The 57671-nt window shown below is 64.3% G+C and carries 49 protein-coding genes (2 of these 49 running past the window's edge); 21 read left to right on the forward strand and 28 right to left on the reverse strand.

Annotation, left to right across the window (positions count from 1 at the left end):
* A protein-coding gene (locus HYR72_21520) for a GAF domain-containing sensor histidine kinase (protein MBI1817564.1) crosses the window boundary here: on the forward strand, positions 1–1177 show its 3' portion. The gene continues 653 nt to the left of window position 1, outside the view; only the last 1177 of its 1830 coding nucleotides appear in the window; its start codon lies beyond the left edge, outside the window; it ends in the stop codon at positions 1175–1177.
* A 121-nt stretch (positions 1178–1298) separates the two neighbouring features.
* A complete protein-coding gene (locus HYR72_21525) occupies positions 1299–2444 on the forward strand; it encodes an acyl-CoA dehydrogenase family protein (protein MBI1817565.1) in 1146 nt (381 codons plus the stop codon).
* Between the two features lie 70 nt (positions 2445–2514).
* Here HYR72_21525 and HYR72_21530 read toward each other — a convergent pair whose 3' ends face one another.
* Positions 2515–6192, reverse strand: coding sequence for a DUF11 domain-containing protein (locus tag HYR72_21530; GenBank protein ID MBI1817566.1), 3678 nt, complete (start codon positions 6190–6192; stop codon positions 2515–2517).
* A 619-nt stretch (positions 6193–6811) separates the two neighbouring features.
* Positions 6812–8848, reverse strand: coding sequence for a (Fe-S)-binding protein (locus tag HYR72_21535; GenBank protein MBI1817567.1), 2037 nt, complete (start codon positions 8846–8848; stop codon positions 6812–6814).
* 134 nt (positions 8849–8982) lie between these two features.
* Here HYR72_21535 and HYR72_21540 point away from each other — a divergent pair, with 134 nt between their 5' ends.
* Complete coding sequence (locus HYR72_21540; GenBank protein MBI1817568.1) at positions 8983–9417, forward strand: DUF192 domain-containing protein; 435 nt, start codon at positions 8983–8985, stop codon at positions 9415–9417.
* Positions 9418–9461: 44 nt separating this feature from the next.
* On the opposite strand, the gene HYR72_21545 is transcribed toward HYR72_21540, so the two are convergent.
* Complete coding sequence (locus HYR72_21545) at positions 9462–10262, reverse strand: 4Fe-4S dicluster domain-containing protein (GenBank protein MBI1817569.1); 801 nt, start codon at positions 10260–10262, stop codon at positions 9462–9464.
* Between the two features lie 82 nt (positions 10263–10344).
* Positions 10345–11109: a DNA repair protein RecO gene (gene recO / locus HYR72_21550; GenBank protein MBI1817570.1), complete on the reverse strand. Its 765-nt coding sequence runs from the start codon at positions 11107–11109 to the stop codon at positions 10345–10347.
* Positions 11110–11224: 115 nt separating this feature from the next.
* Between recO and grpE the strand changes: the two genes are divergently transcribed.
* The 6 genes from grpE (at position 11225) to larB (ending at position 18459) form a co-directional block, all read left to right on the forward strand.
* Positions 11225–11815, forward strand: a complete 591-nt coding sequence (gene grpE, locus HYR72_21555; GenBank protein ID MBI1817571.1) for a nucleotide exchange factor GrpE — start codon at positions 11225–11227, stop codon at positions 11813–11815.
* Positions 11816–11869: 54 nt separating this feature from the next.
* Entirely contained in the window at positions 11870–13801 is a 1932-nt protein-coding gene (gene dnaK, locus HYR72_21560; protein MBI1817572.1) for a molecular chaperone DnaK, read from the forward strand.
* A gap of 88 nt (positions 13802–13889) precedes the next feature.
* Positions 13890–15005, forward strand: a complete 1116-nt coding sequence (gene dnaJ, locus HYR72_21565) for a molecular chaperone DnaJ (GenBank protein MBI1817573.1) — start codon at positions 13890–13892, stop codon at positions 15003–15005.
* A 14-nt stretch (positions 15006–15019) separates the two neighbouring features.
* Entirely contained in the window at positions 15020–16675 is a 1656-nt protein-coding gene (locus HYR72_21570) for a tetratricopeptide repeat protein (protein MBI1817574.1), read from the forward strand.
* Positions 16675–17667 carry a thiamine-phosphate kinase gene (gene thiL, locus HYR72_21575; protein ID MBI1817575.1) on the forward strand — a complete coding sequence of 331 codons (993 nt, stop codon included), beginning with the start codon at positions 16675–16677 and terminating at the stop codon, positions 17665–17667. The genes HYR72_21570 and thiL overlap by 1 nt, the downstream gene beginning before the upstream one ends.
* 24 nt (positions 17668–17691) lie before the next feature.
* Positions 17692–18459: a nickel pincer cofactor biosynthesis protein LarB gene (gene larB / locus HYR72_21580; GenBank protein ID MBI1817576.1), complete on the forward strand. Its 768-nt coding sequence runs from the start codon at positions 17692–17694 to the stop codon at positions 18457–18459.
* A gap of 83 nt (positions 18460–18542) precedes the next feature.
* On the opposite strand, the gene HYR72_21585 is transcribed toward larB, so the two are convergent.
* Entirely contained in the window at positions 18543–19046 is a 504-nt protein-coding gene (locus HYR72_21585) for a gamma-glutamylcyclotransferase (GenBank protein MBI1817577.1), read from the reverse strand.
* Between the two features lie 96 nt (positions 19047–19142).
* On the opposite strand from HYR72_21585, the gene HYR72_21590 reads away from it, so the two are divergent.
* The 8 genes from HYR72_21590 (at position 19143) to HYR72_21625 (ending at position 29431) form a co-directional block, all read left to right on the forward strand.
* Positions 19143–19574, forward strand: a complete 432-nt coding sequence (locus HYR72_21590; GenBank protein ID MBI1817578.1) for a hypothetical protein — start codon at positions 19143–19145, stop codon at positions 19572–19574.
* 31 nt (positions 19575–19605) lie between these two features.
* Complete coding sequence (locus tag HYR72_21595; GenBank protein MBI1817579.1) at positions 19606–20457, forward strand: SDR family NAD(P)-dependent oxidoreductase; 852 nt, start codon at positions 19606–19608, stop codon at positions 20455–20457.
* 575 nt (positions 20458–21032) lie between these two features.
* On the forward strand, positions 21033–21956 hold the full coding sequence (locus tag HYR72_21600) for a hypothetical protein (protein ID MBI1817580.1): 924 nt from the start codon (positions 21033–21035) through the stop codon (positions 21954–21956).
* A 136-nt stretch (positions 21957–22092) separates the two neighbouring features.
* Positions 22093–23163 carry a CoF synthetase gene (locus HYR72_21605; protein ID MBI1817581.1) on the forward strand — a complete coding sequence of 357 codons (1071 nt, stop codon included), beginning with the start codon at positions 22093–22095 and terminating at the stop codon, positions 23161–23163.
* A gap of 4 nt (positions 23164–23167) precedes the next feature.
* A complete protein-coding gene (locus HYR72_21610) occupies positions 23168–24406 on the forward strand; it encodes a hypothetical protein (GenBank protein MBI1817582.1) in 1239 nt (412 codons plus the stop codon).
* Between the two features lie 20 nt (positions 24407–24426).
* Positions 24427–25650, forward strand: coding sequence for an aspartate aminotransferase family protein (locus tag HYR72_21615; GenBank protein ID MBI1817583.1), 1224 nt, complete (start codon positions 24427–24429; stop codon positions 25648–25650).
* Positions 25651–26003: 353 nt separating this feature from the next.
* On the forward strand, positions 26004–27137 hold the full coding sequence (locus HYR72_21620) for an alcohol dehydrogenase catalytic domain-containing protein (GenBank protein MBI1817584.1): 1134 nt from the start codon (positions 26004–26006) through the stop codon (positions 27135–27137).
* Between the two features lie 2 nt (positions 27138–27139).
* Entirely contained in the window at positions 27140–29431 is a 2292-nt protein-coding gene (locus tag HYR72_21625; protein MBI1817585.1) for a hypothetical protein, read from the forward strand.
* 9 nt (positions 29432–29440) lie between these two features.
* Here HYR72_21625 and lnt read toward each other — a convergent pair whose 3' ends face one another.
* The 4 genes from lnt to HYR72_21645 all read right to left on the reverse strand — a co-directional run bounded on the left by lnt (position 29441) and on the right by HYR72_21645 (position 34610).
* Positions 29441–31024: an apolipoprotein N-acyltransferase gene (gene lnt, locus HYR72_21630; protein MBI1817586.1), complete on the reverse strand. Its 1584-nt coding sequence runs from the start codon at positions 31022–31024 to the stop codon at positions 29441–29443.
* Between the two features lie 81 nt (positions 31025–31105).
* Positions 31106–31306, reverse strand: coding sequence for a cold shock domain-containing protein (locus HYR72_21635; GenBank protein MBI1817587.1), 201 nt, complete (start codon positions 31304–31306; stop codon positions 31106–31108).
* Between the two features lie 77 nt (positions 31307–31383).
* Positions 31384–32700 (reverse strand): DEAD/DEAH box helicase, encoded by a 1317-nt coding sequence (locus HYR72_21640; GenBank protein ID MBI1817588.1) that lies wholly within the window; start codon positions 32698–32700, stop codon positions 31384–31386.
* A 122-nt stretch (positions 32701–32822) separates the two neighbouring features.
* A complete protein-coding gene (locus HYR72_21645; protein ID MBI1817589.1) occupies positions 32823–34610 on the reverse strand; it encodes a thioredoxin family protein in 1788 nt (595 codons plus the stop codon).
* Positions 34611–34670: 60 nt separating this feature from the next.
* On the opposite strand from HYR72_21645, the gene HYR72_21650 reads away from it, so the two are divergent.
* On the forward strand, positions 34671–35252 hold the full coding sequence (locus HYR72_21650) for an acyloxyacyl hydrolase (GenBank protein MBI1817590.1): 582 nt from the start codon (positions 34671–34673) through the stop codon (positions 35250–35252).
* A gap of 9 nt (positions 35253–35261) precedes the next feature.
* Here the strand turns inward: HYR72_21650 and ribB are convergent, their stop codons facing one another.
* Positions 35262–36518, reverse strand: coding sequence for a 3,4-dihydroxy-2-butanone-4-phosphate synthase (gene ribB, locus HYR72_21655; protein MBI1817591.1), 1257 nt, complete (start codon positions 36516–36518; stop codon positions 35262–35264).
* Positions 36519–36676: 158 nt separating this feature from the next.
* On the opposite strand from ribB, the gene HYR72_21660 reads away from it, so the two are divergent.
* Positions 36677–37858, forward strand: coding sequence for a cytochrome P450 (locus HYR72_21660; GenBank protein MBI1817592.1), 1182 nt, complete (start codon positions 36677–36679; stop codon positions 37856–37858).
* A 9-nt stretch (positions 37859–37867) separates the two neighbouring features.
* On the opposite strand, the gene HYR72_21665 is transcribed toward HYR72_21660, so the two are convergent.
* The 12 genes from HYR72_21665 to HYR72_21720 form a co-directional block, all read right to left on the reverse strand.
* A complete protein-coding gene (locus tag HYR72_21665; protein ID MBI1817593.1) occupies positions 37868–39877 on the reverse strand; it encodes a VCBS repeat-containing protein in 2010 nt (669 codons plus the stop codon).
* A 332-nt stretch (positions 39878–40209) separates the two neighbouring features.
* Positions 40210–40986, reverse strand: a complete 777-nt coding sequence (locus tag HYR72_21670) for an inositol oxygenase (GenBank protein ID MBI1817594.1) — start codon at positions 40984–40986, stop codon at positions 40210–40212.
* 33 nt (positions 40987–41019) lie between these two features.
* Positions 41020–41892 (reverse strand): methyltransferase domain-containing protein, encoded by an 873-nt coding sequence (locus tag HYR72_21675; GenBank protein ID MBI1817595.1) that lies wholly within the window; start codon positions 41890–41892, stop codon positions 41020–41022.
* Positions 41885–42499 carry a VOC family protein gene (locus tag HYR72_21680; GenBank protein ID MBI1817596.1) on the reverse strand — a complete coding sequence of 205 codons (615 nt, stop codon included), beginning with the start codon at positions 42497–42499 and terminating at the stop codon, positions 41885–41887. Before HYR72_21680 ends, HYR72_21675 begins: the two co-directional genes overlap by 8 nt.
* A complete protein-coding gene (locus HYR72_21685) occupies positions 42489–43019 on the reverse strand; it encodes an RNA polymerase sigma factor (GenBank protein MBI1817597.1) in 531 nt (176 codons plus the stop codon). Before HYR72_21685 ends, HYR72_21680 begins: the two co-directional genes overlap by 11 nt.
* A gap of 126 nt (positions 43020–43145) precedes the next feature.
* A complete protein-coding gene (locus tag HYR72_21690) occupies positions 43146–43739 on the reverse strand; it encodes a cupin domain-containing protein (protein MBI1817598.1) in 594 nt (197 codons plus the stop codon).
* The gene (locus HYR72_21695; GenBank protein ID MBI1817599.1) at positions 43736–44368 is read right to left on the reverse strand and encodes a sigma-70 family RNA polymerase sigma factor; all 633 of its coding nucleotides are present in this window, start codon (positions 44366–44368) and stop codon (positions 43736–43738) included. The genes HYR72_21690 and HYR72_21695 overlap by 4 nt, the downstream gene beginning before the upstream one ends.
* A gap of 122 nt (positions 44369–44490) precedes the next feature.
* Positions 44491–45333, reverse strand: a complete 843-nt coding sequence (locus HYR72_21700; GenBank protein ID MBI1817600.1) for an anti-sigma factor — start codon at positions 45331–45333, stop codon at positions 44491–44493.
* Complete coding sequence (locus HYR72_21705) at positions 45330–45878, reverse strand: sigma-70 family RNA polymerase sigma factor (GenBank protein MBI1817601.1); 549 nt, start codon at positions 45876–45878, stop codon at positions 45330–45332. Before HYR72_21705 ends, HYR72_21700 begins: the two co-directional genes overlap by 4 nt.
* 82 nt (positions 45879–45960) lie before the next feature.
* On the reverse strand, positions 45961–46950 hold the full coding sequence (locus HYR72_21710) for a hypothetical protein (GenBank protein ID MBI1817602.1): 990 nt from the start codon (positions 46948–46950) through the stop codon (positions 45961–45963).
* Between the two features lie 80 nt (positions 46951–47030).
* Positions 47031–48677, reverse strand: coding sequence for a DUF4331 family protein (locus HYR72_21715; protein MBI1817603.1), 1647 nt, complete (start codon positions 48675–48677; stop codon positions 47031–47033).
* Positions 48678–48756: 79 nt separating this feature from the next.
* Positions 48757–49209, reverse strand: a complete 453-nt coding sequence (locus HYR72_21720) for a hypothetical protein (GenBank protein MBI1817604.1) — start codon at positions 49207–49209, stop codon at positions 48757–48759.
* A 275-nt stretch (positions 49210–49484) separates the two neighbouring features.
* Here HYR72_21720 and HYR72_21725 point away from each other — a divergent pair, with 275 nt between their 5' ends.
* Both HYR72_21725 and HYR72_21730 read left to right on the forward strand, forming a co-directional pair.
* On the forward strand, positions 49485–50687 hold the full coding sequence (locus tag HYR72_21725; GenBank protein ID MBI1817605.1) for a hypothetical protein: 1203 nt from the start codon (positions 49485–49487) through the stop codon (positions 50685–50687).
* On the forward strand, positions 50684–51805 hold the full coding sequence (locus HYR72_21730; protein ID MBI1817606.1) for a HupE/UreJ family protein: 1122 nt from the start codon (positions 50684–50686) through the stop codon (positions 51803–51805). The genes HYR72_21725 and HYR72_21730 overlap by 4 nt, the downstream gene beginning before the upstream one ends.
* Before the next feature lie 153 nt (positions 51806–51958).
* Here HYR72_21730 and HYR72_21735 read toward each other — a convergent pair whose 3' ends face one another.
* From HYR72_21735 to HYR72_21760, 6 genes are all read right to left on the reverse strand, one after another.
* Positions 51959–53188, reverse strand: coding sequence for a cytochrome c (locus HYR72_21735; protein MBI1817607.1), 1230 nt, complete (start codon positions 53186–53188; stop codon positions 51959–51961).
* An 11-nt stretch (positions 53189–53199) separates the two neighbouring features.
* Complete coding sequence (locus HYR72_21740; GenBank protein MBI1817608.1) at positions 53200–54504, reverse strand: cytochrome b N-terminal domain-containing protein; 1305 nt, start codon at positions 54502–54504, stop codon at positions 53200–53202.
* A 36-nt stretch (positions 54505–54540) separates the two neighbouring features.
* The gene (locus tag HYR72_21745) at positions 54541–55005 is read right to left on the reverse strand and encodes a Rieske 2Fe-2S domain-containing protein (GenBank protein ID MBI1817609.1); all 465 of its coding nucleotides are present in this window, start codon (positions 55003–55005) and stop codon (positions 54541–54543) included.
* Entirely contained in the window at positions 54983–56926 is a 1944-nt protein-coding gene (locus tag HYR72_21750) for an FAD-dependent oxidoreductase (protein ID MBI1817610.1), read from the reverse strand. The genes HYR72_21745 and HYR72_21750 overlap by 23 nt, the downstream gene beginning before the upstream one ends.
* A gap of 19 nt (positions 56927–56945) precedes the next feature.
* A complete protein-coding gene (locus HYR72_21755) occupies positions 56946–57323 on the reverse strand; it encodes a cytochrome c (protein ID MBI1817611.1) in 378 nt (125 codons plus the stop codon).
* A gap of 61 nt (positions 57324–57384) precedes the next feature.
* Positions 57385–57671, reverse strand: the 3' portion of a protein-coding gene (locus HYR72_21760; GenBank protein ID MBI1817612.1) for a hypothetical protein. 190 nt of this gene lie beyond the right edge of the window; only the last 287 of its 477 coding nucleotides appear in the window; its start codon lies beyond the right edge, outside the window; it ends in the stop codon at positions 57385–57387.

The following is a 57671-nucleotide window of genomic DNA, read 5'->3' on the forward strand; positions in this document are numbered from 1 at the left end:
ACAAGCATCGCGGGACCTGAAAACCCGGCCGGCTTCGGCCGCGCTCGCACTCGACGATCTCCGTCACATCATTGCGCAACGCCTGCGGTGTGACTCGACACTCGCCTTCGCGTGGGATGAATCCGAGCAAGCTTTCCTCAGTGTTACCAAACGCGAACGCGCATCCGCCAGCCTCGACGCAGTCCAGCCCCTGCGGGTTGACTCTACCAATTGCCCGATCATACAGGCGGTGCTCGGCGGCGATGTGGTCTCCGGCATGGCCGAGGACGGCCGACTGCCGCGCGCGCTGATCGAAGCGCACCGTGTCGCCACGTACGCCTTGGCGCCGATTACCAACGCCGACGGCCAGCGTGTAGGACTGTTCGCCGTGTTGCGGCGCGAACGCGAACCCTTCAGTGTCGCCGATCGCCAGATCCTCGAAGGCATCGCGCAGCACGGCGGGCTGGCGCTCGAGAACGCCTCGCTGGCGGAACAGCTGCACAGCGCGGCTCGACTCAAGACCGATTTCATCAATTCGATGTCCCACGAGATCCGCACTCCGCTCAACGTGCTCTTCGGCTACCTCGATATCCTTGAAGACCGCCACGGCGGCGACGGCGATGACGGCGAGCTGCTCGATCGCATGCGCCGCAACGCGGAGCAGTTGCTCACGCTCATCGACACGCTGCTCGATCTCGGGCGCCTCGAACAGGGGCGGATGAAGTTGTGTATCGAGACCTTCAGCGTCGAACAAGTCTTCACCGAAGTGCAGCGTCGATCGAGCGCGCCGCGCGGCCTGACGTTTCGCTGTTCGGCGGATCCCGGCTTACCGGCGCTCACCAGCGACCGATTCAAGCTCGCCGACATCCTCACGCACTTGGTGGCCAACGCGTTCAAGTTCACCGAGCGCGGACACGTGAGTGTTCACGCGAAGCGGGCCGGCGATGACAGCGTTGCACTGGAGGTCATCGACACGGGAGCGGGCATTGGCCCCGAGTCCCTCAGTGTCATCTTCGACTTGTTCCGCCGAGTTGGTCCGGTCGATCGCGGCGGCACAGGGGTGGGGCTCTACCTGGTCAAGCGGCTGACCCAACTGCTCGGCGGCTACGTGAGCGTCGAGAGCCGACTCGGTTGCGGTTCGACCTTCCGCGTTGAGATTCCCGACGCATTCGCGCCCGCAATTCGGGCCGCGTCGTAGACGACGCCGCACGCGCACGCCCACGTCAGCTTGACGCGTGGTCGGCTGGGTTGCTATCGCCCATGAGCCCGGGATTTCGCCGCGCATAATTTTCCCACGCTGGAGCTGACCAGGAGCTGAAATGGATTTGAGTTTCACCGCCGAAGAAGAGACGTTCCGCGCCAGGGTGCGGCAGTGGATCAAGGACAACGCCCCAAAGTCCGACGAGCGACGCGATCTCGAGGCGATGCGCACGTGGCAGAAGCGGTTGCACCACGGGGGCTACCTCGGCGCCGGCTGGCCGAAGGAGCACGGTGGGGCCGGCCTGTCGCCGATGGAGCAAGCGGTCCTCAACGAAGAGCTCGCGCGCGCCAACGCCCCGGGTCCGATCAACGCCATGGCGATCTGGTGGGTCGGTCCCGCCATCATCAAGTACGGGACCGAGGACCAGAAGAAGCGCTTCCTCGCGCCGATTCTTGCGGCGGAAGAGATCTGGGCCACCGGTTACTCCGAGCCGGGCTCCGGAAGCGACATGGCAGCGGCAAAGTGCAAGGCGGAGCGCGACGGCGACGACTACATCGTCAACGGCCAGAAGGTGTGGACGACGCTCGCGCATATCTCAGATTGGTACTTCATCCTGGTCCGCACATCGTCAGAGGGGCCGAAGTGGGCAGGGCTTACGATGTTGCTGATCGATCTCAAGTCGCCCGGCATCGAGGTGCGGCCGATTCGGCAGATCACCGGCGACAGCGAATTCAACGAGGTGTTCTTGCACGACGTGCGCGTGCCGGTGGCCAATCGGCTGGGTGCGGAGGGCCAGGGCTGGGAGGTCGTGAGTTCGGCACTGATTAACGAGCGCACGGGGATCGCCGGCTCGATTCGCGCGGATCAAACCCTCGAACGCATCGTCCACCTCGCACACAAGCGCGGGGTGTCGGCGGATCCGGTGTGGCGGCAGCGCGTGTCGGATCTTGCGATCAAGACGCAGATCACCAAGTCGTTCGGCTTGCGGGCGATGAGCGATCAGCTCCACGGACGGATCAACATTCACATGTCGGCGGCGATGAAGTTGTTCTCGACCGAGCTGTCGCAACGCTTCTCCGAAGCCGGCGTCGACATGCTGGGCGCGTACGGTGAACTCTGGGAGGGCAGCACCCGCACTCCCGACTCCGGGCGCTGGCACTATCAATTCCTCTACGACAGGTCGATGACCATCGCTGGCGGCACCAGCGAGGTTCAACGCAACATCGTCGCGCACCGCGTGCTGGGCTTGCCCCGCGGCACGTGAGGCGGCGACGCTGATATTGGGAGACGTGCGCCGGTAGGGTGGCCCGGCGCCGTAGGGATGTTGCGATTCCTTAGCGAACGCTCACTGGCTGGGTCGAGCTAGCGCTGTGCCCTTGTCCATCCACCAGGGTCGCTTTGTTCACGACCGTCGAGCCGCCCGCCGAAGCGGCGACGTCAACGATGACTTTGATCCGCTCAATGGCCGGTCCTTGGATCTCTCCTAGGCTCCAGGTGAGCATGCCGTTGAGCGCGCTCGTCGGCGCGGGGATTGCCGAGCGGTAGGTCAAGCCGGCCGGCAGATCGTTGCGCAGCACGATGTCCGATGCCACCGCATTGCCGAGTACGGTTGCGGTAAGCGTGTACGACAAGCGGGAGTCGGGTATCACATGACCGGGCCCATCGATACCGACACTCAAGTCACCGGCACCAGGTTTGGTACCGCCGCTTGAACTCGCAGCGGCGCCGACCTGAGTCTCGGTGGTTGCGCGCGCCACGTTACCGGTCGAATCACTCATGGTGGTGCTCGCCGACAAAACGGATCCCGCCACAGCCTGAGCCGACACCTGTGTCTTTACCTTCACCGGGCCGGCCGGCACCGGCAGGTTGATCCACGTGAGGACTCCCGCTTGTTGACTGGTGGCAGGAGGAATGATGCTCAGTACGTTCGAATCGGCCGGTAGAGAGAGGGTCATTTCGTTGTTGCCGATAGCGTCACGGTATTGGATCGAATACGTCACCAAGCGACCTGGGGCGGCCTTTGCCTGGCCGCGCAACTTGACGAACAAGCGGTCGCCACGATCAACGACGGACTGATTGTCGCAATACACCAGACTGCCAAGGCCATCGTTCACCGTGGCCGTGGCGTTGAGCTGCGCACCATCGGGAACCACTGGGGTGACGCGCGTCTTCACCTTCACCAGACCGGATGTGTTGTTCAGATTCGTCCAGGTGAAGAGACCGCCGATCACGCTAGTCGCGGGCGGCTGGACCTTCAACACCTCGAGGTCGCTAATCGGGATCGATAGTGTGATCGTGTTGAGCGCCGAACCCCTCTGGTAGCGCGCGACAAACGTGATCTCGCGCTCGGGCCTGGTGAGTTGTTGTGCGTTGAGGGCGCACGAGAGTTTGTGCGGGTCAACGACGCCGCCACGTACGCGCAGTGGATCATCGACTACGGAGGGGGTCGGAAACTCGTCGCTCCGCAGGCTAGCGGTGTTGATCAGCAGCGTGGTTGGCGCCACACTCGCGTCGATCTGTGCCGAGATGGTTGCGGTGTTTGCCGGACCCTTGACGAGGGTGGCGACCGCGAACGTCACCGTGTTGCTTAAGATCGAGATGGTGACTGCGCTTGAGTCGGCGGCCGCGGCAACCAGCACTAAGCCGTCGGGGAGTTTGTCGCTGACAACTACGTTGTGGAGAACCGTGTCGCACGGGTTCGACCAGAGCAGTGTGTAGGTAATCAGTCCGCCCGGATTGGCGATGCCTGCGTGCACTTTGCGGATCAGTGGCCGGCACTGCGCATCAACCGGTGTCGGGGTCGGCGTGGGCGTGCTGGTTCCCCCAGCGGTTCGGGTCGGAGTGAAGGTTGCCCCAGGCACGAACGAGGCTTCCGCATCGGTGTTGTTACCCAGATCAGAATCGAACTCATTGCCGCCAACCGACGCCGTCGTGGTAAGGGTGCCCGGCCCTGTTGTGGTGACGACCACTGTAATCGTAGTGGTTGCGCCGGTTGCTAGCCCGGCCAGGTCGCACGTGACGGTGCCGTTGGATTGAGCGCAGCTTCCCTGGTCAGGTGTGGCGGATACGAACGTTACCCCCGGGGGCAGCGCCTGCGTCATGATCACACCTGTGGCGGCGTCTGGACCGTTGTTGGTGACAACGATGGTGTAGACGAGGTCTTGTCCGGCCGGCACAGGATCCGGGCTGTCAGAAATATCCACCATCAAGTCGATGACCGGGGTCGGGGTATTGGTCGGTGTCTCCGTAGGCGTACTGGTCGGCGTCGCTGTCGGCGTGCTGGTGGCGGTCTGTGTGGGTGTGGATGTCGCGGTACTGGTCTGCGTCGCCGTGGGCGTTCGCGTCGGCGTACTGGTCGGCGTGGCAGTTGCTGTCGATGTCGGCGTACTGGTGGCAGTCTGCGTGGGCGTAGCCGTTGAGGTACTGGTCGGCGTCGCCGTGGGTGTCCGCGTCGGCGTGCTGGTCGGCGTCGCCGTCGGTGTCGACGTCGGTGTGTCGGTGGCAGTCTGCGTAGGCGTAGCCGTCGCGGTATCGGTTGGGGTCACCGTAGGGGTCTGAGTAGGCGTACTAGTTGGCGTCGATGTCGGTGTGGCCGTCGCGGTTTGTGTGGGTGTCGCTGTCGGCGTGGCCGTCGCCGTGTGAGTTGGCGTCGCGGTAGGTGTCGCCGTTGGCGTCTGGGTTGGCGTACTGGTCGGCGTCGATGTCGGTGTGCTGGTGGCGGTCTGCGTTGGCGTGGCCGTCGGGGTACTGGTCGGCGTCGCCGTAGGCGTTCGCGTGGGTGTACTGGTCGGTGTGGCCGTCGGTGTTGATGTCGGTGTGGTGGTGGTGGTCTGCGTAGGCGTGGCCGTCGGGGTATTGGTGGGTGTCTGCGTGGGCGTACTGGTTGGAGTCGCCGTGGGTGTCCGCGTCGGCGTACTGGTCGGCGTCGATGTGGGTGTGGCCGTCGCGGTTTGTGTGGGTGTCGCTGTCGGTGTGGCCGTCGAGGTGTGAGTTGGCGTCGCGGTAGGTGTCGCCGTTGGGGTCTGCGTTGGTGTTGCTGTCGGGGTACTGGTCGGTGTCGCCGTAGGTGTCCGGGTCGGCGTCGATGTTGGTGTGGCGGTGGGGGTGAGGGTAGGCGTCCGCGTCGGGGTGAAGGTTGCGGTCCGATCGACGGCGGTGATCGTCTCAATCACGGTGCCGTAGTCGGAGTTGTAGTGATAACTCGAGCCGGAGAAATCGACGATGCTGAGCGTAACGGTTGCGCTGCCGGACGAGAGTATCTCGACCGTGTACGTCGTGACGACGGTGCCGCCAAGCTTCCCGGTGCCGCCGCAGCTCCGGTAGCTGGCGCTCGTCGGATCGTTGTTCCATCCGCACGCGTCGCCGTAGACTTTGTCGCCCGTTGCTCCGGACGGAGCGGTGTACGTCACCGAAGCCGATAGAATCCGGAAAATGATGTTCGGGAAGTTAACGAAAGCCTGCAATTGCTCGTACCCATTCGTCGCGGTGCTGGCCGTGGCGATGTACTGTACCGTGTCTCCGACGGTTACGGTGGCGGGACCAGTGATGCTCACCGATGAGTTGCGATTCTGAGAGACGAACTTCTCCACGTACAACTCGCGCGGAGTGATCGTGCTAACCGTCCCGAGCCCGTCTGCCGTCGCGGTGATGTGGAACCGCCTGGTCGTGTTGTACGCCGCGCTGGTGCGGGTGATGACGACGTTGAAGTAGAAGTCCGTGCAGGCCCCGGCGGCAAGCGATGAGTGCGTGATGCTGGTCGCGCCGGAGAGATTGACGTTTGCATTGGCGGTGTCCCAGACGAAACCGCTGACTACGTTTGTTGCCGTGGCGTCGCCCGTGTTGCAGACGCGCCCCCCAACCGGATAGAAGTTCGGGCCGGCTGTAACATCGTTACTGTCGAGTCCGATTACGTTCCAAGTCAATGGCGCTGGGAGTGTCGGTGGACTGGCCGCTGGCGGCGGCATGGTACTGATCGTCAGCACCGCGCTGGCGGCGGCAATACGCGGGCTCAAGGAAACTGTTGCTACGGCAAGCACGGCGCCCAAGCACAGTGCGCGCACGATATGAGGGATTCTTCGCGAGACTGCGAAATCACGAGAACCCTCGGCGTGGCCCTGGAAGCATCCATCATCAAACAGTACTCGGGCCGCGGGACGCGGGCCCTCTGTCGAGCGGTATCTTCTTTGCGGAAAGCTATGCATGGTGCTAACGATTCAGGAGGCCTCGATCGAGAATGGTCAGCAAGCCACATGCCGTCGTTTGCGCAGACACTCCGCACGCAACATGGCCAGGCACTAGGCAATAGGCTGCCGCGGATCGACATTTGTTGTCGCCGGAACTTTCGTGGCTTGCGCGCGCGAAGCCCGTCGGAAGCACCGTTTTCGAATGGAACCCAGCGGGCGGTCACTCTGAATTCGCGCGTCATCTGATGATCCAATGTGATCCAAAATCTGCACGATGCGCGAGACAAGTTTTGTCTCGCCCGGTCGGCTCCGTGGAACAAGTCGTTTGCGGATGGGATGCGAGGCCTGTGCTTCTTGCCTTGCGAAACGTGGATTCGGATCACCTCACCCACTATGCGCTACTCATGATCCTGGCTGTCCTCGAACTTAGTCCGTCGCCGCTCGACGCTCACGACTTCATCGAATTCGCGACCAACTCCATCACATCGAGGGCGCGGACTTTTTCTTCCACGCCTTTCCCTTTGATGCCGTCGTCGACCATAGTCATGCAGTAGGGGCAGGCGACAGCGACCACATCGGGATTGGTCTCTAACGCTTGCTCGACGCGGCGAGTGTTGACGCGCTTGTCGGGGTCTTCCTCGAACCACATCTTGCCGCCACCCGCGCCGCAACACATGCCGGTGCGACGGTTGCGCGCCATCTCGCGCAGCTCAAGGCCGGGAATCGTCCCGAGGATGTCGCGCGGGGCTTCGAAGATGTCGTTGTAGCGGCCGAGGTAGCAGGAGTCGTGATAGGTGACCGCTTGCCTACCGTTGACGGTGAACTCGATCTTGCCGTCGGCGATCAGTTGCTTGACGAACTCAGTGGCGTGCACGACTTGGAAATTGCCGCCGAACTGCGGGTACTCGTTCTTCAACGTGTTGAAGCAATGTGGACAGTTAGTGAGGATCTTCTTCACCTGGTGGCCGTTGAGCGTCTCGACCGCCATCTGCGCCATGCTCTGGAATAGATACTCGTTGCCGATGCGGCGCGCGGTCTCACCGTTGCACGGTTCCTCGCCGCCGAGGATCGCGAAGTCGACACCCGCTTGCTTGAGGATCTTGCTGAGCGCGATGGTGGTCTTCTTGTTGCGATCGTCGAACGAGCCGGCGCAGCCGACATAGTAGAGGTATTCGGCATCGGGCTTGTCGGCGAGCAGCGGAATATCGAGGCCGTTGGCCCAATCGCCGCGCGTGCCGGCATCGATCCCCCACGGGTTGCTTTGCGTCTCCAGACCTTTGAACGTGCGGGCGAGTTCGGGTGGAAAGCGCGACTCTTCCTGCACCAGGTGCCGGCGCATATCGACGATCTTGTCGACGTACTCGATCAACACTGGACACGCCTCTTCGCAGGCGCGGCACGTCGTGCAGTCCCACAGTACTTGATCGTGAATGAGATTCTCGCCGACCACATTCACGCCGATGGTGAGCCCGCCATCGCCGTTGGCTTGCGCTTTGAGGACCTCGTCTTGATGCTCGTAGAGATAATCGCGCAGGTTGAGCATCAGTTGCCGCGGCGCCAGCTCCTTGCCGCTGTACGTGGCCGGGCACTGCGACGAACAGCGACCGCACTCCGTGCACGAGTACATGTCGAGGATCTGCTTCCAGGTGAATTGGTTGATGTACGAGGTGCCGAAGGTGGTGGCATTCTCGAGATCCTGTTTCGACAGCGCTCCGGTCGGTTCCAACTTCTTGAAGAACACGTTGAAAAACGAGGTGAGGACATGAAAGTGTTTGGCGAGCGGCAGCAAGTTGAGGAAGCTGAGAATGATCAGGTTGTGTCCCCACCAGCCGAGGTCGCTGGCGAATTTGGCGCCCGAGTTGCCGAGCGGCGCCAGCAGCACGGCGACGAGGCGACTGATCGGTTGCCAGAAGCGCTCCTTCTCCGTCATCGGCTGTCCGGCCAGGTAGACCAGCCGACCACCATCGTATAGGTAGCCGGTGATCATGATCAGGCCGATGAGGGAAAGGATCAGAAACGCTTCCCAGTGCGAGTGGCCGCGCAGTCGATTTTCCGACGGCGCGTATCCGTAGAGGCGGGCGGGATGAGAGATGGCCCAGCGATAGAGCGCCACGCCGATCCAGAACAGCACCACCAGCTGCATGAGATCTTTCAAAAGCATGTACGGGCCGCCCAGCAGTGCGGGCGACATCAGCGGCAGATAGAAATCGGCAACGAAGCCGCGGGCGAACATCTGGATGACTTGCACGCCGAGGATGGTGAAGCCCCAGAAGATGAAGAAGTGCATCCAGCCGGCGGGTTGCTCGCCGGTGACGAACTTCTTCTGACCGAAAACATACACCAGCACGGCTTGGATGCGTTCCGGAATACGGTCGAGCATCGCGGCCGGGGCGGCCTTGGTGAGCACCATCACGCGGCCATAAATGGTGCGGGCGAAGTAGCCCAGGAACGCCGCCAGCACGAGCGTAAACATCAGCGTATTCATCGCACCCTCCGGGAGCACCACCGTACCGGAAACTGGACGACTCCTAGGAGAATCGTTCCGCGTTTGCAAGGCGGTTCGGTGTGCTAATCGCGCGAGTATAGTGACTTATGCGTAGCCCCCATGGCTGCAATCGGATCGCTGGCGCCACGCTGCTCGTGGCGGCGCTTGCGCTCGGCGCCTGCACGCGCGGCCCGACCGTGGTCATTCTCGCGGCCGACAACGCGACAGTGCGCGTTGAAGTCGTCAGCACACCCAGCGCGCGCGCCCAGGGTCTGATGTACCGCCGCGAACTCACCGCCGACGCCGGCATGCTGTTCATCTTTCCGGCCGACGGCGTGCAGCACTTCTGGATGAAGAACACGCTCATGCCGCTCGACATGCTGTTCATCGATCGCGAGCGCCGGATCGTCGGCATCGTCGAGAACGCGCGGCCAATGTCGACCGAACCCGTCGGTCCGGATACGCCCGCGCGCTACGTGCTCGAAGTCAACGGCGGCTTCGCCGCACAGCACCACGTTAGTACCGGCGCGATGGTGGAGTTTATCGACATCCCAGAAGGCGCAAGTTGAACGCGGAGTGCAGATTGCGGATGGTAGCTGCTAGCCAATCCGCATCAGCCGAAAATCCACGCGCGCTTGCGCGCGGCGCCCGGAGGTTTCAGCTCCAAGCTGTCTGACTGTAGTGAGCGGTTGAACTCCTCCAGCGCGCGTTTCTGTTCTTCCTCGAACACCGCCAGCTCCTGTTGCCGCTTCGCTTGAAACGTCTCGAACGCATTCCGCCACTGGCTGTGAAAGTCGTGCAGCCGATGGTGAATGTGATTGTGCATCGTGCTGGTGATCACGTACGAACCGTTGCAGAAGGGGCAGTTGAACACCACGCCGGCGCGGAAGTGGCGGAACTCGACCGCGAACGCGCCGTGGCAATGGTGGCACTGGATCGGTACCTCCCATTCGCCAATCTCGGGCACGAACACGGAGGTCTCCGGGCTCGCGACCGGGGCCGCGGGAGCGGGCTTGGTGGCAGCGGCCGGTACGGGCGCAGAAGCCGGGGCGGGCGTGGGCTCACCGCCGTTGGTCGCACCTTCCTTCTTAAACCGCGACGGGAAGTCGGCACCGAACGTCTGCTCCGGGTGCAGCGCTTTGGCACGCTCAAGCAGGACCGCCTCGATCTCCGGAATCTTCGGATCGGGAATGCAGCAATCAACCGGACACACCGCCGCGCACGCTTCGTGATCGTGGAAGCCAACGCACTCGGTACACTTCTCGGGAACGATGTAGAAAATATCCGCGGCAATGCCGGGATGCTTCACGCCGTCAAGCTCCCACTCGACGCCACCCTGGTAGATCGCCGTGTTCGGACACTCGGGCTCGCACGCCCCACAGTTGATGCACTCGCTGGTGATAACGGTCGCCATGCTGCCTCCGGATCGGATCTCGAATCGCGCGGCAAGCTACCATCGGCCACTGGCAGCGGCAACCACTCTTGTGTTGTGATCGTCATTCGCGCTGGGCCGTCAGATTGACGATCAATCCGACTGACTTCAGCGGGCGAGCCAAGTGCAGCGCCAGCAAGCGGCCGAGCAATTGCGCCGCCTCGTTGGCCGCGGTGGGTGCGAGGAGCTGCGCGCGCGCTTGGGCGAGCGGCGTCTGCTTGAGGGCTTCCAGACGCGCGATCGTCTCGCCGCTGAGCGCTAGCCACGACGGATCGCGCGATGGACAGGCGTCGCAAATCAGGTTGCCATGCATTGGATCGAAGTACACACGGGATTGGTCGCCGAGTGGTCGTCGGCACTGGAAACATGTTTCGAAATGCGGCTCGTAGCCGGCCAAGTGCAGCAGATGCAGTTCGAAGGTCCGCAAGAACGCCGCCGTGGCCGCGCCACGCTCCAACTCGGCAAGCCCGGTATCGAGCAGGTCGTAGAGTTCGGGCACCGCGTGGGCCTCGGCGGTCAGTTGATCGGTCAGCTCGACGAGATAGCTGCCATAGGCCAGCTTCATCGGGTCGCTGAAGGCCGTCGGCGCCCCGAGCAGGTCGCAACTTTCCAAGAACATGAGAGCCCCGCGCGGCGGCGAACGAAAATAGACGCGCACGCGCGTCAACGGATCGAGGCAGTTGGCAAAGCGCCGGCGCGAGTTTTTCGCGCCCATCGCAATGCCGCTGAGCTTGCCAAACTCACGCGTGAGGAAGGTGACGATCTTGTCGCTCTCACGATACGCGCGCGCGCGCAGAATGATCGCCAGATCGGCCTGCGTTGGCCGCATGCACTGCACCTAAGCACCGGCCGGTTACCTTGACAAGGCGGGGGACCGTCATTAGCTTCCGCGCGCCGCATCGCCAGCCCAACCGGCTGCTCGCGACACGATCCCTAGGAGGCGCATGAGTTCGGACGATACCTCGAAGTCCCCCGCACCTACGGACCTCGACCCCGCCAATCCGGTTCAAACGGAAGCCACGGAAGTTGATCGCCTCGTAACGGCGTTGGCGGCGAAGGAGACCGAAGCCAAGGACAACTACGATCGCTTCCTGCGCGCGGTTGCCGACCTCGACAATTTCAAGAAGCGGACGCAACGGGAGCGCGCCGAAACACTCCGCTTTGCCCAAGAACCGCTGATTCGCGACCTCCTGCCGGTGGTCGACAACCTCGAACGCGCGGTCACTCACGCGCAAAGTGGCGGTAACGGTCAACCGCTGGTCGAAGGGGTTGGTCTCGTGTTGCGCAGCCTCCTCGACATACTCGAGAAGCACGGGGTCGCCCGCATCGACGCTCGCGGCGAGCGCTTCGATCCCAATCGCCACGAAGCCCTGGCGCGGGTCGAGCGTGCCGACGAGGAACCCAATCGCGTCGTGGATCAGTATCAACCAGGGTACTTGCTGCACGACCGGCTGCTGCGGCCGGCGCAGGTGACCGTATCGGCACGCCCCGACAAGCCCACAAACGCAGTTGCGGACGAGGAGAACGATGGTTAACTCCCGCACATCCAGCCGATTCACATCGGCCGGCCACGAAAGAGAGGCCTCACCATGTCGAAAGTAATCGGAATCGACCTCGGTACGACAAATTCATGCGTCGCCGTGATGGAAGGTGGCGACCCGGTCGTCATCGCCAACTCCGAAGGTGGCCGCACCACGCCGTCCGTGGTCGCCTTCACCGACGCCGGCGAGCGCCTGGTCGGCCAGATTGCTCGCCGCCAAGCGATTACGAACCCCGACAACACCATCTCCGCCGTCAAGCGGCTCATCGGTCGGCGGTTCGACGACCGCGATGTCCAGAAGGCAACCAAGATCTCGCCCTACAAGATCGTCAATGCCGACAGCGGCGGCGACGCGTGGGTCGACATCCGCGGCAAGAAGTACAGCCCCGCGGAAGTCTCCGCCTTCGTGCTCCAGAAGATGAAGCAAACCGCCGAGGACTATCTCGGCGAGAAGGTCACCGAGGCGGTCATCACCGTGCCGGCCTACTTCAACGACAGCCAACGGCAAGCCACCAAGGATGCCGGCCGCATCGCCGGCTTGAACGTCTTGCGTATCATCAACGAGCCGACTGCTGCCTCGCTCGCCTACGGGCTTGATAAGAAGAAGGACGAGAAGATCGCCGTCTTCGATCTCGGCGGCGGCACCTTCGACATTTCGATCCTCGAGCTGGGCGAAGGCGTGTTCGAGGTCAAGTCGACCAACGGCGACACGTTCCTCGGCGGTGAGGACTTCGATCAGCGCATCATCGATTACCTCGCCGACGAATTCAAAAAAGATCAGGGCATCGACCTGCGCAAAGATCGCATGGCGCTGCAACGCCTCAAGGAAGCCGCCGAGAAGGCCAAGTGCGAACTGTCGACCTCGATGGAAACCGACATCAACCTGCCGTTCGTCACCGCCGATCAGAGCGGGCCGAAGCACCTCAACATCAAGCTCACCCGCTCCAAGCTCGAAGCGTTGTGCGTCGATCTACTCGATAAGCTCGATGGACCATGCGTCACCGCGATGCGCGATGCTGGGCTCAGCGCCAGCCAGATCGACGAAGTCGTTCTCGTCGGCGGTATGACCCGCATGCCGGCGGTGCAGGCGCACGTCAAGAAACTTTTTGGCAAGGAGCCGCACCGCGGTGTCAATCCCGACGAAGTGGTCGCCATCGGCGCTGCAATTCAAGCCGGTGTGCTCAAGGGTGAGGTGAAGGACGTTCTGCTGCTCGACGTGACGCCGCTGTCGCTCGGCATCGAAACCCTCGGTGGTGTGTTCACCAAGCTGATCGAGAAGAACACCACCATCCCGACCAAGAAGAGCCAAGTGTTCTCCACTGCGGCCGACAATCAGAGCGCGGTGACCATCCGGGTGTTCCAAGGCGAGCGCGAGATGGCCGCCAATAACAAGCTGCTCGGCCAGTTCGACCTCGTCGGCATTCCCCCGGCACCGCGCGGGGTGCCACAGGTCGAGGTGAGTTTCGACATCGACGCCAACGGCATCGTTCACGTCAACGCCAAGGATCTCGGCACCAACAAGGAACAATCGATCCGCATCACCGCCTCGAGCGGACTCAACGAGAGCGAGATCAAACAAATGGTGCGCGATGCCGAGGAGCACGCCGCCGAGGATCACAAGCGGCGTGAGACCGCGGAGGCGCGCAATCAGCTCGACAGCCTCGTGTATGCGACCGAGAAGTCGCTCAAGGATCACGGCGGCGAAGTCGATGCGGCGACGAAGACCGCCATCGAGCAGGCGCTCGAACATGCCAAGAAGACGCTCGAAGGCCAGGAGGCCGACGCGATGAAGGCGGCAGCCGAGCAACTGAGCACGGCGTCGCACAAGCTCGCCGAGGCCATGTACGCCAAGGCAGCGCATAACCACGACGCCGGCGGCGACGGGGCGAGCGCTGGCGGCGCCACCGAGGCAGGCGGCCCGCAGCAACCGAGCGGCAAGAAGGACGACGTCGTCGACGCCGATTTCGAAGAGGTGAAGTAGCCGACCGACACATACAGAGTACAAAGCCCTCCCTCGACTGCGAGGGGGGGCTTTTGTATTCTGAGCGAACGAGTTGAACTGAGGACCAGTGGCCAACAAGCGCGACTACTACGAGGTGCTCGGCGTCAGCCGTAGCGCGACCGACGACGAGATGAAGAAGGCGTACCGCAAACTCGCGCTCAAACATCACCCCGACCGCAATCCGGGCGACAAGGCCGCCGAAGACCGCTTCAAGGAAGCGTCGGAAGCCTATCAGGTGCTCAGCGACGGCGAGCGCCGCGCGCAATACGATCGCTTCGGCCATGCCGCCTTCGAGCAAGGCATGGGGGCCGGCGGCTTCGACTTCAGCGCCGCCGGTTTCGAGGACATCTTCGGCGATTTGTTCGGCGACTTCTTCGGCAACAGCCGCGGGCGCGGCCGTTCGCGCTCACGCCGCGGCGAAGATCTGCGCTACAACTTGGAAATCGCGTTCGAGGAAGCCGTCTTCGGAGCCGAGAAAACCATCACCGTGCCGCGTCTGGTCGCCTGCGAAACCTGTCACGGGCAAGGCACCAAGGACGGCAGCGCCCGCACTAGCTGCCCCGCGTGTCGCGGCAGCGGGCAGGTGCGCTTTCAACAAGGCTTCTTCACCATCGCCAAGACCTGCGGGCAGTGCAACGGGCAAGGCTCGATCATCAAAGATCCCTGCCGCCGCTGCGGCGGCTCCGGCGTCGCGCGCACGACCCAAACGCTCAGCGTCAAAATTCCCCCCGGCGTCGACAACGGCTCGCGACTCAAGCTGCGCGGCGAAGGCGAGGCCGGTGGCAATGGCGGACCGGCGGGCGATCTCTACGTCGTGCTCACCGTCGGCGAGCACGCGCTGTTCACCCGCCACGAGAATGAAATCGTCTGCGAAGTGCCGATCAGTTTTGTGCAAGCCGCCCTCGGCGCCGAGATCGAGGCGCCCACCCTCGAAGGCAAGGTCAAGATGAAGCTGGCGCCGGGCACGCAATCGGGCAGCATCTTTCGTCTCAAAGGCAAGGGCGTGCCCGACGTGCGCGGCTACGGCCGCGGCGACGAACTCGTGCGCGTCAACATCGAGACCCCGCGCAAACTCAACGCCCGCCAGCGCGAGCTGCTCGAAGAGTTCGCCAAGCTCAGCGGCGAGGAAGTGCAGCCGATGACCAAGGGGTTCCTCGACAAGGTCAAGGAGATCTTCGACTAACCGTGCGGAGCAGCATGGGCGCAGCGCGAGACATGATCCGCCGCCAGCACGGACCGCCGACCCGCCCGCTTTTGCTGCTGTGCGCGCTGCTCTTCGTTGCGTGCGCCACCGAGCCCGCGCCGCCACCGGCGCCGCCTAGTGTGTTCTCCCGCGCGGAGAACGCGTTTCAACGCGCCGACTACGAGCGCGCCATCGAAGCGTACCGAGCCTTCCTGCAACACCCCACCGACGATGACTACCTGCCGCGCGCCTGGTACAAGATCGCGCTCAGCCAGTACCGACTGAAGGAGTATCGCGCGGCGCTCGCCACGCTGAACGAACTCGCCGCTCGCTTTCCGAAAGACAATTGGCCGCAAGTCTCAACCTTGCGTGGCGATGTTCACCTCGCGCTCGGCAACACCGTGAGCGCTTTGCAAGCCTGGGCGGAATCGTGGCGTCTCGCCAGCAATGCCGATCGGCCCGCGATCCGCGCTCGCTGCGATCGGGTGATCGACACGATGAGCGAAGAGGAGCGCGTACACGCCAAAGAAATCATCCGCGACGCTCCCATTCGAGCCTGGCTCGACCGCACGCCCGCAGCGCTCGCGGCGACGGCGCCTCCCCCCACGCCAAGCAGTGACGCCACCGCCGCTGCCGACAGCGGCCTCGGCTCGCAACACATCGCCGCGTTGTTGCCGCTCAGCGGTCCGTCGCGCGCTTTCGGCGAGCGGGCGCTGCAAGGAATCCAACTCGGACTCGGTATCGCGCGCGATCAGTTGGTCGTGCAGGACACCGGCGCCGACTCCGATACAGCTCGCACAGCGTTCACCGAAGTGGCCGGTCGCAGCGACGTCATCGCCGTTATCGGCCCGCTGCGCAGTGAAGCGGCTGCCGTGATTGCGCCGCTCGCCGAAGACGCGCACCTGCCGCTCCTGCTGCTCGCGCAACGCGAGGGACTCGCGGGCCGTTACGTGTTTCCGACGATGATGACCCGAAGCCAGCAGGCCGATGTGCTCGCGCGCGAAGCCCGTCGGCAGAAGTGGTTGCACGTGGGTGTCCTCGCGCCGGATGACGGCTACGGCCACGCGTTCACCGACAAGTTCCGCAACGCGTTTGAGCGCGCTGGCGGGCGTGTGACCTGGGCCGACACGTACGACCCGAAGCGCCGCGAGATCTCGGCGCAGCTAGTGCGCGCGCGCGAGCGCCACGAGCAGAACGCCCTCGACGCCGTCTTCGTGCCCGACACCGCCGAGGCGGCAGTGATCGTCGGCGCAACTCTGCGCGAGGCGTTGCCGGGTGTTGGTCTGATGGGAGCGAACGACTGGAACGATCCCGCCGCGTTGAGCCACGTCGGTGCGGCGCTCGACGGCGCGATCTTCGTGACCGGTTTTTTTGCCGACAGCGCGCGGCCGGCCACGCACAACTTCGTCGACGCGTTCCACCAAGCCTATGGCAGCGCGCCCGACGTGCTAGCGGCGCTCGCGTACGACGCCGGCGCCGTGGTGCGTGAGATGCTGCGTGAGGTTGTGCAACAAGCCGCAGCAACGCGCGACGCCGTCGCCGACGCTTTGCACCACAGTCGCCGCGTTATCGGCGCGACCGGCGATATCGAACTCACCGACGATGGCATCAAGCGCGATCTGTTCGTGGTGCGCATCGCCGGCGGCAAGCTGCAAGAGGTCGCTCCCTGATGGCCCGCACGCAGACGCTGGCCACACTCGGCGAGTTCGGTTTTCTCGATCGGTTGCTACCGACGCTTGGGCGCAACCGTGAGGTGCTGGTCGGCGCCGGCGACGACTGCGCGGTCGTCCGCTGCGGCAATCGCCGCCTGCTCATCACTACCGATGCGTTGGTGGAAGGCGTTCACTTCAAGTCCGAATGGCTCAGCCTGCGGCAACTCGGGCGGCGCAGCTTGCTGGTGAACCTCAGCGACATCGCCGCGATGGGCGGACGACCGACGTTCTGCGTCATCAGCGTCGGCGTGCCGGCGAGCTATCCCGCCGCTAACCTGTTCGCCGTTCACGATGGCATCAAGTCGGCCGCACGGGCGACTAGCGTGGCGATCGTCGGCGGCAACATCACGCGAGCGAAGGAACTGTTCATCTCGATCACGTTGCTCGGCGAGTGCGGCCCAAATTATCTCACCCGCAGTGGGGCGCGCGATGGCGACGAGCTCTGGGTCACCGGAACCGTCGGCGATGCCGCGCTCGGAGTGCGGCAGCTCGAACGCGGCGTGCGGCGCGGCCCCGCCGTGCAACGCTATCGTGAGCCGCAGCCGCGGCTCGCCGCCGGGCGACTACTCGCCGAACACAAGGTCGCCACCGCCCTGATCGACATCAGCGATGGCCTGCTGCAGGACCTCGGGCATCTCGCCGCAGCCAGTGGCGTCGGCGCGGTCATCGAAGTCGACGCATTGCCGTACTCGCCGGCGCTGCGCCGACTGCCGGCCGCCGATGCGCTCGCGCTTGCGCTGCGCGGAGGCGACGATTACGAGTTGCTGTGTGCGGTCCCCCATCGTCGTGTGCCGGCACTGCAACGCATCGCCAAACGCTTGGGGTGCCGCATCACCCGCATCGGCCGTTGCGTACCCAAACGCGCTGGGATTCAACTGATCGGCGCCGGCCGCGAAGTTCGCGTTGCGGCTGGCGGTGGATGGGATCATTTCGTGAATCGTGAGTCGTGACTCGGGCGGAAGAGAAATATTGCGATGCACCCTGATCGTCTTCGTGAATTGCTCGAACTGGTGCGCAGCGGCGGGGTCACGCCGGAGCAGGCCATGGAGCGGCTCAAGGCGATGCCGTTCGAGGACCTCGGCTTCGCCAAGGTCGATCATCATCGCGCGCTGCGCAAGGGACTTCCCGAAGTGATCTTCGGCGCCGGCAAAACCGCGGCACAGATCATCGAGATTGCCCAGCGGCTCAGCGACGGCGCACAAAACGTGCTGATCACGCGGCTCGAACCGACGATGGCAGCCGACGTGTGCGCGGCGTTGCCGGCCGCGCGCTACAACCCGCATGCGCGCATCGCGTCACTGGTCCACCGTCCGATCGAAGTGCGCGGACGCGGCACCATCCTCATTGTATGTGCCGGCACGTCGGACTTGCCGGTGGCGGAAGAAGCGGCGCAGACGGCGGAGCTGCTCGGCAACCGCGTCGAGCGACTGCACGACGTCGGCGTCGCCGGCATTCATCGCTTGCTGGCGCATCACGAGTTGCTGCAACAAGCCGGTGTCGTCATCGTCGTCGCTGGTATGGAGGGGGCGCTGCCCAGCGTCGTCGGCGGCCTCGTCGCTGTGCCGGTGATCGCGGTGCCGACCAGCGTCGGCTACGGCGCCAGCTTCGGCGGCCTGGCCGCGCTGCTCGCCATGCTCAACTCCTGCTCCGCTGGCATCACGGTGGTGAACATCGACAACGGCTTCGGTGCCGCGGTCGCCGCGAGTTTGATCAACCGCGCTACGGTCGACAGCGGCGAGTGAGCGGCTCTTAAGTCCAAGGTTCCTTCTTTTGGTAGGGACAGGCCTCCGTGCCTGTCCAGCGGACCGAGAGGTCCGCCACGATGTCACGCGTCGGTCTTCGGTTTGTTTGCCGATTCGCGTTCGTCCACGGCGAGTTCGAAGCGAGTCAGCAACTCCACGTACCCCGCCGGCAGCCCGTGCTCCTTCGCACCCTCTAGAATCAGCCCCATATAGCGCGGCGACGGCTTGCGGCCCGGTTGCGTCAGCGATGACTGATAGGCGAACGCTTCGATCACGTCGCCGCTCTCTGCGAGTACCGGAACCGTGATGCGCTGGTACAGACCGCGGTGGACGCCCTCGGTGCGATCGAGCCGATCACACTCGGCCGCCGCGAGCAGATACAGCGCGCCACAGGTGCGCGCGCCCATCTCGACTTCGATATTCGCCACGCCCCGCTCGCCCGGACCGACGGGGATGTTGAAACACAAGCGATAGCCGTCCAGCCAACCCCAGCGCACCGCCAACGGCTGCATCTTCCGCTGCTCGACGAAAATCGAGCGGTGCAAGTTGCTGCCGTATGCAAAGTACCAGTGGGTCGCTGTCGCCATGGTGGGTTGCCGCTGCATGAACTGCTTGTGACATCAGCGCAGCCGACATAATAGAGGGGTCGTCCAACGTCGCTTGAAGTGACCGGGAGGCAATCGATGGATCCACTGAAAGCGTTTCGACGGTTCGTGTTTTTCGCTGGCGTGTACGATGCCCTGCTCGGCGTCGCGATCTTCACCGGCTGGTCGACGGTGCAACGCATCGTGCTCTCCGCAGACACGCTGGCGCGCCTCACCACGACCGACACGGGGTTTCTCTATTTCCTCGTGTGCTTCATGGCGTCGGAGTTGGTCGTCATCGGTATCTGGTTGATGCTGGCCGCCCGCTCGCTGGCGAGCGCGCCGCGGATGGCGCTGGCGCTGGTCGCCGGCAACGCGGTTGGGCGCGCGTTTCTGATCGTGCCCATGGTCGTCACCGGCATCGGCTGGTTCGTGTTCGGCGGCATCCTCGCTGATTTCGCCATCGTCGCGGGCTATGTCGTGTTCGCCTTCCGCGCGCGCAGCGAATTGGCCCGCTTGCTGGCGGCGTGATCACCCACAAGCTCAATCCAGGAGGAACATGATGACGCAGGGACCCGTTTCCAAAGCCGTCCTGATCACCGGCTGTTCAACCGGGATTGGCCGCGCGACCGCGGAGCATCTCGCTGGCAACGGCTGGACCGTTTTCGCCAGCGCGCGCAAGCTCGACGCGATCGCCGACCTCGCCGCGAAAGGGTGCAAGCTGCTCGCGCTCGATGTCTGCGACGAGACGTCGATGCGCAGCGCCGTCGACACGATCGAGAAAGCCGAAGGCGCCGTCGGTGTGCTGATCAACAACGCCGGCTACGGGCAAGAAGGTCCGGTTGAGGAAGTCACGATGGGCGAAGTGCGGCGGCAGTTCGAAACCAACGTGTTCGGGCTTACGCGTCTCACGCAACTGGTGCTGCCCGGCATGCGCCGCCAAGGGTGGGGCAAGATCGTCAACCTCAGCTCGATCGGCGGCAAGCTGACGTTTCCCGGCGGCGGCTTCTATCACGCGACCAAGCACGCGGTAGAAGCGCTCAGCGACGCGCTGCGCTTCGAAGTGAAGCCGTTCGGTATCGATGTCGTCGTGATCGAGCCGGGTCCGATCAAGACGCGTTTCGGCGACACCGCGATCCACAGCATCGGCGCCGCCACGGAGAGCCAGTCGCCGTACGCGGCGTTCAACAAACTCGTCGCGCAACGCATCAACGAAGCCTACGAAGGGCCGATGGCGATGATGGCGGCGGGTCCCGAAGCCGTCGCGAAGGTGATCGCTAAGGCTATAACCGCCAGCCGGCCGAAGACGCGCTATCCGGTGACGTTCGCCGCGCACTTCATCCTGGCTCTGCGCCGCTGGCTACCCGACCGCGCCTTCGACGCGTTCCTGTCGACCCAGTTCACGCCGCGATAGGTCGCGCTGACTACCATTTGCCGTGGGGGAAGTCGGTAGTTCCGGAGAAGCGAGGAAGGCACAGAAGCGATTCTCGATGACACCAACGCGGACTGCAGAGACGCAAGAAGCGGGGTTCGAGTCCATCCGGAATGTGATGATGAAGGAGGCCCGTCTTCGGGCCGCCGATCTTTCGGCCGTCCCGATCACACCGGGGTTATATGTCATCTGGTTTCATGGCTCCGAGGAAGTGTGCCTGAAAGTTGGAATCGCGGGACCGCGTCGCCGAGATGGCTTACGCGGTCGACTCAAGCTGCACTTCGCGAGCAATCCCAGCAACAGCGTCCTGGCGAGGCACATGATCGCCGATGCGACACCGGCATGGGCAGCGCGCTACGACTTTCGCGTTCGAGCCGACCGCAGGGTGTTCCTCAACACGAGGTGCTCCTTTGCAGCGCTCGAACTCACTGGCACGACTGAGTTGTCGCTTCGAGCATTGGAACGTCGCTTCGAGGCCGCATTCCGGCCACGCTACATCGGTCGAGTCGGCGAGCCATACGACTCGTGAGTTACAACGATCCGCAAAGGACACGGGCATGTGGATCCAGGAGTTCCTCACACTTTTTCCCAACGCGACCGAGCAAGTCACTGGGAAACGACAGGACCTCGGTGGTATCGAACGCCAACTGGTGCGCGCCCGGAACACGCTTGAGGTAACGAGCGCTGACTTACGCGTGGTCGAGGAAAGCAACGATTGGGCGTATGCCAAGTGGTGGCCGCCCCTCAGTAGCGGGCTGCAGGGCAGCTTCAAGCTTCCGGAAAACTTGGGGCAGCGTCGAAGTCGAAGAGAGGCGGTGCAGGTACTCTACGAGAAGGTCCGAGACATCGAAGTTGCCTCGGTGATTCTTCGCTTTGTCTGCCCGCGGTATTTTGGAATCATTTCACCCCCTGTCATGCACCTTCTCAACTTAACCCCCAAGGAGAGCATCGAAACCTACTTGACGTACACGGAGATTCTTCAAACGCTGGCTGATCACTATCGCATGGAGCGGGTCGCGGATATCGACATGGCGTTGTGGACAGCCGCGCAACTGTACATCTCTCCGCTCTACGCGGAACTCACGAAGCAAATGAACGGCGATGCATTCTTCCAAGAGACCCGCCTGCGCAACCTTGTGGCCAATCTTCGGCTCGAATCGGGCGTATCCGACCGGTTGCTGTTCGCAAAGGTCTTACTCGACCACGAACATGTCATCGCTGGGGTAATCGCAGCGCGCGCCTTCGAAGATCTGTGTCGGAAGATCGCAATACGCCTAACCATCCCGGATTCGAAATTTGGATACGATCTCGTCCGAAAGATCGAATCGCCTCGAAACCTGCGTGCGCTCGGAATCACGCGCGGTGATGTCTCGGAGCCATTTCGACTGAGAAACGACGCGGTCCACGGGGACATCTCGCATCGTGAAGCCCGTCAGCTCGTGGAGCTGGTCGAACGACTGCACGTCGCAGTCTCGCACTGAACGACGCTGTGGGTTGATCCGTCCACCCGTTCGCGGGCGACGCATGCGTCGCCCCTACGGGGAGGAGACCTGGTGCCGATCGAGCCGGGGCGAGCATGGCGTTTGCCGCTCTCGCCCCCGGTGCTATCGTCGGCTCGTGCATGCGGTTCACGACGCGGTTCTCCGATTCATCGCGACCGACGGCGGCGACTTCGACGCATTGGCGCCGGCGGTCTTCGCGCACCAGTTCGAAACCATCGCGCCCTATCGGCGCTACTGCGAACGGCGCGGTGTCTCGCCGTCGTCTTTGCGTAGTTGGCGCGAGGTGCCACCGGTGCCGGTCGTGGCATTCAAGGAGACCGATCTGCACTGTGCCGAGCCCGAGCGAGTCTTCTTGACGACGGGCACGAGTCGCGGCGGCGAGAAACGCGGCCGCCACGGGCTGCCCGACCTCCGGCTGTATCGCGCGTCGGCCATCGCCGGGTTGCGCCGCTTCCTCTTCCCCGATGTCAATCGCACACCCATCGTCTCGCTGATTCCGTCGTGCGCGACAGCACCTGATTCCTCGCTATCCCAAATGATCGGATGGGCAATGGAGGAGTGCGGCGCACCCGGCAGCGCCTACGTCGCCTCGCCCGCCGGCATCGACTTCGCGGCGTGCATTGCCGCGTTGCGCGTGAGCGAACGCAGTGGCACGCCACTGTGCATCGTGACGACGACCGCCGCGCTGATTCACCTGCTCGACTATTGCACCACCCACGCGGTCACGTTTCGCTTGCCCCACGGTTGCCGTCTGATGGACACCGGCGGCACCAAGGGCACGCCGCGGCCACTCTCGCGCAAAGGCTTGCTGCAAGCGGCGTGGAACACGTTCGCGATTCCCGGCTACTTCTGCGTCAACGAGTACGGCATGGCGGAGCTGTCCTCACAGTTCTACGACAACGTCATCCGCAATCGTGTCGGTGGCCGGTTCGCGCGGCGCCAGCTGGTTGGGCCGCCGTGGACACGCGTGCGCGTGCTCGATCCCGCGACACTTGCGGAGGTGCCGCCCGGCGAGCAAGGACTGCTATGTCTATACGACCTCGCCAACGCCGGCACCGCGTTCGCCGTGTTGACGGAAGATCTCGGTCACACTGTTAGCGACGGCTTCGCGGTTGACGGCCGCATCGGCGGCGCCGAGGCCCGCGGCTGTTCGCTCAGCGCGGCCGAGTGGCAGGTCCCGGCGTAACACTATGCTCACCGCCGCTGACGTCGAGCGAATCGCCGCAGACTTGATCACGGCGCGTGAACGCATCCTGCGCCCGCGACCGACGGCGCAGGTGCTGGCCGCACTCAGCGAACTCGTCGACCGATGGCTGCAACCCGAATCGCCCTGGCGACAGCGCGCCGAAGCTGAGTTGCCCGCCGCAACCGGGTTCTCGGCAGCCATGGTACGACATGGCTTGCCGCTGATGCTCGAACCGTTACGCAGTAGCGCAATCGGTCGGCTCCTCGACGCCGAGTTGGGCTCGCGTGATCGCGCCTGCGGCCCGCCGCTGCTGCTGCATGTGCTCGCCGGCAACCTGCCGGGGTTGGCGGCGATCCCGATCGCGCTCTCGCTCGCCGTCAAATCGGCCGTGATGGTGAAGGCCGGAAGCGGCGACCGCGTGTTCCCGTCGCTGTTCATCGAGTCGCTCGCGGCCGTCGACACCGAGTTGGCGCAGTGTGCTGCGGCGCTCTACTGGCCGGGTGGCCGGCTCGATCCCGAAGCCGCGGCGTTTCGTGCGGCCAATGTGGTGGTCGCCTCGGGCAACGACGTGACCATCGCCGATATTGCGCGCCGAGTGCCGGGGCGGTTCATCGGCCACGGTCACCGCATCAGCTTCGCGGCAATCACGCGAGAAGCGTTGCGCGATGCGGAGGTTGTCGCGGCCCGACTCGCCGACGATGTCGCGCTGTGGGATCAACTCGGTTGTCTGTCGCCACAGCTCGCCTACGTGGAACGCGGCGGTGCGATCTCCGTCGAACAATTTGCCGACACCCTTGGCCGCGCGCTCGATCGACTCGCCGACGAGTTGCCGTTGCGCCAACTGAGTCGCGCCGAGCAGGCCGCCTTGCAGCGCTTCCGTCAGGAAGCCGAGTGGCGCAGTGTGCGCGGCGAGGAGGTCACGTTGTTCGCATCGCCAAGCGGTGTCAGTTGGACCGTCGTGTACGACACCGCACCCGTGTTCGTTCCGACGCCGCTCAATCGGACCGTCTGGGTGAAGCCGCTGGATGCGCTCGCGGAGCTGGCGACGATCCTCGCACCCGTACGCCCGTACCTCGAAGCGGCAGGCATCGCGGCACCGCCGAACCGCCAGGGCGATCTGGAGACGTGGCTCACCCAGACTGGCGTGCATCGCGTGTGTTCTCTCGGCCAAATGCAGCGACCGGACTTGAGCTGGCGGCAAGGCGGGCGGCCACGAGTGTCGGAATGGATCGTGAGGCCGTGATACGTGACGCGTGACATGAGATGAGCGACGAGTACGACGACCAACTGCGCGCGGCCTTTCTCCGCTACGTGTGCCAAACTTCGCCCGACCCGCTCGGCATCGTTGTCGAGCGCGCGCGTGGGGCGACGGTGTGGGACACGCATGGGCGCGCGTATCTCGATCTGCTTTCCGGCATCGGCGTGGCCAACGTCGGCCACTGCCATCCCGACGTCGTGCGCGCCGTGCAAGAGCAAGCCGCGCGCTATCTACACGTGATGGTGTACGGCGAGGCGATCGAGGCGCCGCAAGTCGAGTTGGCGCGCCGGCTCGCCACGCTCACACCCGGTGATCTCGACGTGACCTACTTCACCAACAGCGGCGCCGAAGCGGTCGAAGGCGCGCTCAAGACCGCGCGCAAGTTCACCGGCCGCACCGGCTTCGTCGCCTTTCACGGCAGCTTTCACGGCGATACCTTCGGAGCGCTCTCGGTCGGCGGCAATCCGCTCTACCGCCAGCCGTTCGAGCCGCTGCTCAGCGGCGTGCGCTTTCTCGCCTTCGATGACGAAGCGGCGTTGAGCGCCACCGACGAGTCGATTGCTGCCGTCATCGTCGAGCCGATCCAGGGCGAAGGCGGCGTGCGGATTCCGCACGATACCTTCCTCCCCGCGCTGCGCCGGCGTTGCAGCGAGGTCGGCGCGCTGCTGATCGTCGACGAAGTCATCACCGGCTTCGGCCGCACAGGACAACTGTTCGCCTGCGAGCACTGGGGCGTCATTCCCGATCTGCTCGTGCTGGCGAAGGCACTCGGCGGCGGCATGCCGCTCGGCGCATTCATCGGCCGACGCGAGATCATGGCCACGCTCTCGCGCGATCCGCCGCTGGCGCACGTGACAACCTTCGGCGGCCATCCGGTGTCCTGCGCCGCCGGCCTTGCCGCACTGAACGTGCTCACGCGCGACAATCTTTCTGAGCGCGCGGCTGTGCTCGGCGAGCAATGGCGCACGCGATTGTCGTCGCTCATCGGTGACAGACTGTGCGCCGTGCGCGGCAAGGGCCTGCTGATCGGCTTGGAATTCCGTGACGCCGAGACGACGCAACGCATCGCGCGCGTGTGTTTCGCGCGCGGCCTGATCGTGAATTGGACGTTGCACCGCGATACGGTCATTCGCCTCGCGCCGCCGTTGATCTTGACCGACGACGAATCTGAACAGGCACTAGAGCGGTTGATCGGGGCGATGGAAGCCTCGGCTAAGCAGAGCCTGTAGCCGTGATTCCTTCGCGCGACCGGCTGCGCGCAAGAGGGAACCCCTCGAGTAGCAGTCTTTCGATACGAAGCCTTCGGCTTCTACTCAAGACTGCTACTCGGGGAAGCGGGTGTTTCTCTCACCATTGGCAAACGGGTGCGATGGCAAATCCACGATCCGCGACTCCGCACTCCGCATTCCGCACTCCGCAATCCTCAATCCGCAATCGAGAGTTCTCCATTCCGCATTGCAAGCGCTCCTGCTATACGCCCGCCATGCGCGCGCTCGTGTTTGAGAACAGTCTGCCTCGGCTTGCGGTCACCCGGATGCTCGCGACACTTTCGGCGCGCGCCTATGTCGGGCCGCTAGCGCCGATGACGTTGAAGGAGATTCCCGATCCGCAATTTCCGGCGCCCGATTGGGTGACGATTCGGACCAATCTGTGCGGTTTGTGCGGCAGCGATTACAAACAGGTCTTTCTGAAGGGCCGGCTCGACAATCCGATGACCGCGCTGGTTTCCTTCCCGCAAGTGCTCGGGCACGAAGTGGTCGGTGTGATCGAGGCGGTCGGGCCGGCGGTGACGACCCGCAAGGTCGGCGAGCGGGTCGTGCTGAACCCGTGGCTGTCGTGCGCGCCGCGGGGGATCACGCCGCCGTGCGCCTGGTGCGCGCGCGGCGAGTACGCACAGTGCGAGAACTTCGCCCGCGGCACGATCGACGTTGGCATTCACACCGGCAACAGCCGGCACGCCACCGGTGGTTTCGCGCCGTTGGTGCCGGCGCACGTGTCGCAGTGCATTCCGATTCCCGACGACATTCCCGATCACGCCGCGGTGCTGGCCGATCCGTTTTCGGTCTCGCTGCACGCCATCCTGCATCAGCCGCCCGTAGACGGTGGAAGCGCGCTGGTCTACGGCTGCGGGACGCTCGGGTTGCTCGCCATCGCGATCCTGCGCGCCCTCCACCCCACCGTCCGCATCTGCGCCGTCGCGCGCTTCGACCATCAGGCGGAACTGGCGCGACAGTTTGGCGCGGAGCGCGTGTTCATGTGGCGGCCGACCACTGAGATCATCGCGGGCGTGAGCGAGTTCACTGGCGCAGAAGTGCAACCACCATGGCATGGGCAAGCGATGCTCAACGGCGGCGTTGATGTCATCTACGATTCGGTGGCGTCGGCCGAAGCGCTCGAAGTCGGCGTGCGGGTGACGCGGCCGCGCGGCAAGATCGTCGTCACCGGCGTCGAGATGCCCAAGCAGTTCGAGTGGACTCCGCTCTACTTCAAGGAACTCGCCATCGTCGGTTCCAACGCGTTTGCGATCGAGGAGTACGGCGGTCGCCGCCTCCACGCGATGGAGTGGTACTTCGAATTCATCCGCACGCGGCGCCTCGACGTCACGCCGATCATCACTCACCGCTACCAACTCAATGACTACAAGACCGCCTTCATGTCGTGTTGGGATCAGGGCAAAGCGCGCGCGGTGAAGGTGCTGTTCGAGTACGGGCGGTAGCGGTGACCGTTGCGCACTGCGCGCGCGGGGCGATCCTGAGTGTGCTGTTTGCGTTCGGGGTTGCAGCGGCGAGCGCTCCTGAAATCGAGCACTCCGGCGTACAGGGCGTCGCCGTCGTGGATGCTGGCGGTGTACCCGACAGCGCGCGCCTGCGCACTGGCGATCCGATCATCATACCGCGCATGCCGCGCGTGCCAGCGATGCACCGATCGGCGCCATTCGTCGTCGCACCGCCAGCACGCGCTGCAATCGCCGCATCACCACAACCCAAGGCGCCGCCGCTGGCGGCGAACTTTGCCGGTATTCCCTATACTGGCTTCTTTCCCCCTGATCCGATCATCGCCGCGGGACCGACACACCTGGTCGCGGTGGTGAACGGCGGCATCGCCTTGTTTGCAAAGAACGGCACCAAGACGCAACAACGCGCGCTCGATGACTTTCACAACGGCGCGCGCTCGAGCGACGGCTTCACTTACGATCCGAAGATCATCTACGACCCGCACGGCGGCCGCTTCATCGTGATCACGCTCGACGGTCAGTCGAGCCCCGACTCGTGGCTCCGTATTGCGGTCTCCAAGTCGAGTACGCCGGGGAACTTGAGCGTCGGACCGAGCGCGTCACAAGACTGGTGGGGTTATACCATCGATGCCGACAAGGACGGCGGTGTGCAGACGAACGACAACTGGGCCGACTTCCCCGGCCTCGGCGTCGATCAGTTCAACGTCTACGTCACGACCAACATGTTTTCGAACGCCGGTGACTTCGAATACGCGAAGGTGTGGGTCATCGCCAAGGCGAGCCTCTATGCGGGCAATCCGATCGCTCCGCTCGAGTTTGGCGCGCCACCCGCGGCACCCTTGGGCAACCCCGTCACCGGCTTGGCCGACTTCACCATCGCACCGGAGATCAATTTCGACGCAACCAGCGAACACATGTTGGCCACCAACGCGCTCGACTCGGACGGCAACGGTTATCTCACCCTGTGGACGGTGAACAATCCCGCCACCATGCCGACGCTTGTGAGCGTTAATCTCACGGTGACGGGATGGAACGACGCCAACGTTCCGCAATGCCCCCAAAAGGGGGGCGGCGTGCCACTCGATGACGGCGACACACGTGTGCTGCACGCGGTCGAGCGCAACGGCAGTCTGTGGGCGACACACACGCAGTCGAGCGTGGACGGGGCGCGCGCCGAAGCGCGCTGGTACGAGCTCGATCCGGCGACGCCAGCGGTGCGGCAACTCGGCACCGTCGGCGACCCGACGCGGTGCTACTTCTACCCGGCGATTCAGCCCGATGCGCACGGCAACGTCTGCCTGGTGATGAGCGGCGTCGATGGATCGATCTTCGGCTCGGCGTTCTACACCGGGCGTGCGGCCTCGGATCCGCCGGGCACGATGCAACCCGTGGGGTTTCTGCAAGCGGGCCTGTCGAACTACGTTGTCACCGCTGAAGGCAGCAACCGCTGGGGCGACTTCGGCGGCATCGCCGCCGATCCCGTCACCGACGACATCTGGATGTTCCACGAATACGCAGCGAAGACTTCGGACCAGTGGAGCACGTGGATCGGCCGCAAGCAGGCGCCTACCGGCGTGCCCACGAATGGAGTGTCTCCGACGGCAACGCCAACGATCATCGCTTCCCCCACTGCGACGGCTTCCCCCACTGCGACGGCTTCCTCCACTGCGACGGCTTCCTCCACTGCGACGGCTTCGGCCACGGCGACGGTCTCGCCTACTCGCAGCCCGAGCGTGACGCAGACGACGAGCGCGCCGCCAACACCCACGACATCGGCCACGGCCACCGTTTCACCGACTCGCAGCCCGAGCGCGACGCAGACGGCAAGCGCAACACCGACGGCCACCGCTTCGGCGACTGCGACCGTTTCGCCCACTCGCAGTCCGAGCGCAACGCCGACGCCCACCGCTTCAGCGACTGCGACCGTTTCACCCACTCGCAGCCCGAGCATAACGCGGACGACGAGCGCAACATCAACATCGACGCTTACGATCACCGCCACAATCACCATCGTCGGGATGAACACGCCCACGACGACCCCGACCGCCACCTCGTCAGCGACGATTGCCGCGAGCACGACACAAACGCCGACTGGACCGCGCGGCGACGTGAATTGCGACGGCTACGTATCGGTCGCCGATGTGGTCGCGCTGCAGCCCCTCATCCCTCCCAACGACGTCGGCCCGTGCGGACGCGGCGATGTCAACGGCGACGATGTCGTGAACGGTGTAGATACCGGTGCGGCGATTGGGAGGATCTTTGCACCGACACCATGACTGGTAGTGTCAACCCGCTACCGGGCGCCTTGCGCGCATCACGAGCAGCACGGTCGCTCCTACTAGTCCCCAGCCGAAGACGTGCCCGATGCGGGTGAAGACCGACATGATCTTCAACGGGTGGACCGAGGCGACGAGCGCGTCGGCAGTGAAGATCGGCAATTCGCCGACGACGCGGCCGAGCGGATCGATGACGCTGGTGACGCCGCTGTTATTCACGCGCAGCAGGTAGCGCCGGTTTTCGATCGCGCGCCACAGCGCGATGGCTTGATGATCGTAGGGCGCAGCCGACTCGCCGTACCACGCGTCGTTCGCCATCGCGACGAGGACCTCGGCGCCGGCTTGAGTCATGGCCCGGGGAATCGCCGTGACCAGGTCTTCAAAGCAAATCAGCGGACCGATTTGACCGACGTTCGGCACGGTGAACGTGTGGGTCTCGCGCCCGGGCGTGAAACCGCCGGTCTGCGGACTCAACCGCTTGATCGCCGGGAACAGCGACGCGAACGGGATGTATTCGCCGAACGGCATCAGGATCTGCTTGTCGTAGCGATTGAGCAGGGCGCCGGAGCGATCGATGAGGAAGGCGCTGTTGTACTCGTCGGCTTCGCGCGGGCCGGTTCGGTGATACGCCAACCCTCCGTAGATGAGCTGCGTCGTCAACCCGGGAAACGGAAGGTCGCTGTCTGCCAATGACGTTGTTTCTGTCGGCAGCCATTCTTGCACCACGGTTTCCGGCCAGATCGCGAGCGCGACGCGATCCTGCAGCGACGCGGTGAGCTGACGGTAGCGCTCGACGTTGATCTCGAAGTAGGCCTGACTCTTCTTCTCCTTGATGCCGACGTTGCCCTGCACCAACGCGATCGACACCGGCGGCACCGCCCGCATCGTCGTTTCCACGCTGGCGATGCGAGCCAGCCCGTAAACATACACGCTTGCGATCACGACACCGACGGTGGCCAGCGAAGCGATTCGTCGCCGGCTTGTCGTCACCAGTTGCGCGACGGCGGCGCTGGCCCACACCACCACCAGGCTCAGTCCGAACGGGCCGGTGAGATCGCCGATCTGAATCAACGGGACGACGAGGTTTTGCGTGTGCGCCATCCGCCACGGGAACAAATTGGGGTAGAGAAATTCGATGCTGGTCCACAGCATCGCCGGCGCCAGCGCGAGCGGACCCCAACCGGTGCGCGTGAAGGCGAGGCCGAAGAGCACGAACTGCAGCGACGAGGCCGCCGCGAGAACGGCGAAGACGAGCACGGCGATCGCGTACGGGAAGCCACCGAACACTCTGATCGTATAGATCAGCCAATAGAAGCCGATGACGTTGGTGACCATGCCGGCGATCGCGGCGATGATGATTGTCTCGCGTCGGTCGCGTGCACGGCTGAGCGCCCACAGCAGCGGTGCGAACGCGATCCACGCGAACAGATGCAGATGGAAATTGAGAAACGTCGCGCCAATGAGGGCGCCGGTTGTCGCCGCGGCGACCGCGTGCGGCCAGGCGACCGCCCAGCGCAAGGGAATCGCCGCACCAATAGCGGTCGGTACCGCGAGCGCGTCAGTGCGCGGCGGCCGAGTGCGTGAGCGGCTCATCGAGCCCATTGAGCGCAACGAGCGCAACAAGCGATGGACTCGTCGATCGACGAGTCAATGAGCCAATGACTCACGCGCCGATCAACGATTCTTGAGGTTGAAGGCTTGCGGGCCCTTCTCGCCCTGCTTGACCTGGAATTCGACCGAATCACCTTCACGCAGATCGTCGAAGTTCACCTTCGGCGCCAGCCGCGAGCGATGGAAGAACACCTCATCGCCGTCGTCGGGAGTGATGAATCCGAAGCCCTTGTCCTTGATGATTTTCTTGATGGTCCCGAACATGATGCCTCCTCACTTGTGTCGCGGTGATCAGCCGCGTGCCTCGGACAGATCGGACCGATCAGACTGATTGGATTGCCTCAGCGCCCCGCCGGAGCGCCTGCCGATCGGCCGCCACGGCCGTTGCGGGCGCGACGACGATCCGGCCCCGCCGGCGCGTGCGCCGTCGGTCGCGGCACGTGCCGCCGCGGATCGTGCGATGGCGGCACCGGCTTGACCAACATGTCGTCCTCGACATGCGCGAACGGAATCTTGAATCCGGTGAAATGCTCGATCGGCTCGAGCGCCATCACGTATTCCTCGCACGCCAAACTGATTGCCTTGCCCGACGCACCCGCGCGCGCGGTGCGGCCGACGCGGTGAACGTAATCTTCGGGGTCCTGCGGCAGGTCGTAATTGATGACGTGGCTGACCGCCTCGATATGCAGCCCGCGCGAGGCGACATCGGTGGCGACCAGGATCGGCAGGGCGCCGCTCTTGAAGTCGTGCACCAACTTCAGCCGGACACGCTGATCGACATCGCCGCTGAGAATGCGCGCGTTGTGCCCGTTGTCGGCGAGCCGGCGCGCCAGCCACTCACCCTCGCGCTTGGTGTTGATGAAGATCATCGTCCGCGTTGGTTGCTCACGTTGGAGGAGGCCGAGCAGCAACGGCAGCTTCTCGCGTTTGCCGACGTGATAGAGCATGTGCTCGACGTTTTCCGCAGTGAGCTGCTCGGGCGAGATCGAAACCTTCACCGGATCGTTCATGTGCTCGTAGGCGAGCTCCATGACGTCGAAGCTCAGCGTCGCTGAGAAGAGCATGGATTGCCGCTTGTTGTATGGCGGCAGGCGGCGCAGCATGTAACGCAGATCGGCGATGAAGCCCATATCGAACATACGATCGGCTTCGTCGATCACCAGCACCTCGACGTTGCGAAGCGTGTAGACGTGCTGCTTGAAGTAGTCGATCAAGCGGCCGGGGGTGCCGACCAAGATGTCGCAGCCATCGCGCAGGATCTCGCGCTGCTTCTGGTAGTCGACGCCGCCGTAGACCGCGTGCATGCTCAACCCGGTGAAGGCACCGAGCCCTTCCGCGTCGTGGAGGATTTGCACAACCAGTTCGCGGGTCGGCGCGATGATCAGTGCGCGCGGCGCGTTGCCGGGGTTCTGCTCCTCGTGCCCCCCCTCGTCGTGCGATCCTTCACCCCGATGGCGACGACGCTTGAGCAGTCGCGCAAAGATGGTGATCAGGAACGCGGCGGTCTTACCCGTGCCGGTCTGCGCCTGGCCGGCAACATCCTTTCCGGCGAGCGCGAGGGGCAGGGTTTTCTCCTGAATCGGAGTGCAAGTGGTAAAGCCAATAGCGTCGATCCCTTGCAGGACCGGCGCAGGCAGGTGCAGCGAATGAAAATCCACAGGTTCCTTTGCTGACGCGCGGAGGGCCTTCAGGCCGGAGCGTTCTGGTTCACGTTGCGGTGGAGTCTACCCGGATAGGCCCGCTGGCACAAGCGAACCGGGGGCACCCGAAGGGCTACGGATTAGCCGGCCTTCGCCATCGCTTCCAGGAGTTCGTCGGCGCTGGTGTAGCCGACCATGCGGCCGACTTCATTGCCGAGGGCGTCGAACACCAACACGGTGGGCACGCCACGCACCTGAAACTGTTCGAGCAGCTTGGTGGCGGGCTCGCTCTCCTCGGTGATGTCGGCCTTGACCATCTCGAAGCGGGTTGCGGCGCGCACGACTTTGGGATCGATGAAGGTCGTGCGCAACATCTCGACGCACGGGATGCACCAGTCGGCGCCAAAGTCGACGACCGCAGGCCGGCCGGCACTGCGCGCGGCATCGACGGTGGTCGGAGTTAGCTCGCGCCATTGAATGGCACTCTCGACCGGTTGCGGCCATCCGAGCCACAGAGCCAACGCGATCGCTCCGACGCCTACCGCTTGCTTGAGTGGACGGAACACCCGCAAGCTGCGCCCCGATGAATCGAGGAAGCCAAGGTAGATTCCGGCGATCGCAATCACTGCCGGCAAGAGCAGATCGCGTACCGGCCGTGGCAGCAGCGGCGCGATGAAGTAGGCCGCCATGGCCAAGAGGATGCAACCGAACAGACGCTCGATCCACACCAACCATTCGCCCGAGCGCGGCAACTGCGTGAGTGAGCTGGCCGCCATCGCCAACACGACGTACGGCAACCCCATGCCGCAGGCGAGAGCGAAGAACAGCGCGAAGCCAAGCAGCGGATCTTGCCGTGTGCCGACTGCGACCAACAACGCCAGCACCAGCGGACCAACACAGGGCGCCGCGACGATGCCCATCGTCACGCCCATGAACGCGGCGCCCGCCGCGCCTTGCGTGCTGCCGCCGGCCCATTGCATCAACGCGGCCGGCGGCTGCAATTGATAGAGTCCAAACGAACTCAACGCGAGCGCGACCATCACGCCCGCGATGAACACCATCACCGCCGGCTTTTGCAGCGCCGCGCCGAAGAGCCCGCCGGACAGCGCGGCGGCGACACCGAGCGCCGAGAACGACATTGCGATGCCGAGCACGTAGATGCACGCCAACGCCAGTTTGCGCCCGCTACGCCCCTGCGCGTGAGTGCCGAAGTACGCCACCGTCACCGAGATCAACGGATACACACACGGAGTCAGGTTGAGTCCGATCCCCAGCAGCGTCACCGCGAGCAGAGTGAAGGCGAGACCACGTTGCGCGAGCCACTGCTCGACGGACCAACCTCCCGTCGCGACGAGCGGCCGCGCGGCGCTGGCGCTCGGGTTTGCAACAACTTCGGCGCTAACCGGCAGCAGCAACTCCGCAGTCGCGGTCGTGGGCGGCAGACACGTCGTGTCGTTGCACGCTTGGTAGCGCAGGGTCGCTTGGACCCGAACCCGGGAGCCGGGAAACTCGGCAGGGATGTGCAATCCCGTGCCGAGGCCGAGCTTGCCCTCGTAGACCAGCAGCTCCTTGCCTTGCGCGAAGGTGAACACCTTGCGATCAGGTTTGGGATATTGCAACGGCTCGGCGGTGATACCGGGTGGAAGCACCAACGACGCTTCGGTTACGATGAGAAATGGTTCGGTCGGTTGGTGCGCGTTGATGTGCCAGCCGCGCTCGATGTCGGCGATGACATCGACCGGCAGCAGGCCGCCGCGCGGCGCAATTGACCCGCTGGCCTCAAGACTCAGCGTCACTTTGCCCACGGCCGCAGCCGCCCCGCGCGCAACGAATAGGTTGACGACGAGACCGACGCTGAACGGACCCAGCGCGAGGAGAACGAATCGCTTCAGCATAGGCGGCTTGCGCATCACGCACGGCTTGCGCATCACGCGACGCCTCGATAACACTCGCGCGCCCGTCATCGTTCCCAGGAGGTTCGAAGCTTGATGTCGATCCAATTCATGCTGTTGATGTCCGCGCTGTTGGTGCTACTGCAGAGCGCGCCGGCGTTCGCGGAAGAGGGCGAGTGGCGCGGCATTCAGTCATTTGGCATCCGCGGATTGTACGGCCAGTCCGACCGCGACAACATCACCTTCAACTCGTTGTTGCCGCGGGTCAGTCTTTTCCTGCCTCCCGTGATCGATCAGCCGCTGGCGGACTGGCATTGCCAGGCTGAGTTCGTGATCGAACCGATCTTTTCGTACATCAAAAACCACCCCGACGCGGTAGAGGCCGGCATCAATCCGATCTTTTTCTCCCTGCGCTACGACGTCGGCCAGCGCTTGGTCCCCTTCTTCGAAGGCGGTGAAGGCGTGCTCTACACGGACCTCAGCGGCGAAAACCTGGGTGGGGATTTTCAGTTCAGCTCGCAAGCGGGCGGCGGGGTCCATTGGTTTCTCGACCGCACGACGGCGTTGACGGTCTCGTACCGGATTCGGCACATCTCGAACGCTGGGATCAGTCAACAGAACAGCGGGCTCAACACCAACTCGGTTACCTTTGGGCTATCGTTCTTTCCGAAACGTTAACCCCGCCGCTTAGCGGATTGGGGCGACTTTGCGCGTGGGGGCCGACCGGCGGCTCGCCGGTTTCGCCCGCGTCGCCGGCTTCGAAGCGGACGCCGACAAGCTCAACGGCACGCACTCGATGATCTCCAGCCCGTACCCGGGCAGACTGACCATGCGGCGCGGATAGTTGGTGAGCAACCGAATCTTGCCCACGCCGATGTCGCGCAGAATTTGTGCGCCGATGCCGTATTCGCGGAACTCCATCTGGCGCCCGGCCGGATCGGTGCTGGGCCGCCGGACGTCCTCACGGGCGGGCCGCCGGCCGGCGTCGGAACTCGGCGCCAGCAACTCCGCGCCGCGTCCCTCGCGCCGCAGATACAGGATCACACCGCGCCCTTCCTTGGCGATGACCTCCATCGACTGGTGCACCAGCGCGGCGGTGTTACGGTTCACCAAGCTGAATACGTCGCCCGGCAGATACTCGGAGTGCGCGCGCACCAAAACCGGCTCGTCGGGCCGAATGTCACCCTTCACCAAGACGAGATGCTCTCCGTCGTCGACGTCGGTGCGGTAGACGTAGGTGCGAAACTCGCCGCCGAAGCGGCTGCGCAACCGCGCCTCGGCAACGCGGTGAACCAACGAGTCGCAACGCAACCGGTACTCGATCAGATCGGCAATCGTGCACAACTTGATGTTGTGCGTCGCACCGAACCTCGCGAGGTCCTGCAGCCGCGCCATCGTGCCATCCTCTTTCATGATCTCGCAGATCACGCCCGCCGGTTTGAGCCCGGCGAGGCGGGCGAGGTCGACCACGCCTTCAGTTTGTCCGGTGCGCACCAACACGCCGCCGTTGCGCGCGCGCAGCGGGAAGACGTGACCAGGCACGACGAGATCTTCCGGCCGCACGCCGTCGCGCACCGCCGTCTGAATCGTGATCGCGCGATCGACCGCCGACACGCCATTGGTGATTCCGCGCCGCGCGTCGATCGAAACCGTAAAGGCGGTGCCGAGCGGTGCGCGGTTTTCGGCGACCATCATGCTCAAGCCCAGTTCGCGAATGCGCGCTTCAGTGAGCGCGAGGCAGATCAGGCCCCGCGCATACTTAGCCATGAAGTTGATGGCATCCGGCGTGACCTTGTCGGCGGCGAGACAGACATCGCCTTCGTTCTCGCGATTCTCGTCGTCCATCAGGATCACCATCTTGCCGGCGCGCAAGTCAGCAATGGCGTCGTCGATAGGGCTGATGCGGGGCGTACGCTTGGGCGGTTGGAGAACCGAAGTGAACATAGGCGCGGACAACCTTAGCGTGGGGCCGGGGGTATCGCAAAGTGGGGTGCGCCGCGTCGACTGTGTCGGCGAATCGGTCGGCACTCAAGAATTAGGTCGATCGCTTGACTAGGTCGCGTGCTCAAGTTATCCCTGCGCCTCCCGGTCGGAGGAAAACCATGAGCGAGGTCGCCCCGGAACTGTTGGTCGATGCCGCGATCGTCTCGGAGGTGCGTGACGTCTATCCGATGTTCGCCGCCATGCGGCGCAGCCAAGGTGTGGCGCGCGTCGAGTTGCCGATGCGCGCCGTGTACATCGTGCTGCGTTACGACGATGTCTCGGCCGTATTGCGCGACCCGGAGACGTTCTCGTCGCGGATCATGCGGCAAGTGATGGGCCCCGTCATGGGCCGCACGATTCTGGAAATGGATGGTCACGATCACACGCGCTACCGCGGCCTGGTGCAGCATGCGTTTCGTCCGAAGGCGATCGAGCGCTATGCCACCGAACTGGTCGAACCCGTGGTGCAAGAGCTACTCGACGGGATCGTACGCGGGGGCGGCAAGGCCGAACTCGTTAGCCAGCTCACCACCAACTATCCGCTCACCATCATCGCCCGCATGTTGGGAATCCCGATCCGCGACTACGCCCAGTTCCAGAAATGGTCGCTCGACTTGATCGGCTACAAGGCCAACCAGCCTGAACCCGGGCTGTCGGCTTCGCGCGCGCTGAAGGACTACCTGCGGCCGATCGTCGAGCAGCGCAAGCTTGATCCCAAAGACGACCTAATCAGCGAGCTGCTGGCGGCGCGTGTTGATGATCATCGGCTCACCGACGATGACATCTTCGGCTTCTTGTTGCTGCTCTTGCCCGCCGGCGCGGAGACCACCTTCCGGCTCCTCGGCAACATGCTGTCGGCGCTCCTCTCGCATCCCGATCAACTCGACGAGGTGCGCCGCGACCCCGAGCAACTCACGTGGGCGCTCGAGGAGACCCTACGTTGGGAACCGCCGCTGCTCGGCACCGCGCGCGAGACTACGCGAGCGGTGACACTGCGGGGCGTGGAGATTCCGGAACGCTCCATGGTGTCGGCGATGGTCGGCCCGGCCAATCGCGACGAGGAGCACTATCCGGACCCGGATCGTTTCGACATCCACCGGCATGCTGACGATCATCTCTCATTCGGTCTCGGCAAGCACTTCTGCCTCGGCTATCATCTGGCGCGTTTGGAAGTGCTCACTGCCATGCGCGCGGTGCTCGATCGTCTGCCCAACGTGCGACTCGATCCCGCGCAGGAGTCCTACATTCAGGGCGTGAGCTTCCGCTCCCCCAATCGCCTACCGGTATTGTTCGACGCGTGAGCGCTGCATTTACTTCGGACAATCGTTGAGGCTGTTGTTCACGCCTTGCACGATCTCCTCGATGGTCACGTCATTCATGTGATCCGCGTCTGCCGCTGGACAGAGATTGAGATCGGCAGTGCCGAGCCCGATATTCACGGCGCGGATCAACTCGTCGACGGTCACCGCCCCGTCGTGGTCGCAATCGCAGACACACAACGGCGGCGTGTTCGTCAGGGTGGGGCTCGCGCTCGCCGTTGGACTTGTCGTCCAGGTTGGTGTGGCGCTCGCCGTGAGTGAGGGAGTTGAGCTGGCCGTCGCAGTGTCGGCGGCGCTAGGGCTGGGCGTCGCGGTCGCGGTAACCGTCGGACTGGCAGTAGGAGTCGCGGTGTGACTCCCGGTCGGAGTCGACGTGCGACTTTGCGTGATCGTCGGCGTGCTGCTCGGCGTTGCGCTCGACGTCACGGTGCTGGTTCGTGTCGGCGTGGGGGTGATAGTGTGCGTTGGCGTTCGCGTGCGAGTGGCTGAAGGTGTCCGCGTCGCCGCGTCGACAATGATCGCGCCGTCGACCGTCGTCAGATCGGGAATCGAGTCCCCCGACGCCGCGCTGGCGACCGCCGCGCGCGCGATCAACGGGTACACACCGCCGAGTGCCGTCGTCCGGGCGGTAAAGGTACAGGTGTACAGCGGACCGTCGGGAATCACGTCGGCGTTGGTGAATGACAGCACGATCGCGCGCAGCGATGTACGTCCGAGATTGTCTGTCACCAGGTTTTTCCGGAGGTTCTTTCCGGTGGCCGGATTGACCACGCAATCGTCGGTGCTCAGAACAAAGGCGTCCGTATCGAAGCGGATGTCGTTCTGAACCGCGGTGACCTCGGTACCGTGGCGCTGCAGGCTGACCACGATCTGGGCCGCGGCACCGGGAGAAGCGACGTCGCTACCAATGATGATTTCTGGTCCCGCCTCGGGGGTCGGCGTTGGTGGTGGCGTGACGTTCCCGGTCAGGTTCAGCAAGACGGAGACCGCATTGCTCGTCTGATTGGCGGTGACGACATCGAGGTAGCCATCGAAGTTGAAATCCGCAACCGCCAACGCCACCGGCGCCCCGCCCACGCTGAACGTCTGAGCCGGAGCGAAGGTTCCAGTATTGGCGCCGCGCAGGATGCTCAGCGCGCCGCCACCTTGGTCGGCGGTCGCGGCGTCAGGCAGGCCATCATTGTTGAAGTCACCGATCGCCACGGCGCGCGGTGTGGCGCCAACGATGAACTGCACCGGAGGATTAAACGTGCCGTCACCGTTGCCCGACAGCACCACCAGGCGATTGTCGGTGCGCCCAGTGACGAGCAGATCGGCGAAACCGTCGTCGTTCACGTCGGCCGCGGCAATCGCCGACGGGGCAGCGACCGCTCCAATGTTGCCGAAGGCATGGAAGCCGTCGCTCGAGTTCAAGAAGACCGCCGCCGTGCCCGGGGTGGTCCGTGCCGCGACCAGATCCGGGTTGCTGTCGCCATTGAGGTCGCCGGTACTGATCGCCACGACGTCCTGGACGAAGAACAATTGCTGCCCCACCGTGAACGTCCCGTCACCATTGCCAGTGAACAACTCGATGCGACTCGCGCCCGCGTTGACCACGGCGATGTCGAGGGTCGCATCGTTGTCGAACGCACCCAGCGTGAGCGCCACTGGCGCCGGCTTCGCGCCACTCAGAGTGAGCGTTGCGGACGGGGAGAAAATGAATCCCTGCCCCGTCGCGACAAAGACGGCCACAGTGCCCGCTGTCAGGTTCGCGATCACCAGATCATCGAGTCCGTCATCGTTCAAGTCGCCCGCGGCGATCGCCGCCGGACCGGCCCCCGCCGTCAGCGTTGCGACGACTGGGCTGAACGTTCCATCAACGGAGCCCGCCAAGATCGAGACCGTGCCGGCGCTGCTGTTGGCGGTTGCGAGGTCGCGCACTCCGTCGCCGTCGAAATCGCCGACCGCAACCCCCTTCGGGCTCATGCCGGTGGGGTACGACACGGGCGGCGCAAAGCTCACCGGCACTCCGCCTCGGGCGTTGGATACTGGCAGCAGAAGGGTAAGGACAGCCACAGCCAGGTGGCACGAGACAGCAGCGGACAAACGCATAGACGGACCAAACACTCAGCTCCCGCGTTCTCCGGCGACGCGGGTGAAGAACCTTGGATTGCAGCCGTAGACTTGCCGGAAACTGGATACATGTGTCAAGGCGAAATCTGCGGAACACCGTTCGGCGTGCCGTCTCTTCCGCCGACGCCTAACACCATGTGCCGCTGGAGACACGCGATCGCAAGAGCAGGCAATCACGGCGCGGGCCGTTTGTGCGATCGCCGTCGGCCCACGCTGGGCGCTCACCACTCGATCGGGTCGGGAAATCGGCGCTTGATCAGCGCCTCGTACTCTGGCAGCCGTGACTCCAACACGACGTGGGGGTTCTTCGTGTACAGGTCGTGCACGGCGAAGACCTTCATGTGGCTCTCGCGGCGGCGCAGGTCATCGGCGTCGAAGAGATGGAGGTAGTCGCCGGCGATCGATTGAAAGCTGTGGTAGCGGATCGTCCACGCGAAGTCCGGCGGCAAGCAGTCCTTCACGACCTGGTACGTGTACTCGTCGTGGCCGTAGCTGAAGACAACGCGATCCAGGCCGCAGCTTTCGTCGTAAATGCCGTTCTGGGTTTGATAGTCAGGGTTGCTCCAATCGGTATTCTGCTTGAGCAGCTCGTAGCGGATGATCTTCGGCGAGTAGCGGCAGCCGACTGGAAAAATGTCGCCAACCACGAATTCCTGCGCTTCGCCATATTCGAGCATGATCTTGCCGAGGTCGTGCACCAGACCAGTGATGATCCAGTCGTCGCCCAGGCCGGCATCGGCGAGTGAGTTCGCTGTCTGCAGCGCGTGACCAAGCTGGCTCATGCCTTCGAGGTCGGCATCGGACTCGTCGTTGACTTCGCGCAAAGACATCAGCCGATCCCACACCGTCGCCCTGCCCAAACGGCGTGCGCCGTACTTGGTGCGCAGCGCGATCACCTTCGCCATCGTCTGATCGCGATGGTTGCGGAGGTAGAGGTTGTCGAGATCGCTGTGGAAAGAATCGTTCACCAAGGGGCGCGCGGATTGCGTGTGTTCCATGAACCGCATCTTACCCAGCCAGGGTCGACTGGTTCAAGTGTTCGGGGGGCGGATTGAGAGACAGAAACCATCGCCGTGCAGCCAACACGACGCGTCGGCTTCGTGGACGTCGCGGCGGAGCGAGCGGATCGCGTCGGCCTCGGTCATCCGCGCAAACGCCGCAGCGAGTCGCTGGTCAGCGTCGGTGTCGACCGCACCGATGCACGGGAAGATCATCGCCGACGAGACGATTCGCGCCGCATAGCCGATCTCGCCGCGTGTCACCTTGAGCACCACGCCGCCGCCGCGTACACCCGATTCGCTCGCGTCCGACGGCCAGCGCACCAGCGGTACGATCAGCCGCCCGCCGCTGCGCAAGCGATCGAGCCACAGCGCGCGCGGATGCGTGGCGCCCGCGTTGATGAGCATCGCGTCGGCCATTCCGGAATCGTGGGTACAGCCATCGCCGTGAATCACGCTGACCTGCGGCACGTCGGCGAGGTTGGCGCGGGCGCGCGCCGCCAGGTCGGCATCGTACTCGATCGCGATGACGTGACCGGCCGCACCGACCGTTTGCGCGAGCACCGCGGTGTAGTAACCGGTACCGCAGCCGACATGAACGACGTGCTCGCCGCCGTGCAGATCGAGCGCGTCGATCAACATCGCGACGAAGCTCGGCTGGCCATTGTTGAGCAAGCGCTCACGGTCGATCGCAATCGGTGCATCGCAGTACACGCGCCGCGCATCGGCATCGGGCGTGGTCGCATACTGCCACGACAGCATCTCCCACACCGCCCACGGACCCGGAGGGAGGAAGTCCTCGCGCGCCACCGTCGCGAGCGCCTGCACCAGCGCGGGCGAGCGCAGGTTGCCCTGTTGCGCAATCGCTGCGGCGAAACGCGCACGGGTCGCGGCGATCTCACTCATTCGGCTTCCCGCTCGCCGCGCTGATCGACTCGCGTGGCGCTTGCTGCACGCGCTGGGTTGCGTTCAGTCCACCGAATACCCGCACCAAGTGTCCATCGGGATCGTGCACCTCGGCGTAGCGTTCGCGCCGATAGGGATCGACGCGGACCTCGACGCGCATACCACCGCCGCGCAGCGCGGAGACCGCGCGATCGAGGTCATCCGCACGGAACTCGAGGCGGATGTCGCCGACCTGCGGCCGCTGCGTTGCACTGCCGGTCCAGTGCAGCGCGACATTGGCTGAGCCGGCTGCGAGCAGCGAGAGCCACTTCCCTTCATCGACGACGCGCAAGCCCAACCCGTCACGATAGAATGCCAGTGCCGCCTGCATGTCGCGCACGTACACGGTCGGATGGGCCAGCTCGATCGCCAGCTGGCTCTGCGCCGCGATCAGGCCTTCGTACAGTCTCGGGAGTAATGCGGCGACCCGATCGGGGTCCGGACTCAGGCGAGACAGCACGTCGCGCACGCGACGCACTGCAGCCGTGAACGGTTCGATCTCTTCCGTCACCGGTCCGCCGTCGAGCATGGCGGCCAATTGTTCCGCGCGTTCGTCGTCACCCTTCATCGTCAACTCCCATGAGACGGCGCGCCTTGGCGATGGCGCGATAGACGCGCATCTTCGCCGCCGACAACGCGATGCCCTGCAGTTCGGCGATCTCGTCGAACGAGCAGCCGACGACAAAGCGCAGCACTAACGCCTCGGCGGTTGGCGCATCGAGTTTTCCCAGCACGCGGCGGGCATCGAGGCACGCCTCGTCGAGCCCGTTGCGTGTACTCGCGCTCTCGCCCTCGATCACCTGTGCCCGCACCGCTCGTTTGCGGACGTTCGACACGTTGCGATTGCGGGCAATCGCGAACAGCCACGCCAGCAACGGCCGTCCGTCCCAGCGATAGCGTGGCAGCGCGGCCAAGGCTTCGGTGAACACGTCCATGGCGAGATCCTCGGCCTCGCCCGGATCGCCGGTGCGAAGGATGCAGGAGCGAAAGATTGCGCCGTAGTAACGTGAGAAGATGAAGCTGAAGGCCGCGGGGTTCGCCTGCGCCGCGGTGATCAACTGACGGTCTTCGCGTGAGTCAATCGCCATCTACCGCGTATATCGCGCCGCCGCGGCGAAAAGTCACACCGGGCGATTGTGGATTGTGGATTTGGGATTGCGGATTGTCGGAGCGGACAATTCAATCCGCAATCGACGATCAGCAATCCGCAATTCCTAGGCTGTGAGCCACTCGTCGCGCTGCGACTGCACGGCGATGAAGACGCAGCCGTGGATCGTCGAGACGCCCTCGTGGACCGAACCCGGCTCGGCGCGGCAGTAGTCGCCGGCTCGCATCAATTCACCCGCGACCAGCAGGTCGCCCTCGATCACGTACGATTCTTCGACATCGGTGTGGCGGTGGGCGATCAGCGTCGCACCCGGTGCCATGCGCACGAGCTTGGTGCTGTAGCCGCGTTCGCCATCGACGTGCAGGGTCTTGATCTCAACGGCGGGGGCATTGCCTGCATTCCATTGCAACCCGGCGGAGCGGACGATGCGGACGCCGGCGTTCTCGGTCACGGTCGCGCCGCTTGCCTCAGTCGCCTGTACTAGCACGCACGCGCGGGCGGCCGCGGGCGGTGTCTGGGGGCGGGCCGCACGTCCGAGTTCCGCAGTGACGGCATTGAAGGTGCGCACTTCGGCTGCGCAGATCTCGCACCCGCTGGCGAGGTGCGCCTCGAACACCTGCGCGTCCTCGCCACGCAGGGCACCCAACGCGTACAATGCGGCCTGCTCTTGCGCGTCTTCAAGCGAGTGGTCGGGTCTCATTGTCCAACTTCCTTACCAACTGCCAACGTTCCCGGCGCCAATGGCGCGAGCTGTTCACGTAAGCGCAGCATACCCAAGCGGATGCGTGTCTTCACGGTCCCTAGAGGCTGCCGGAGCTTCGCGGCGATTTCGGTATGACTGAGGCCGGCGAAGTACGCAAGCTCGATGGCTTCGCGCTGCTCGACGCTCAGGCCCGCCAACGCGCGGCGCACGAACCGCTGCTGTTCAACCGCAATGGTCGCGTCCTCGGGCTCCGGTTCGGCAGAGGGAACGGCACTGGCCGCGTCGAGCGGTTCGCTGGCCTGGTCGCGACGACGCGCGCGCAGGAGATCGATGGCGCGACTGCGGGTCAGCGTCATCAACCACGACGACGGTGTCCCGCGACTGGGGTCATACGCCTTGGCGCTGCGCCAGGCTTGGGCGTAGACCTCGACTACGATGTCTTCGGCCGCCGTGCGATCGTTCAAAATACGCACCGCCAAGCCGAACACCATCGCGCTGGTGGAGTCGTACAACTCGGCAAGCGCGGCGTGATCACCGGCGGCGGCGCGACGGACGATCGCAATCGATTCGGACTCCTTGACCGCCCGCTCCGGTGACTCCGCCCAATGCATACGTCGTAACGGCATTTCTATCACCCGCGCTCGGCCACGGGCAACATACAAACTCGCTTGCGAACTGGTTTGGGCTGTACGCGCGATCATCCGTGTTACTCATACGATCGCGGTGCGCGATTTGGATCTCTGGGCGGTCAAATGTTTCCGAGCAGGATCATCGGTCCGGTCGGTTTGGGAACGCCGGCGGCGGGCTCGATGGTAACCGCCGCTGCTTGAACCGCCCCGGCCCCGGTCGGCACTGCCACCTCGATACGGCCGAGGCCACGCTCGTCGGGACGGAACACGCCGGCGTTGATCGGGCCTTCCTTCTCGGTGATCCACCACAGCTCGTACGCCTTCTCTGGGGGCAGCGGCTTGAGATCGAAGGCGTAGAACAGGGCGCGACCGTTGGCGCTGATGAGCACGTGGCCGTCGCCCGGTTGCGCCTGCGGGGCTTCCTTGAGCCGCACTAGACGCAAGCCGGGGGCTTGGACGATCGCGAGCGATTCTTGCGCTGCGGCCAGCACCGCACGCAGTGAGGTCAGGTCCTTCTCCTGCGCCGTCAGTTGCTGCGCGACGCGATCCAGGTTGCCGTGCGCTGCGGTCAGATCCGCGCGCAACTGCGCCACCATTTGCTGCTGCCCGTTCAGCGTGCCGCGCCATTGGACGTCGCGCGCAATGCCGATCGCCAGCAGCGCGGTTGCCGCCAGCGCCAACGCGACCAGCGGCCAGCGGCGGAGGGACACCACTGTGGCCGGTGGTCGCGCGCCGGCACCACTCGCACGTACGCGCTCGAACAACGCCAGCTTGAGATTGGGCGGCGGCGCATCCTGTCCGCCCAGCGCAATCACGCCGACCAGCTCGCGCCAACTTGCCAGCTCGCGCTCACACCCCACGCAACCGGCGGCGAGGTGGGCGGTGATCTCCTCCCGTTCGTGGGCATCGAGCGCACCGAGCGCATACGATGAGAGGTCGGCGTAAATCTGTTCGTGCGTCATGATGTGACCGACAAAACCGGCGCCAGCGTTTGCCGCAGCGCGATCATGGCTTGTCGGATCCTTGTCTTCACAGTACCGAGAGGTTCATTGAGACGATTTGCGATCTGCGAGTGCGATAGTCCTTCATAGTACGCCAATTCAAGCGCCGTGCGTTGCACCGCCGGTAAGGTGGCGATCGCCTCACGCACCAATTCGCGGCGCTCGGCAAACTCGGCCGTTTCGTCGGGTTGCTGCACCGCATTCACCGGAATCGGGTCCTCGACTTCCGTGCGCTTCGCCGCACCGGCCGCGCGGATACGATCGATCGCGCGACTGCGCGCGATGGTGAACAGCCAACTCTGGACGCTCCCGTGGTTGGCATTGAAGCGCGCGGCTTGCCGCCACAGTTGGAGAAAGGCATCGAGGCAGATCTCCTCCGCCGTACTCGGATCGCGGGTGATGCGCAACGCGAGATGATACACCGCGCCGCCAAAGCGGTCGTAGAGTTCGGCCAATGCGTGCTGCTCGCCGCGACCAAGCGCGAGCGCGAGTTCCTGCGCTTCCACTACCTTTCCTCGGCTCCCGCTGTCACCTACTCATTCTACCCTACGCGCAGCGGAGACACTTGGATGTTTCCCGCCACGCGCGCTATGGCGCCGGCGTCCGCGCGGGCTGAATCGCCGTGGGCGGGACCCAACTGCATTGCATGCCGCACGTCCCGAGCGTTGCACCGGCGTCCTTGACGCAACTGCCCTGGCACTCGAACGGCGACATGCAGGGCTCGCCGCTGCGCTTGAGCGCGGCGCACTTGCCGTCGACGCAGGCTGCGGCGCCTTCGCAGACGGTCTTGTCGCAGGGTTCGCCGATCTTGGGTGGCGGTCCGTTTTCGCAGCGACCCGCCGCGCAGTGTGCACCGGCCGTGCACTGTTGATTGGACAAGCAGGACTCGCCGACCGCGGCGAATGGAGCGCACTGACCTTGGAAGCAGTGACCCACGCAGTCGGGGTGGCGCCGATCATCCGTCGGCTGACGGGCGTAGGTGACCAGCGTATCGACGGCCCTGCTGCACGCACCGCCGACCGCGCTCGGCTCTCGACACACGCCGGCAACCGTTGTCCGCGCGCCACCGCAGATCAACCCGTCACGACACTCCAGCGTCGAACGGCATTGCGCGCCCGCCTTCAGCTGTCCTTGGATGATTCCCAGGCAGGCATCGGGCGGTGCGGGTTGAAGTGGCCTAACCCAATCGCAGCCGGCGAGCTGCTTCGAGGTTTCCTCGATGCACCGATCGACGGCGCTCGCTTCGATCCGCACCGCCCCGTCGCGCAGCGTGGCGGTCAGAATACGCGCGCACTCGCTGGTCAGACCTTCCGATGCCGATGTGCCACAGCACTCGGCCTTTCGGCGCTGCGGCAAGGCCTGCAGCGCGTCGCAGAGACGCTCCGCGAGCGGGTCGGGTTTCCCGATGTCTTGCGGATACAGCGGTTTCGCTTCGGTGATCTGCGCTTTGGTGGGCAGCTCTGTCGCAGGATTGCCCTGACTCGACGGCTGGCACGCCGACAGCAGCAACGCCAGCAAGACGAATGGCGACCAGCCGCGGCGCACCCAATAGAGCTGCATCATATTTCGTTGCCTCACATGCGGTCATTCAAAACGAGCGAACGGCCCCCGGCGATGAATCGCCGGAGGCCGTCGGGTGTTCGCTCAGAAGAGCGCAATTACGGATTGTCAACGTTCACCGCTCCATGCCCCTCGGTGAGTCCCTGGTGCGGACACGCATGCCAGGGGAATTGATCGAGATAGGTGCCATCTTGATAGTCCACGTCGTCGCCAACGTGGAGCGCTCCGCCGGTTACGATCAAGGTGATCGTCGTATCGCTGACGTCGACCGTCTCGCGGTTTCCGCCGGGGGTTAGCCGGCGACCGTTCGGGAACGCGGAGTCGGTGGCTACATCCACCCGCAGCACGTCACCGGTGGCCGACAGCGGAACGTCGTGAGCGCCCTGCGTCGGAATATTCTTTAGGTTGATGGTGTCGATGATATCGAAACGATCTCCTTTGAGCGTGGCCAAGGTGGCGCCGCCGACTCCAAGCGCCGCATAGGTGCCAAGCGCCTCCTCGTCACGTACCAGGACCGGGCGCAGGAAGTACGCGCCGAAGTTGGCCACGTCGTTCTTCGGTTGAGTGCGCAGGTACAGACCCTGATCCTGCGTGCCGATCAGCCCGGCGTTCACCAACGGCAATCCCTCGCGGCCCACCTGCACCCACGGCCCGCACGAGATGGTGCTGTCTTGGTTGGGCTCATAGCGCCGGTCGCGCCGGCGGCTGGCCGAGGCCCACACGCCGATCAGCGAGTCGTTGCCCGGTTGGCCGTTGTGCGGGATCGAGGACGTGCCGAGGATCTTGGTGGTGGGAATTTCCAGCGCGATCACGTTCAGGTTGTACCCGTCGAACACATCCTCGCCGCGAGTTCGGCGGGCGCCGATGCTGCTGTATCCTTCGGGGAGCGCACCGCCGATGGGCAGTGCGCCTTTGCCGAGGTTCAGCACGTCGAAGATGCCCTTCTCGTCCAAGTAGTACGCATCGTCGCGCGTACCCGCCCACGACCGTCCTTCCGAGCCGCCGTTGCCCAGCGGCGCAATGAAGCTGCGCGCGAACGCGTCGTTGTTCTTGCAGTACAGACCTTCTTCGTTGGATCGCTGGGTATCCGCGATTTCCGCGGCGTTGTTCGTGTACGGCTTGAAGCCGAGGCCGTCGTCTTGGAGGCGGCCGGGGTAGCGCTGGAGGTACACCAGTCGGTCGGTGCGCGGGCCGACATTGGGCGGCGCGACTTCGGGCGGATTGTTCTCATCGGTGATCAGCGTGGACACCGGCGCGCCGCTCGGCCCGTTGGGGTACTCCACCTTGGTCACCTTGTAGTACTGACGCACGCCGCTCTGCTGAATCAACAGCTCATTGCCACAGTTGATGAGATCCGGACTGCCGTCTTCCTTGGTGCAGGTTTTGCCCTTCTCGAACTGGCGCGGCGTCGTCGAGAAAAACTGGATCTGGTAGGTAAGATCGTCGTCGAGATCCGCCGTGCCACGCGCGATGTGGAACTCGTACAGCACGTCCTCACACAGTCGTGCCTGCTGATTGCCCTGGCCGGGTTCGTGCAACCCGGCATAGCCGGAGATCAGGTACAGCTTGCCGTGGTCACCAGGGGTGACCCACGCGTAGACGTCGGTGTTGTCGATGCACGGGTCGTTCACCGTGGCCAGGGCTTCGCGGTGACTGGAAGCCTCGGCCTGCGGCGCCGAGACCATTGCGGCTATGGCGGCGAGCAATCCTGCCGCGAGGCTGATCCCGCTGATTCGCTTCTTCATGCTGGTGCTCCTTTCCTGACTAGAGGTGTCCATTCCAATCGCTCCTGAGAAACCATCTCAAACCATCTTCATTCGCCCGTCATGTCGCGGGCGTCATGTCGCACAACCCGGTGCCGGTCCCCTGGCAACCGAAGGGCAGGCATGTACCCAGCGTCTGCTGATCACAGCCGGTGACCGCGTTGATGCAGCGTGCCACGTCGGTGGTGAGCCGGCCGGCGCAGTCTTCCGTGCTGAGGCACGTGCCTCGCTGATTGAGGAAGCACTGAGTGCAGCTCGCGAGCTTCGTACAGGCTGCGCTCGCGCTCGTGTTGCCCGTTGTCGGCGTGGCCGTTGGCGGCCACGTCGGCGTCAGCGTATGCGTCGGAATCGCCGTCGCAGTCTGGGTTGCGGGCGGGGCGGTCGGAGTCGGTACGGATGTCCCGCCATCGCTGTCGCCACAGCCGACGAGCAACGCGGCTGGAAGAATCAGAATCGCCAGCCGTTTGCTGATGGAGCCGAACCGGCTTCCTCCGTATGGAGCAGTCCAAATCATAGTAGTTCTCTCCTTGCCTGCGCGCGGGGGCGCCTGCGCTCTTTGCGATGTGCGACCAACGCAGCTCATACGCGGCGCCGTGCTGATTGGATTGCTGTGGCTTCGTCGCGCACCGGCGTCGCATTCAGATGTCACTACGCATGCGGCGATCGAAATGGATTTCTTGAGTGGGAGACAAAATGGAAGACCAATCGGATTTTCGAAAACCGTTTTTCCACCTGCATCGTATAGAGGGCTAGGAAACGTGAGCTTCGATCTTGTCAGCAGATTCGACGATGCAGGCTTTCGGCACACGACGTAGGTTCGCGTATCTACTCGGCGGAATCATCGCACTGTGGAATCCGCGCATCGCGGCGGCGCTTCCGTACGTCCCGACCGACGATGAGGCGGTGTTGGAACGACTCCCTGTCTCGCCGCTGGATACGAGCGCGCGGAAGGTGCGGGCGATGCGCGCCGAGCTGGCTCAGCAACCCGGCAACATCAGCCTCGCCACACGAGCCGCCTGGCTCTATGTCGAACAGGGACGCGCCCGCTCCGACCCGCGCTACTACGGCTACGCCCAAGCCGCTCTCGCGCGCTGGTGGGCGTCGCCCGAGCCTCCAGTTTCAGTGCTGGTCTTGCGGGCAACGATCCGACAACACAATCATGACTTCGAGGGCGCCCTGAGCGATCTCACGCGCGCGGTGCAGGCCGATCCCGACAACACGCAGGCATGGCTGACGCGAGCGGTGATACTGCAAGTCCGCGGTGAGTACGCCGAGGCGAGACGGAGCTGCGAGCAGGGGCTGCAGCGGGCGACGCCGTTGGTGGCAGTCATCTGCACCAGCGGCGTGGAGAGTCTCAACGGCGAAGCGCACGAGAGCTATGCGATGCTCCGGCGCGCCCTCACTGAAACGTACGAAGCAAATCCCGGCGTGCGCCTGTGGGCGCTGACGCTGTTGGCCGAAATTGCTGCGCGACTCGGCGACGCCACCGCCGCCGACGCGCATTTCAAGCAAGCCATCGCGCTCGGCGTGCCGGACGACTACCTGCTCGCGGCGTATGCGGATTTTCTTCTCGATCAAGGCCGAGCGAACGCGGTGATCGACCTCTTGGCAGACGCGACCCGCGCCGATGCGCTGCTGCTGCGTCTCGCGCTCGCCGAGAAAATGGCCGCTGCTCCCGGCCTCGACGAACATGTCGAGACGCTGCGCGATCGATTTGCGGCCGCTCACCTGCGCGGCGATACGGTGCACCGGCGTGAGGAGGCACTCTTCGCTCTCCATCTGTTGAAGCAGCCCGCGCCAGCGCTCCGACTCGCGCGCGAAAATTGGGCAGTCCAGCGCGAACCCTCGGACGCACGCGTGCTCTTGGAGTCCGCGATCGCCAACGGCGAGCCGCGGGCCGCGCAACCGGTGCTGGATTTCCTCGCGCAAACCAAACTCGAGGACACGCAACTCGCCGCGCTTGGCGAACGACTACGAGCAACGCGACCATGAAGACTCTGATCGTCTTCGTCCTGTTGATGTGGGCGGTGGCCGCCCATGCGCACAAGCCGAGCGACAGTTATCTGAGCTTGGATACCAGCCAGCCGCAAATCCACGGACAGTGGGACATCGCGTTGCGCGACCTCGACTATGCGATTGGTCTGGACAGCAATGGCGATAGCGCCATCACTTGGGGCGAGGTGCGCACGCAGCAGAGCGCCATCGCTGCCTACACGCTGGCGCGGCTTCACATCGAGGCGAGCGGGGTCGGCTGTGTCACCGAAGTGACCGAGCATCTCGTCGATCACCACTCGGACGGTACCTACGCAGTGCTGCGCTTCACCGTCAACTGCCCGCGACCAGCGGACGCGCTCGACGTCCGCTACGGTCTATTCTTCGATCTCGACCCGCAACATCGGGGATTGCTGAACTTCACCAACTCCGGCGGTACGCGCACGGCAGTGTTCAGTCCTGATCGCCCGACGCAACGGCTCGATTTGGCGACACTGAGTCCATGGCGATCCGTCCTGGACTTCTGGCGCGACGGGGTGTGGCACATCTGGACCGGCTACGATCACATCCTGTTTCTGCTCACGTTGCTGATGCCCGCGGTGCTGCGGCGCGACGCCGGCCATTGGCACGTCGTGCCGCAGTTCCGCCCGGCGTTGATCGAGACGCTGAAGATCGTGACCGCATTCACGCTGGCGCATTCCATTACCCTCAGCCTGGCGGCGTTGGGAACGGTTCACCTGCCGTCGCGGCTGGTCGAGTCGGGCATCGCCGCTTCGGTGGTCTGTGCGGCGCTGAACAATACCTATCCAGTATTCCACCAGAGCCGTTGGCTGGTTGGCTTCGGCTTCGGGCTGTTGCACGGCTTCGGTTTCGCAAGCGTGCTGGCGGATCCCGGATTGCCAACGGGATCGCTGTTGCTGGCGCTGGTCGGATTCAACACCGGGGTCGAAGCGGGTCAATTGGCGATCGTCGGTTCGTTTCTTCCGCTCGCCTACGTCGTGCGCCGTTCGTGGTTCTACCAACGCTTCACCTTGGTCGTCGCGTCGTCACTGATCGCGGTGCTCGCCGCGGTGTGGTTCGTCGAGCGAGCGCTGGACCTACGACTGCTCTCGTCCTGAGGCACCGCGCTGATCGCGATGCGCTGCGGCGCGATTTCTGATATGCGCAACGCGCAGTGGGTACAACAGCTCGTGTCCGCTGATTGGGATCACGTGCGATTCTTCGAGGTCGGCCATGGTGACCGGCAACCCGCGACGCATCCGCTCGTGATTTCATGGATGGTTCGTCGCGTCCGTCTCGGGAAACTCCTTCATGTAGCCGATGACGGCGTTGACTTCTGCCTCGTCGAGATTCTGGTTGGGCATGACGATGTCGCCGAATTCGTGCGACCAGGTTTGCAGCTCGGGATCTCTCGCTACTACGGCAGCCGGATCTTTCAGCCACAGGGTGAGCCACTTGTCGTTGCGCCGCTTGGTGACCCCCGCCAAGTCGGGGCCGATGAGTTTGCCGCCCCCGATACGGTGACAGGTGTTGCACCCGCGATTCATGAAGATGTAGCGGCCTTGTTGGCCCAGCGGGGTCGTCGAGGACGGCGGGTAAGGCACGTCGCGGACCACGGGCAGGACTGCGGTCGGGCGCTTGCGCGCTGCCGGAATGTATTGCGGCGGGAAGCTGATCCGTTGCCAGCTCAACATCAGCAGCGCCAGCGCCTTCGCCTGGTCGTCATTGAGGCGGTAGTTGGGCATGCCGCTGCGTTGCACGAGCTTCTGTGGGCTCTTGAAATGTTGGATCTGCCAATTCAGCGCCGTCTTCGGTCCATCGACAGCCGAGAAATCCAGATATTCGGGGTTGAGGTCGCCATCGTAACTGAGATCCGAGGCGGCCAAACCCCCGCTACCTAACAGGCCGTGACACGATGTACAGTGTTTCTTGTCGAAGATTTCCTTAGCCATGTTGACGAGGTCCGTTCCCGCCGTCGAGTCGTCGTGGCGATGACAGGTGTTGCACTTGGTTTCCATCAGTTGCGCCCTGGTGAGACCATACTGCGTGGCCAAGGCGGTGGTGAGTAACGGATCATCCCAATGCTCGACGAGGCCATGGGCGCCCGCCTCGTCAAGCGCGTAGCCCTGCCCGCCGTGGCACGCCGTGCATCCAAACGTCGGAAACGGATGCTTCGCCATGTAAGGCAAGTCGGGATGCGCGCGGTAGAGCGCGGGCAGCTCCGGAAGCGTCGAGATCGATGCGTCGTAGTTGACGTGACAGCTCATACAACGATCGACGCGGTCGAGCGCCGGCAACCAAATCTGTTGCACATCCTCAGGGACCACCGACGCAGCATCGTACGCGCCGCGAGCCTTCAACAGGTTGCGAAACGTCTCGGTATGATGCTTCCATTCGGGCGTGTACTCGCGCACCACCACCATCAGGACAGCCAGCAGCGACGCGGCAGATGCGACCAGCAGTGGCCAAAAGTCCCGATGTTCGAGAAATCGTGAACGCATGGTGGGCTCGCTCACAATCGCCGTGGGAGCTCCGGCCAAGCTTGCCACGGCCAATACAGCCCCCAGTATGGGCCGCGTATCAGCACGCCGACCAGAACCAAGATGAGAATAACCACCGCGATGACGCCGAGCGTCGCGTTTTGCACTCGACGCTCGGGCGGAAACCACTTGCCGATCGTCCGGAGCGGGCTGCGATCGAGGAATGGCCAGGCCACTGCCGCCAGGAGCAAAAGCCCGGGCACCACAATGCCGCCGATGAGCCCGCCACTGATAATGATCCCTCCCAAGCGCACAGTCGTGATCGCCACCAACTCTTGCAACCAGAGAAAGTACCACGGCGCCTTGGCCGGGTTCGGTGTCAGGAACGGATCCGCAGGCTCTTCCAAGGGTGCGCCGGAAACCAGACTCAGGATGATCGTGATGGTGAATACGGCAAGGAAGACGAGCACCAATCGACGTACCAAGTGCGGGGACGAGAACGCCGCGGACTCATCGCCTCGCGGTCCGGCCGCGCGCACTTCCAGGCTCGTACCCGGCGTGACGCCGAACAGGGAATAGGTTTTGCCTGGCGCGCCTGCCGTATCACGGGCGGCAACTGGGCCCGCTGCGGCGGGATCGGTGACCGCCATCCCGCCATCCCGCCGAATACGCCACATGTGATACGCGAACAGGAGCACCACGGCAGCGGGCAAGACCACAACGTGCAACACGTAGAAACGCACGAGCGTGCTCTGACCGATTTCGGTGCCACCCAAGAGAACAAACCGCAACGCCTCGCCAACAATCGGCGCTTCTTTGGCGATGTTCGTCCCGACGGTGACGGCCCAAAACGCCAACTGATCCCACGGCAGCAGATAGCCCGTGAAGGAGAGGAACAGCGTTAACAGCAGCAACACCACGCCGACCAGCCAGTTGGCCGCGCGCTGCGCGCGGTACGCGCCGGTGAAGAACACGCGCAGCATGTGCAGGAAAACGGCCATCACCATCAAGTGCGCCGCCCAGCGGTGCTGGTTGCGCAGCAGCCACCCGAATGCGACGACATACTGAATATCCTTGATGCTCCAGTATGCCTTCTCGGTAGATGGCACATAGAAGAACATGAGGAGCACGCCGGTGACGATCAGGATGAGGAAGAGAAGTGCCGTGATGGCTCCCAACCACAGGCTGTAGCGCCATCCGAAGCTTTCCTCGTCGACCTTGGCCGGGAACCAATGCAGCCAAAGGTTTTCGACAATTGCCGTGCTGGCTTCGAGCTCGCTCGCCGGACTCCACGTCCAGCTCACCCAACGCCACAGTCGTTTCAGTCGCGCGCGCATGCGCCTTCCCTCCCCAAAGCCTTCGCCGGACTGTTCTTACGCGACGGCGTAGCGATAGGTGGGCGGCACCATCTTGCCCGAGTCGACCACCAGAAACCCATCGCCGGACACGCTCAATGGATACCAGGCCAGCGGCCGCGGGGCGGGCCCGGCAAACGGCTCGCCATCCGCCTTGAACTTGCTGCCGTGACAGGGACAGTCGAACTCTCCCTGCTTGTCCTTCCATTCCACCGTGCATCCCAAGTGTGTGCAGGTGGCGGCGATGACGTGGAACTGGTTGCGTTCGCGCATCACAAAGAGGCGATGCGTGGGAACGAAGGTCACGCCCTCGGGATATTCGGCGGGTTTGCCGAGCTTGAATTTTTTCGACGGCTCGTAGAGGACCCGCGGCACGAACGCGCGCACCACTCCGGCGAACTGGGTGACGATCGCGGCGACGACCGACCACTGGCCGATCCATTGCAACACGCGGCGGCGTTCAGGCTCGGCCGGCAGCGACATCGTTGACCTCCTCGAAACGGAATCGTTCCATCGTGATCGCGCCGGTCGGACACCGAATCGCACACAACCCGCACCGAATGCAACGTTGCTCGGCATAGAGGAACGCCGTGTGCGATCGATCAGCCGGCGCGATAGCCGCGACGGTCGCGGCATCGGCGGCACTCAGGACCAATCGCTCCACCGGCACGAAGCTAATGCAGTCTTCCGGGCAGATGTCGGCGCAGCGGGCGCACAAGACGCACAGGTCGCGATTGTAAATCGGATGCACGTGACAGGAGAGACAGCGATCCGCCTGCTGCCTCGCCTCCGCCTCGGTGTAGCACCGCTCGACCTCGGTGATACCCGTCCGCCGGTCGACGGGCACGACCGGGACGTGGCGTGCGAGTCGCTCGTAGCTGTCGGGCATCCGATAAGTAGCGAGCGGCTGCTCTTCGACCACGATCCGCATCGCCGGCCGATCGCGGCCGCCGCTGAGGTAGGCATCAATCGAGGCCGCCGCGCGCTTGCCGTGCTCGGCCGCCGTGATGAGCAAACCGGGTGGAAAGGCGCCGTCACCGCCGGTGAATACGTCGGGTGCGGTGGTGGCGAGTGTGGCGGGATCAACCGTGATCAGTCCGGCTGGAGTGAGCTCGACGCCGTCCTCCGGCCGCAGAAAGCTGTAATCCGAGCGCTGTCCGATGGCCAGCAGAATGGTCTGGGCCGGGACGACGCGCTCGCTCCCGGAAACGAAGGTGGGATTGAAACGCCCGTGCTCGTCGAAGACCCGCGCACAGCGAATCAGCTCGATACCGCTGGCGCGCCCATTCTCTCCGACAATGCGCTTCGGGCCCCAACCGGAGATGAAGTCGATGCCCTCATCGCGTGTCACGTCCATCTCTTCGCGACCTTGGACCGAGCGCATCGCCGGCATCTCATCGAGTTGCTCCAAGCTCACCACCGAGACCTCGAGCGCGCCGCGCCGGCGAGCTTCGCGCGCAGCATCGAGAGCGACGCGCACTTCCGTTCCGATCAGGCGCCCCAGCTCGTTCGCCGCCCGTTCGGCACCGCTTAGCAACAGCCGCACGGCGGTGCGGGCCGCGTCGAGCGCCACCAGTCCACCACCGACCACGACCACGCGTTGGCCCACCTCGACCCGGTACCCGCGATTGACGTTGAGCAGGAAGTCGATGGCCTTGATCACGCCGTCCATGTCGCCACCCTCGATGGCCAAGTCGCGACCGCGGCCGGCGCCGACGCCGAGGAAAGTGGCGCGATAGCCAGCGGCGCGGATCTCCCGCAGACCGAACTGCGCGTCGAGCGGACGGCTGAAGACGAACTCGACGCTCAGGTCGCGGATTTCGTCGATCTGCCGATCGATCACTTCACGTGGCAGGCGATACTCAGGAATGCCATAGCGCATCATCCCGCCGCCGTGCTCCATCGCTTCGAACACGGTTACGGCGTAGCCCATGATCGCGAGATCATGCGCGCAGGCCAGTCCCGCGGGACCCGCGCCCACAACCGCAACCTTGGCGCGCGCGCCGCGCTTCACTCCGAGTGATTCGGCGTGGCCCGGCGTCGTGCTGCGGCCGGCGCCACGGCACGTCTCCGGCACCAGATCAAGATGCAGTGGCGTGAAGGACTCCGCGCCGAACCGCTCAGTGACAAAGCGCTTCAACGGGCGGATGGCCACCGGAGCGTCGATCGCGCCGCGCCGGCACGCGTCCTCGCACGGAGCGCCGCACGTGCGCCCGCAGATGGAGGCGATGGGATTCGGCGACCGCGCCACGGCGTAGGCCTCCGCATAGCGTCCCTCCCCGATCAGTTGCACGTAGCGGCCCGCGTCGGTTTTGACCGGGCACGCGGCGAGACACGGAACGTTATCGCGAAACCACGCCAGCGGACGGATCGCTGCTGATATCCGCTCCGCCACGGTACTCATCGAGCCGGCCCGCGGCTCTTCACGGCTCTTTACAGAAGCCGCGGACGTACTTCACCAACCCTTTGATTTCTTCTTCCGACAGCGTGCCGCCCCACGGCTGCATGTCGGCGGACATGCCGATCGAATCGCCGCCCTCGCTGACAACCTTGATCAGCTCGTCATCCTTCTTGTCCTTCATGACTTTGCAGTCGGTGTAGTCGCGCGGCTTCGGGTTGAGCATGGACGCCCCCGGTCCGTCGCCCTTGCCCTCGTCCCCGTGACACTTACGACAGTAGCTCTGGTAGTTCTCCTTCGCTTTCGCGAATGCCGCGTCTTCAGCCGCCGCGGGCGTCACATGCAAGAGCGTCGGCGCACCTACCAAGACAATTGCGCACACCAACGAATGAACGACCCGCATGGGAATCTCCCTTCTCCGTTTCGCGGCCTAGTGACGGCGCAACGGATCCGCCGCTATTCCGCTACCACCACGTGTTGAACGGCGGGTGCTGCCAATCGATGACGCTGCCGTCCGCAGCAAAGACGACGGAGCCACTGCCGACGTCCGGATACGAATAGTACCAGACCGTATTCGCGCTGACGTTCATCGTTCGCTCGGGACGACCGATCAGTGCTTCAACCTGCTGCAAACTCATGCCTCGCGTGATGTTGTGCCAGCCCTCACGGGCGTTCGCTCGCGGAATTGACGGCGTTGTGGCCGACCTGGCCGCCGGTGCGGCGTTCTCCAGGACCGCCGCGGCCGGAGCAG

The organism is Deltaproteobacteria bacterium (assembly GCA_016178705.1).
Lineage (GTDB): Bacteria > Desulfobacterota > Binatia > HRBIN30 > JACQVA1 > JACOST01.

Coding starts and splice junctions, on each gene's coding strand:
- HYR72_21525 (MBI1817565.1), top strand. CDS start 1,299: ATGGATTTGAGTTTCACCGCCGAAGAAGAGACGTTCCGCGCCAGGGTG.
- HYR72_21535 (MBI1817567.1), bottom strand. CDS start 8,848: ATGAATACGCTGATGTTTACGCTCGTGCTGGCGGCGTTCCTGGGCTAC.
- HYR72_21545 (MBI1817569.1), bottom strand. CDS start 10,262: ATGGCGACCGTTATCACCAGCGAGTGCATCAACTGTGGGGCGTGCGAG.
- recO (MBI1817570.1), bottom strand. CDS start 11,109: ATGCGGCCAACGCAGGCCGATCTGGCGATCATTCTGCGCGCGCGCGCG.
- grpE (MBI1817571.1), top strand. CDS start 11,225: ATGAGTTCGGACGATACCTCGAAGTCCCCCGCACCTACGGACCTCGAC.
- dnaK (MBI1817572.1), top strand. CDS start 11,870: ATGTCGAAAGTAATCGGAATCGACCTCGGTACGACAAATTCATGCGTC.
- HYR72_21570 (MBI1817574.1), top strand. CDS start 15,020: ATGGGCGCAGCGCGAGACATGATCCGCCGCCAGCACGGACCGCCGACC.
- thiL (MBI1817575.1), top strand. CDS start 16,675: ATGGCCCGCACGCAGACGCTGGCCACACTCGGCGAGTTCGGTTTTCTC.
- larB (MBI1817576.1), top strand. CDS start 17,692: ATGCACCCTGATCGTCTTCGTGAATTGCTCGAACTGGTGCGCAGCGGC.
- HYR72_21585 (MBI1817577.1), bottom strand. CDS start 19,046: ATGGCGACAGCGACCCACTGGTACTTTGCATACGGCAGCAACTTGCAC.
- HYR72_21590 (MBI1817578.1), top strand. CDS start 19,143: ATGGATCCACTGAAAGCGTTTCGACGGTTCGTGTTTTTCGCTGGCGTG.
- HYR72_21595 (MBI1817579.1), top strand. CDS start 19,606: ATGACGCAGGGACCCGTTTCCAAAGCCGTCCTGATCACCGGCTGTTCA.
- HYR72_21600 (MBI1817580.1), top strand. CDS start 21,033: ATGTGGATCCAGGAGTTCCTCACACTTTTTCCCAACGCGACCGAGCAA.
- HYR72_21610 (MBI1817582.1), top strand. CDS start 23,168: ATGCTCACCGCCGCTGACGTCGAGCGAATCGCCGCAGACTTGATCACG.
- HYR72_21615 (MBI1817583.1), top strand. CDS start 24,427: ATGAGCGACGAGTACGACGACCAACTGCGCGCGGCCTTTCTCCGCTAC.
- HYR72_21620 (MBI1817584.1), top strand. CDS start 26,004: ATGACGTTGAAGGAGATTCCCGATCCGCAATTTCCGGCGCCCGATTGG.
- lnt (MBI1817586.1), bottom strand. CDS start 31,024: ATGAGCCGCTCACGCACTCGGCCGCCGCGCACTGACGCGCTCGCGGTA.
- HYR72_21635 (MBI1817587.1), bottom strand. CDS start 31,306: ATGTTCGGGACCATCAAGAAAATCATCAAGGACAAGGGCTTCGGATTC.
- HYR72_21645 (MBI1817589.1), bottom strand. CDS start 34,610: ATGCGCAAGCCGTGCGTGATGCGCAAGCCGCCTATGCTGAAGCGATTC.
- HYR72_21650 (MBI1817590.1), top strand. CDS start 34,671: ATGTCGATCCAATTCATGCTGTTGATGTCCGCGCTGTTGGTGCTACTG.
- ribB (MBI1817591.1), bottom strand. CDS start 36,518: ATGTTCACTTCGGTTCTCCAACCGCCCAAGCGTACGCCCCGCATCAGC.
- HYR72_21660 (MBI1817592.1), top strand. CDS start 36,677: ATGAGCGAGGTCGCCCCGGAACTGTTGGTCGATGCCGCGATCGTCTCG.
- HYR72_21670 (MBI1817594.1), bottom strand. CDS start 40,986: ATGGAACACACGCAATCCGCGCGCCCCTTGGTGAACGATTCTTTCCAC.
- HYR72_21675 (MBI1817595.1), bottom strand. CDS start 41,892: ATGAGTGAGATCGCCGCGACCCGTGCGCGTTTCGCCGCAGCGATTGCG.
- HYR72_21680 (MBI1817596.1), bottom strand. CDS start 42,499: ATGAAGGGTGACGACGAACGCGCGGAACAATTGGCCGCCATGCTCGAC.
- HYR72_21685 (MBI1817597.1), bottom strand. CDS start 43,019: ATGGCGATTGACTCACGCGAAGACCGTCAGTTGATCACCGCGGCGCAG.
- HYR72_21690 (MBI1817598.1), bottom strand. CDS start 43,739: ATGAGACCCGACCACTCGCTTGAAGACGCGCAAGAGCAGGCCGCATTG.
- HYR72_21695 (MBI1817599.1), bottom strand. CDS start 44,368: ATGCCGTTACGACGTATGCATTGGGCGGAGTCACCGGAGCGGGCGGTC.
- HYR72_21700 (MBI1817600.1), bottom strand. CDS start 45,333: ATGACGCACGAACAGATTTACGCCGACCTCTCATCGTATGCGCTCGGT.
- HYR72_21715 (MBI1817603.1), bottom strand. CDS start 48,677: ATGAAGAAGCGAATCAGCGGGATCAGCCTCGCGGCAGGATTGCTCGCC.
- HYR72_21720 (MBI1817604.1), bottom strand. CDS start 49,209: ATGATTTGGACTGCTCCATACGGAGGAAGCCGGTTCGGCTCCATCAGC.
- HYR72_21725 (MBI1817605.1), top strand. CDS start 49,485: ATGCAGGCTTTCGGCACACGACGTAGGTTCGCGTATCTACTCGGCGGA.
- HYR72_21730 (MBI1817606.1), top strand. CDS start 50,684: ATGAAGACTCTGATCGTCTTCGTCCTGTTGATGTGGGCGGTGGCCGCC.
- HYR72_21735 (MBI1817607.1), bottom strand. CDS start 53,188: ATGCGTTCACGATTTCTCGAACATCGGGACTTTTGGCCACTGCTGGTC.
- HYR72_21740 (MBI1817608.1), bottom strand. CDS start 54,504: ATGCGCGCGCGACTGAAACGACTGTGGCGTTGGGTGAGCTGGACGTGG.
- HYR72_21745 (MBI1817609.1), bottom strand. CDS start 55,005: ATGTCGCTGCCGGCCGAGCCTGAACGCCGCCGCGTGTTGCAATGGATC.
- HYR72_21750 (MBI1817610.1), bottom strand. CDS start 56,926: ATGAGTACCGTGGCGGAGCGGATATCAGCAGCGATCCGTCCGCTGGCG.
- HYR72_21755 (MBI1817611.1), bottom strand. CDS start 57,323: ATGCGGGTCGTTCATTCGTTGGTGTGCGCAATTGTCTTGGTAGGTGCG.